Annotated in this window: 51 protein-coding genes, 1 tRNA gene and 3 pseudogenes (1 of these 55 cut by a window edge); 31 read left to right on the forward strand and 24 right to left on the reverse strand. The window is 60.5% G+C overall.

Annotation, left to right across the window (positions count from 1 at the left end; all coding sequences use genetic code 11):
• Positions 1–357 (forward strand): annotated as a pseudogene (locus tag R6W86_RS03500) (type III PLP-dependent enzyme); the annotation flags it as partial.
• A gap of 251 nt (positions 358–608) precedes the next feature.
• Here R6W86_RS03500 and R6W86_RS03505 read toward each other — a convergent pair.
• Genes R6W86_RS03505 through R6W86_RS03520 form a run of 4 tightly spaced genes read right to left on the reverse strand, consistent with a single transcriptional unit; the run spans position 609 to position 5,099 of the window.
• Positions 609–1,802, reverse strand: coding sequence for a CynX/NimT family MFS transporter (locus tag R6W86_RS03505; RefSeq protein WP_410328005.1), 1,194 nt, complete (start codon positions 1,800–1,802; stop codon positions 609–611).
• Positions 1,803–1,813: 11 nt separating this feature from the next.
• A complete protein-coding gene (locus tag R6W86_RS03510) occupies positions 1,814–2,209 on the reverse strand; it encodes an ectoine synthase (RefSeq protein ID WP_410328006.1) in 396 nt (131 codons plus the stop codon).
• A gap of 50 nt (positions 2,210–2,259) precedes the next feature.
• Entirely contained in the window at positions 2,260–3,690 is a 1,431-nt protein-coding gene (locus tag R6W86_RS03515; RefSeq protein WP_410328007.1) for a GTPase/DUF3482 domain-containing protein, read from the reverse strand.
• Entirely contained in the window at positions 3,687–5,099 is a 1,413-nt protein-coding gene (locus tag R6W86_RS03520) for a DUF2868 domain-containing protein (RefSeq protein WP_410328008.1), read from the reverse strand. Before R6W86_RS03520 ends, R6W86_RS03515 begins: the two co-directional genes overlap by 4 nt.
• 87 nt (positions 5,100–5,186) lie before the next feature.
• Between R6W86_RS03520 and R6W86_RS03525 the strand changes: the two genes are divergently transcribed.
• On the forward strand, positions 5,187–5,546 hold the full coding sequence (locus tag R6W86_RS03525) for a DUF6164 family protein (RefSeq protein ID WP_410328009.1): 360 nt from the start codon (positions 5,187–5,189) through the stop codon (positions 5,544–5,546).
• Between the two features lies 1 nt (position 5,547).
• On the opposite strand, the gene R6W86_RS03530 is transcribed toward R6W86_RS03525, so the two are convergent.
• Genes R6W86_RS03530 through R6W86_RS03540 form a run of 3 tightly spaced genes read right to left on the reverse strand, consistent with a single transcriptional unit; the run spans position 5,548 to position 8,347 of the window.
• A complete protein-coding gene (locus R6W86_RS03530; protein ID WP_410328010.1) occupies positions 5,548–6,450 on the reverse strand; it encodes an alpha/beta hydrolase fold domain-containing protein in 903 nt (300 codons plus the stop codon).
• Positions 6,451–6,470: 20 nt separating this feature from the next.
• Positions 6,471–7,250: a methyltransferase family protein gene (locus tag R6W86_RS03535; RefSeq protein WP_410328011.1), complete on the reverse strand. Its 780-nt coding sequence runs from the start codon at positions 7,248–7,250 to the stop codon at positions 6,471–6,473.
• Entirely contained in the window at positions 7,247–8,347 is a 1,101-nt protein-coding gene (locus R6W86_RS03540) for a class I SAM-dependent methyltransferase (protein ID WP_410328012.1), read from the reverse strand. Before R6W86_RS03540 ends, R6W86_RS03535 begins: the two co-directional genes overlap by 4 nt.
• Positions 8,348–8,518: 171 nt before the next feature.
• On the opposite strand from R6W86_RS03540, the gene R6W86_RS03545 reads away from it, so the two are divergent.
• The 9 genes from R6W86_RS03545 to R6W86_RS03585 all read left to right on the forward strand — a co-directional run bounded on the left by R6W86_RS03545 (position 8,519) and on the right by R6W86_RS03585 (position 22,474).
• Positions 8,519–9,574, forward strand: coding sequence for a GlxA family transcriptional regulator (locus R6W86_RS03545; RefSeq protein ID WP_410328013.1), 1,056 nt, complete (start codon positions 8,519–8,521; stop codon positions 9,572–9,574).
• Positions 9,575–9,831: 257 nt separating this feature from the next.
• Complete coding sequence (locus R6W86_RS03550; RefSeq protein WP_410328014.1) at positions 9,832–11,925, forward strand: 3-hydroxybutyrate oligomer hydrolase family protein; 2,094 nt, start codon at positions 9,832–9,834, stop codon at positions 11,923–11,925.
• A 150-nt stretch (positions 11,926–12,075) separates the two neighbouring features.
• Complete coding sequence (locus R6W86_RS03555; protein WP_410328121.1) at positions 12,076–13,488, forward strand: sigma-54 interaction domain-containing protein; 1,413 nt, start codon at positions 12,076–12,078, stop codon at positions 13,486–13,488.
• Between the two features lie 326 nt (positions 13,489–13,814).
• Positions 13,815–14,867, forward strand: a complete 1,053-nt coding sequence (locus R6W86_RS03560) for a TRAP transporter substrate-binding protein (protein ID WP_410328015.1) — start codon at positions 13,815–13,817, stop codon at positions 14,865–14,867.
• A 116-nt stretch (positions 14,868–14,983) separates the two neighbouring features.
• A complete protein-coding gene (locus tag R6W86_RS03565) occupies positions 14,984–15,622 on the forward strand; it encodes a TRAP transporter small permease subunit (protein ID WP_410328016.1) in 639 nt (212 codons plus the stop codon).
• Positions 15,622–16,986, forward strand: a complete 1,365-nt coding sequence (locus R6W86_RS03570; RefSeq protein WP_410328017.1) for a TRAP transporter large permease subunit — start codon at positions 15,622–15,624, stop codon at positions 16,984–16,986. Before R6W86_RS03565 ends, R6W86_RS03570 begins: the two co-directional genes overlap by 1 nt.
• Before the next feature lie 13 nt (positions 16,987–16,999).
• Positions 17,000–17,779 (forward strand): 3-hydroxybutyrate dehydrogenase, encoded by a 780-nt coding sequence (locus R6W86_RS03575; RefSeq protein WP_410328018.1) that lies wholly within the window; start codon positions 17,000–17,002, stop codon positions 17,777–17,779.
• A gap of 16 nt (positions 17,780–17,795) precedes the next feature.
• A complete protein-coding gene (locus tag R6W86_RS03580) occupies positions 17,796–19,787 on the forward strand; it encodes an acetoacetate--CoA ligase (RefSeq protein WP_410328019.1) in 1,992 nt (663 codons plus the stop codon).
• 443 nt (positions 19,788–20,230) lie between these two features.
• Entirely contained in the window at positions 20,231–22,474 is a 2,244-nt protein-coding gene (locus tag R6W86_RS03585) for an NADP-dependent isocitrate dehydrogenase (protein WP_410328020.1), read from the forward strand.
• An 84-nt stretch (positions 22,475–22,558) separates the two neighbouring features.
• Here the strand turns inward: R6W86_RS03585 and R6W86_RS03590 are convergent, their stop codons facing one another.
• Both R6W86_RS03590 and ybaK read right to left on the reverse strand, forming a co-directional pair.
• Positions 22,559–23,752: a cation:proton antiporter gene (locus R6W86_RS03590; protein WP_410328021.1), complete on the reverse strand. Its 1,194-nt coding sequence runs from the start codon at positions 23,750–23,752 to the stop codon at positions 22,559–22,561.
• A gap of 3 nt (positions 23,753–23,755) precedes the next feature.
• A complete protein-coding gene (gene ybaK, locus R6W86_RS03595; RefSeq protein ID WP_410328022.1) occupies positions 23,756–24,226 on the reverse strand; it encodes a Cys-tRNA(Pro) deacylase in 471 nt (156 codons plus the stop codon).
• A 109-nt stretch (positions 24,227–24,335) separates the two neighbouring features.
• Here ybaK and R6W86_RS03600 point away from each other — a divergent pair, with 109 nt between their 5' ends.
• Positions 24,336–25,574: a diguanylate cyclase gene (locus R6W86_RS03600; RefSeq protein WP_410328023.1), complete on the forward strand. Its 1,239-nt coding sequence runs from the start codon at positions 24,336–24,338 to the stop codon at positions 25,572–25,574.
• A gap of 103 nt (positions 25,575–25,677) precedes the next feature.
• Positions 25,678–26,964, forward strand: coding sequence for a serine hydrolase domain-containing protein (locus R6W86_RS03605; protein ID WP_410328024.1), 1,287 nt, complete (start codon positions 25,678–25,680; stop codon positions 26,962–26,964).
• Here R6W86_RS03605 and R6W86_RS03610 read toward each other — a convergent pair whose 3' ends face one another.
• Positions 26,965–27,309 carry a hypothetical protein gene (locus R6W86_RS03610; RefSeq protein ID WP_410328025.1) on the reverse strand — a complete coding sequence of 115 codons (345 nt, stop codon included), beginning with the start codon at positions 27,307–27,309 and terminating at the stop codon, positions 26,965–26,967.
• Positions 27,310–27,535: 226 nt separating this feature from the next.
• Between R6W86_RS03610 and R6W86_RS03615 the strand changes: the two genes are divergently transcribed.
• Positions 27,536–27,784 (forward strand): hypothetical protein, encoded by a 249-nt coding sequence (locus R6W86_RS03615; protein WP_410328026.1) that lies wholly within the window; start codon positions 27,536–27,538, stop codon positions 27,782–27,784.
• Positions 27,785–27,792: 8 nt separating this feature from the next.
• On the opposite strand, the gene R6W86_RS03620 is transcribed toward R6W86_RS03615, so the two are convergent.
• The gene (locus R6W86_RS03620) at positions 27,793–28,821 is read right to left on the reverse strand and encodes a hypothetical protein (RefSeq protein ID WP_410328027.1); all 1,029 of its coding nucleotides are present in this window, start codon (positions 28,819–28,821) and stop codon (positions 27,793–27,795) included.
• Positions 28,822–29,015: 194 nt separating this feature from the next.
• Here R6W86_RS03620 and R6W86_RS03625 point away from each other — a divergent pair, with 194 nt between their 5' ends.
• Genes R6W86_RS03625 through R6W86_RS03635 form a run of 3 tightly spaced genes read left to right on the forward strand, consistent with a single transcriptional unit; the run spans position 29,016 to position 33,532 of the window.
• Positions 29,016–32,513 carry a response regulator gene (locus tag R6W86_RS03625; RefSeq protein ID WP_410328122.1) on the forward strand — a complete coding sequence of 1,166 codons (3,498 nt, stop codon included), beginning with the start codon at positions 29,016–29,018 and terminating at the stop codon, positions 32,511–32,513.
• Entirely contained in the window at positions 32,510–33,067 is a 558-nt protein-coding gene (locus tag R6W86_RS03630; RefSeq protein WP_410328028.1) for a hypothetical protein, read from the forward strand. The genes R6W86_RS03625 and R6W86_RS03630 overlap by 4 nt, the downstream gene beginning before the upstream one ends.
• Before the next feature lie 51 nt (positions 33,068–33,118).
• A complete protein-coding gene (locus R6W86_RS03635) occupies positions 33,119–33,532 on the forward strand; it encodes a response regulator (protein WP_410328029.1) in 414 nt (137 codons plus the stop codon).
• A 36-nt stretch (positions 33,533–33,568) separates the two neighbouring features.
• Here R6W86_RS03635 and R6W86_RS03640 read toward each other — a convergent pair whose 3' ends face one another.
• Positions 33,569–33,841 carry a hypothetical protein gene (locus R6W86_RS03640; RefSeq protein WP_410328030.1) on the reverse strand — a complete coding sequence of 91 codons (273 nt, stop codon included), beginning with the start codon at positions 33,839–33,841 and terminating at the stop codon, positions 33,569–33,571.
• A gap of 547 nt (positions 33,842–34,388) precedes the next feature.
• Here R6W86_RS03640 and R6W86_RS03645 point away from each other — a divergent pair.
• Entirely contained in the window at positions 34,389–34,625 is a 237-nt protein-coding gene (locus R6W86_RS03645) for a hypothetical protein (protein ID WP_410328031.1), read from the forward strand.
• Here R6W86_RS03645 and R6W86_RS03650 read toward each other — a convergent pair.
• Positions 34,594–35,106 carry a hypothetical protein gene (locus tag R6W86_RS03650; protein ID WP_410328032.1) on the reverse strand — a complete coding sequence of 171 codons (513 nt, stop codon included), beginning with the start codon at positions 35,104–35,106 and terminating at the stop codon, positions 34,594–34,596. The two genes, R6W86_RS03645 and R6W86_RS03650, sit on opposite strands and share 32 nt — an antisense overlap.
• A 156-nt stretch (positions 35,107–35,262) precedes the next feature.
• Here R6W86_RS03650 and queC point away from each other — a divergent pair, with 156 nt between their 5' ends.
• Both queC and queE read left to right on the forward strand, forming a co-directional pair.
• Complete coding sequence (queC, locus tag R6W86_RS03655) at positions 35,263–35,928, forward strand: 7-cyano-7-deazaguanine synthase QueC (protein WP_410328033.1); 666 nt, start codon at positions 35,263–35,265, stop codon at positions 35,926–35,928.
• On the forward strand, positions 35,928–36,584 hold the full coding sequence (gene queE / locus R6W86_RS03660) for a 7-carboxy-7-deazaguanine synthase (protein WP_410328034.1): 657 nt from the start codon (positions 35,928–35,930) through the stop codon (positions 36,582–36,584). Before queC ends, queE begins: the two co-directional genes overlap by 1 nt.
• Here queE and R6W86_RS03665 read toward each other — a convergent pair whose 3' ends face one another.
• The 4 genes from R6W86_RS03665 to R6W86_RS03680 form a co-directional block, all read right to left on the reverse strand.
• Positions 36,585–37,628 (reverse strand): AraC family transcriptional regulator ligand-binding domain-containing protein, encoded by a 1,044-nt coding sequence (locus tag R6W86_RS03665; protein WP_410328035.1) that lies wholly within the window; start codon positions 37,626–37,628, stop codon positions 36,585–36,587. It lies immediately after the preceding gene.
• Positions 37,629–37,750: 122 nt separating this feature from the next.
• Complete coding sequence (locus R6W86_RS03670; protein WP_410328036.1) at positions 37,751–38,638, reverse strand: alpha/beta fold hydrolase; 888 nt, start codon at positions 38,636–38,638, stop codon at positions 37,751–37,753.
• Between the two features lie 126 nt (positions 38,639–38,764).
• Complete coding sequence (locus R6W86_RS03675) at positions 38,765–40,519, reverse strand: ExeM/NucH family extracellular endonuclease (protein WP_410328037.1); 1,755 nt, start codon at positions 40,517–40,519, stop codon at positions 38,765–38,767.
• A 10-nt stretch (positions 40,520–40,529) separates the two neighbouring features.
• Positions 40,530–41,432 carry a helix-turn-helix transcriptional regulator gene (locus R6W86_RS03680; protein ID WP_410328038.1) on the reverse strand — a complete coding sequence of 301 codons (903 nt, stop codon included), beginning with the start codon at positions 41,430–41,432 and terminating at the stop codon, positions 40,530–40,532.
• 274 nt (positions 41,433–41,706) lie between these two features.
• Here R6W86_RS03680 and R6W86_RS03685 point away from each other — a divergent pair, with 274 nt between their 5' ends.
• From R6W86_RS03685 to R6W86_RS03715, 7 genes and pseudogenes are all read left to right on the forward strand, one after another.
• Positions 41,707–42,996 (forward strand): MFS transporter, encoded by a 1,290-nt coding sequence (locus R6W86_RS03685; protein WP_410328039.1) that lies wholly within the window; start codon positions 41,707–41,709, stop codon positions 42,994–42,996.
• A gap of 162 nt (positions 42,997–43,158) precedes the next feature.
• Entirely contained in the window at positions 43,159–43,584 is a 426-nt protein-coding gene (slyA, locus tag R6W86_RS03690; RefSeq protein ID WP_410328040.1) for a transcriptional regulator SlyA, read from the forward strand.
• Between the two features lie 69 nt (positions 43,585–43,653).
• Positions 43,654–43,836: pseudogene (locus tag R6W86_RS03695) on the forward strand (MFS transporter); the annotation flags it as partial.
• A gap of 249 nt (positions 43,837–44,085) precedes the next feature.
• Positions 44,086–44,655 (forward strand): TMEM165/GDT1 family protein, encoded by a 570-nt coding sequence (locus tag R6W86_RS03700; RefSeq protein ID WP_410328041.1) that lies wholly within the window; start codon positions 44,086–44,088, stop codon positions 44,653–44,655.
• A 50-nt stretch (positions 44,656–44,705) separates the two neighbouring features.
• On the forward strand, positions 44,706–45,755 hold the full coding sequence (locus R6W86_RS03705; protein ID WP_410328042.1) for a L,D-transpeptidase family protein: 1,050 nt from the start codon (positions 44,706–44,708) through the stop codon (positions 45,753–45,755).
• A 22-nt stretch (positions 45,756–45,777) separates the two neighbouring features.
• Positions 45,778–47,235: an NfeD family protein gene (locus R6W86_RS03710; RefSeq protein WP_410328043.1), complete on the forward strand. Its 1,458-nt coding sequence runs from the start codon at positions 45,778–45,780 to the stop codon at positions 47,233–47,235.
• Between the two features lie 38 nt (positions 47,236–47,273).
• Positions 47,274–48,065, forward strand: coding sequence for a slipin family protein (locus R6W86_RS03715; RefSeq protein ID WP_410328044.1), 792 nt, complete (start codon positions 47,274–47,276; stop codon positions 48,063–48,065).
• A gap of 55 nt (positions 48,066–48,120) precedes the next feature.
• Here the strand turns inward: R6W86_RS03715 and R6W86_RS03720 are convergent, their stop codons facing one another.
• The 3 genes from R6W86_RS03720 to R6W86_RS03730 all read right to left on the reverse strand — a co-directional run bounded on the left by R6W86_RS03720 (position 48,121) and on the right by R6W86_RS03730 (position 50,995).
• Positions 48,121–48,399, reverse strand: a complete 279-nt coding sequence (locus R6W86_RS03720) for an Lpp/OprI family alanine-zipper lipoprotein (RefSeq protein WP_410328045.1) — start codon at positions 48,397–48,399, stop codon at positions 48,121–48,123.
• 202 nt (positions 48,400–48,601) lie between these two features.
• Complete coding sequence (locus tag R6W86_RS03725) at positions 48,602–49,162, reverse strand: murein L,D-transpeptidase family protein (RefSeq protein WP_410328046.1); 561 nt, start codon at positions 49,160–49,162, stop codon at positions 48,602–48,604.
• 108 nt (positions 49,163–49,270) lie between these two features.
• Positions 49,271–50,995, reverse strand: a complete 1,725-nt coding sequence (locus R6W86_RS03730; protein WP_410328047.1) for a potassium/proton antiporter — start codon at positions 50,993–50,995, stop codon at positions 49,271–49,273.
• Between the two features lie 71 nt (positions 50,996–51,066).
• Here R6W86_RS03730 and R6W86_RS03735 point away from each other — a divergent pair.
• From R6W86_RS03735 to R6W86_RS03750, 4 genes and pseudogenes are all read left to right on the forward strand, one after another.
• Positions 51,067–51,140 (forward strand) — tRNA-Gly (locus R6W86_RS03735).
• Between the two features lie 499 nt (positions 51,141–51,639).
• Positions 51,640–51,915: pseudogene (locus tag R6W86_RS03740) on the forward strand (transposase); the annotation flags it as partial.
• 11 nt (positions 51,916–51,926) lie between these two features.
• Positions 51,927–52,196: a hypothetical protein gene (locus R6W86_RS03745; protein WP_410328048.1), complete on the forward strand. Its 270-nt coding sequence runs from the start codon at positions 51,927–51,929 to the stop codon at positions 52,194–52,196.
• 29 nt (positions 52,197–52,225) lie between these two features.
• Positions 52,226–52,423, forward strand: a complete 198-nt coding sequence (locus tag R6W86_RS03750; RefSeq protein ID WP_410328123.1) for a hypothetical protein — start codon at positions 52,226–52,228, stop codon at positions 52,421–52,423.
• Positions 52,424–52,499: 76 nt separating this feature from the next.
• Here R6W86_RS03750 and R6W86_RS03755 read toward each other — a convergent pair whose 3' ends face one another.
• From R6W86_RS03755 to astA, 4 genes are all read right to left on the reverse strand, one after another.
• Positions 52,500–53,567, reverse strand: a complete 1,068-nt coding sequence (locus R6W86_RS03755; protein WP_410328049.1) for an alanine/ornithine racemase family PLP-dependent enzyme — start codon at positions 53,565–53,567, stop codon at positions 52,500–52,502.
• Between the two features lie 102 nt (positions 53,568–53,669).
• The gene (nhaC, locus tag R6W86_RS03760) at positions 53,670–55,112 is read right to left on the reverse strand and encodes a Na+/H+ antiporter NhaC (protein WP_410328050.1); all 1,443 of its coding nucleotides are present in this window, start codon (positions 55,110–55,112) and stop codon (positions 53,670–53,672) included.
• A 182-nt stretch (positions 55,113–55,294) separates the two neighbouring features.
• Entirely contained in the window at positions 55,295–56,764 is a 1,470-nt protein-coding gene (gene astD / locus R6W86_RS03765) for a succinylglutamate-semialdehyde dehydrogenase (protein ID WP_410328051.1), read from the reverse strand.
• Between the two features lies 1 nt (position 56,765).
• Positions 56,766–56,824, reverse strand: partial view of an arginine N-succinyltransferase gene (astA, locus tag R6W86_RS03770; RefSeq protein WP_410328052.1) — the 3' portion only. The gene runs 970 nt beyond the window's last position; only the last 59 of its 1,029 coding nucleotides appear in the window; the start codon falls outside the window, past its right edge — the gene reads right to left on this strand; the stop codon is at positions 56,766–56,768.

Below are 56,824 nucleotides of genomic sequence, written 5' to 3' on the forward strand. Positions count from 1 at the left end.
ATTTCCAATGCCGGAGTGCTGGTGAGTGAAGTGGTGCTGATTTCCCGTAAGTCCCGCACGGCCCTTCACCGATGGGTCTATACCGATGTGGGCAAGTTTTCGGGGCTGATCGAGACGTTGGATGAGGCGATCAAGTTTCCGATCTGGACGGAGAAGTCCGGCGAGGGCGAGGACTGTGTGATTGCGGGGCCAACCTGTGACAGTGCGGATATCATGTATGAGCATCACAAGTATCCGCTGCCGCTGAATCTGGCCATCGGGGATCGGATGTACTGGCTTTCTACGGGAGCCTATACGACCACTTACAGTGCTATTGAGTTTAATGGGTTTCCTCCGCTTGAGGATTACTACATCTGAGTCTGGAGTCCGGCCGAGGCAAGGGGTGTTTTTCCTTCGGGAACAAACAACTCGCTTCGCTCAGACAATTGTTCCCTGCGGAAAAGCACCCCTTGCCTCGGCCTTTCGGCCATTGGTGGGGGTTCCGCTGGGGGATTGCTCTTCCTCTTCGGGGTCAGAAGAAAGCCTTCTTCTGACCCCATCTTCACGACTCATCCCTGGTTTCTTCGCCCTACTCAGGGGTCTGAAGAACACTTTCTTCTGACCCCATCTTAAGGCCCCTCCCGCCGTCTCAGATCCAGCGTAAACGCCAGCGGCAAAACCGCCAGGCTATAACCAATCATCACCATCACCGCATGGCGGACGTCACCGGTCCAGTCAGCCAACAGGCCGCCCAACATGGGCACGGAGAACGCCAGGGTATAGCCCACCAGAAAGGTGCCCGCGGACAGGCGGCCGGTCTCTTCAGAGCTGACCAGCAATGGCGGCAGTGCCACCAGCAGGATCAGCAGGATACCGGCTACAAAACTCATCAGGGTGGCACTGGCGATGGACCACCACCCGTCGAGGGCGATGGCGCCGGCGGTACCGAGGATGCTGAGTGCAGCCATGGTGATGATCAGGCTTCGGCGGCCGACCCAGGCACGGGCGAATTTGAGCATGGTCAGGGACGCGAAGACCTGGGCGATGTTGTACCAGAACAGGGCTTCGGAGAGTTTGTCGAACTGGCCCTGCTGTTCGAGCAGGTTGCCCATGTAGGCGTTGAGGCCGAAGAACATGGAGCCGGAGAGGCCGAGCAGCAGGCCGAGTTTCAGGGTCAGGGGGTTGCTCCAGTCTGGTAGCCAGGCGGCTTTGCGGACTGGGCGGGCCAGGTCCCGTTTGGGCAGGAACAGGGCGGCGGCGACCAGTAAGGCCGGCAGCGACCAGGCGATCAGGGTGGCGCGCCAGCTGTTGTCCAGCAGGGGCATGAGCACCGGCAGGGTGATGCCGGCGCCGATGAACTCGCCCATGAGCATACCGTTCATGTAGATGGCGGAGCCCAGGGCCAAGTGGTGCGGTTGGAGCCAACGTGGCAACAGGGCCGGCAGGGCCGGTTGCATCATGGCCACACCCAGGCCCATGACGGCGCTGGCGATCATCAGGGTCATGGTTTCAGGGGCCAGGCCGCGGCTGGCGGAGCCGATCACCATGATGGTCATGGCCAGCGCCAGGGTGTTTCTCGGTCCGATGCGGGAGATGGCCAACGAGCCAGGCATGGCGCCGATGGCGAGCATCAGGATGGGCAGGGTGGTCAGCGCACCGGTCAGTGCCTTGGAGAGTGCGAGTTCCTCGCCGATAAAGGGGGCCAGTGGCGGCGCCACGAGGACGGGAATGCGCAGGTAAATACCGGACAGCCAAAGCAACACCGCCACCGGCAGCAGTCGGGCTGGCGGTGGCGGTGTGTTCGCGGCATGGGTTTCAGCCACAGTGAGCCGGATCAGACTTCGCTGGTGTCCGGCAGGTAGGCGCCGTCCTCGTCGTGGACTTCACGGCCGGTAACCGGCGGATTGAAGGCGCAGATCAGGCGCATGTCCTCGGTGCCACCGCGCAGGGTGTGCTGATCGTGCTTGTCGAGTGCATACAGAGTACCGTCGGTGATCTCGTAGGTCTCGCCGGTCGCCTTGTCGGTGATGGAGCCATTGCCCGCCACACAGTAAACGGCTTCCAGGTGGTGCTTGTACCACAGGTTGAGTTCGGCGCCCGCAGGGATGATGGTCTCGTGGAAGGAGAAGCCCATGCCATCCTTTTTCAACAGCATACGACGGCTGGTCCAGCCCGGGCCGGAAACTTCCCGCTCGGTACCGATGATGTCTTGCACTCGTACAATTTTCATTCGCATTCCTCAATTTGTGATGGAATAGCCCTACAGTATAAACATGCGCCTCAGGCCCGGTTCAACCGCCAGTCGTCATAAGCCGACATGGCCTGCTCGATGGCCGCCGTGAAATTTTCCCTTTGCTGGTGGGTCAGGGGCCGCTGTTTCCGACACCGGTCGAAGGCCCGCTGAATCTCTCGTCGGCTGGTCTTGTCGAGCTGCTCCAGCCAGTGATGATCGGCCGGCTCCAGTTCCAACAGGTCCCGTCCGGCGTGGTTCCGGTGACTGATGTGCCACCAGTGATCCACTGCCCGCCCTAATACAACATAGCCGAACTGGCTGTCCTGTACAGGCCCGAAGCTGGCGGTTTTCAGACCATCTTTCAGCGGGCCGATCTTCAGTGCTGGAAGGATCAGCCGGTCGCCATAGAAATAGCTACCGGCAGCGCCAATCAGGCCGCCGACCAGGGCCCCGGTTCCCATGGAGGAGCCCAGGGTCATGGCATCGATGCCGGCGCCGCCCACAGCGCCGGCACCAAAGCCCGCTGTGGCCAGATAGCGCTTGCTGACGGCCCAGTGTTTGCGGGTGTCCTCGGAGAACAGGTCATGTTGGCTGTGCCACTGGAGCTCTGCTTCCTGGCGCCGGATGCGCTGGTGCTGGTACAGGTGCTCGATGTCGATACGCAGGTTCTGCTCCCGCTTGCGTTGGTGCCGGTACCACCGGTCCCGCAGGGACCTGGTGAGGCTGGCATCACTGGTCTCGGCGACCTGGTTCAGGGTCAGGGTGCGTTTCTCCCGGTAAGACATCAGGTCTTCCAGGGCCCTGGCAATCAGGCCGGCAGACTGATGCCTGCGCTGGCGGCGCTGTTCGGACAGGAACCGGGTGGCCCGTTCCAGCGGTTCCTCCCAGTCCGGCTCCAGTTGGCCGAATGCACGCAACAGGCTGAGATGTTGTTCGAACGGGGCGCGAACGGCGTCGAACTTCCGGACTACCTGGAAGAACTGGCCGAGCGCCGACTGCCAGGTATCACTGTAATCGTCCTCGCCGATGCTGTTGATCAGGGCCAGGCTCGGGCGGCCGGTCCAGCGCAGGATGGTCATCTCTGCTTCGTGCTCGGCGCTATAGGGCACCGAGCCATCCACCACGTAGATGATCCCGGCTCCTTCCACGATCGGCGCCAGCAGTTCGCATTCATCGACAAACCGGTCATCGCCCCGGTGCTGAAGCACAAAGGCCCTGACCGTCTCCGGGTGGTCCGAGGCGGAGATGCTGTGGGCCTCCAGCCATTGCAGCACCCGCCGGGGGCGCTGGAAGCCGGGGGTGTCCACCAGGGTATAGAGTTTCTGGCCGTCGACGGTCAGTGGATAGTCCTGCCGGGCCCGGGTGGTGCCCGGTTCCAGGGCAATGGCGATGGCGTCGTTCTGGGACAGGGTGGCCACGACACTGGATTTGCCTTTGTTCGGGTGGCCGACGACGGCGAACACCGGTGGTGTGGTCATGGCTGGACGCTCCCGGCCAGGTAGGGATCCGGCTTGTCGGTAGGTGGCAGTGCGACGGAGGCAAAGCCCGGGGCCAGGCGCTCGGTGAATCGGAGCCAGGGTTGCACCAGGTGCGTTTCAGGGAGCTGGTTCGGGTCGCTGGCCAGAGGCAGCAGGGTCACACGGGTACCCGATGGCCAGCGCTCGTGGCCGGTTTCCAGGAAGTCGTGCAGTTCCCCGGTGGGCGGTTCCCAGCTGCGGGTGACGACAATCACGGCCGGCGCTTTCTGGCTGGCCAGTTCGTCGCCCACCTGTGCCAGCACCTCGTCGTCCTGGGCCAGGGTGGCCCGGCCTCCGGCCCGGAAAATGCGGGTATCCGGCGCCTCCAGGCGCTGGGGCAGTTCCGGTTCTCCGGCCCCGGCCCAGCAGATCATGATCGGGGTGTCCGGTAGCTGGTCCGGGCGCGTCCGGGTCCGGGTGTCGGGCAGGTCGCCGGCGTCGTTATGGCCGCTGCCGGTATCCAGGGTCGAGGTCTCCATCCGGTACAACAGAGCCTGCATACCCGGGTGACGGGCCAGTGACCGGGTGGCGCGGTAGCGAAGCAGACCCTGGCTGAGGATCAGCAGGAGTACCCGCGGTATCACGGTCCCGGTCAGCCACAGCATGACCACGAAAGGCCACCACTGGCCCCAGCGGGAAGGATCAATCCCGGTTGTGCCCGATGCGGCCCGGAAAAAACGGGTGGCTTCCACCAGTTCCAGGGACGGCACAGCCGAAGGCCAAAGCCAGGACCAGGGCGTTGCCAGGGTGTTGATCAGGTTGTGGTAGCCGGAAGCGCCGGTATCCAGGGTGGTGCTCCAGCCGAAAGCAAGATCCTGGACCACGACCATTATAAGCAGGGTGGCGAGGCCGGCAAGGCCGAAGGCAATGCCGCCAGCATGGGCAGCGCGGGCCATGAGCAGTGGCTGGAGCCGGGCCCGGGTCGGGCTGGTATGGTCCCGGTGAAGCCCTTTCAGCAACCAGCGCCAGGGTTGCCAGCCAATTATTGCCTGCACGGTGGTGACCAGCGCCAGGATCAGCTGCAACAGGACAAACGCCAGGATCACGGTGATGTTGATGCGCTGGCCGCCGTCATAGAACAGCAGGCCCAGCATGGTGAAAATGCCGATCAGGCACCCGGCGGCAACGAAGCCGCCATTGACCCTGCGCCAGAGTCGCAGCTCGCGGCTGCCGGCGGTGACGGTGCCGCCGGGGCCGGACAGGCGATCCATGTGCGCCAGCCAGCACGAGGCGTCGGGGGTTATTTCCTGCTGCTGGCAGTCCAGTGCAAAGCGACGGTCCCGTCGGTGGAGGAAGGCGGAGGGCTGGTCCCTGTCCCGCTGGATACGGTCATCAAAATCCAGCAGCAGACGAAGGGGGTTCTGGCTCATGCAGTGTCCTGGTGGCGAATTCGGTCATCAGTGCTTTGCTGTTAGCATATAGGCAATCCCGATCCTGATACCAGCCAATGGAAGCCCATGCCCCACCACTTGATGAATCTGCGCCATGTGCCCGATGACGAGGCCGACGAGATCCGGGCCCTGTTCGACGAACACGGGGTTCGCTATTACGAGACGCCGCCGAGCCGCTGGGGCATCAGTATGGGGGGCTTCTGGGTCCGCGATAACGATGAGGCTGCCCGGGCGCGGGTACTGCTGGAGGAGTACCAGAGGCAGCGGCAAGACCGGCAACGGGAGGATTTCCAGTCACGCCAGGCCCGGGGCGAGGTGGGATTCTGGCGCAGCTTCCGACAGAAGCCCGTGACCATTATTGCCGCTTGTGTTGCCATCCTGGTGATCCTGGCGCTGACGCTCGCACCTTTCGTTCGTCTGGGCTAGCTCACTGCTGACGGGCTCCGCGACCGAAACGGGCCAGGAATTCCGTCGCCTGCTCCACGGCACTGCCGGCAGTCAGGAAACTGGTGATGTGGCCCCGCAGATGCATCATGTAGAGCTCGGAATGCACCCCTTTCTCCAACAAGGCATTGTGGAAGTACTCCGCTTGCTCGGGCGGTACCAGCATGTCGAGGTTGCCGTGGAACAGGAAGAACGGGGGCGCATTGGGGGAGACATGGACAATGGGTGACGCCAGCCGGTAGGTTTCCGGCTTCTCCCGTTCGGTAGCACCCAGGAACTGGCGGATCAGTCGTCCCGAATCAAACCGTCGCAGATCGCTGGGGATACCACCGGCCACCACCGCAACCGGTCGGGTCCCGGGCCCGCCATGGGGTTCGCTCAGTGGATTCCGGGGATCGCTGGTCAGGGCCAGCAGGCTCACCAGGTGGGCGCCCGAGGAGAACCCGAAGGCGCTGATGGCATCCGGATCAATCCGGTAGCTTGTTGCCTGCTCCCGCAGCCACCGCATCGCCACCTGCAGGTCATGGAGCTGCGCCGGGAAGGTGTACTCCGGAGCAAAGCGGTAATCGATGTTCATCACTGCAAAACCGCGCCCGGCCAGTTCCTCGGCAATCCAGGTCATGTCTTCCCGGGAGCGTCGCTCCCAGCCACCACCGTGAACCAGCAACACCGCCGGTGCCGGGTCCGGCCGCTGTGGCAGGTAAAGGTCCGCAAACAGCACTTCGGGCCAGTCATCCGGCGAGAAACGGACCGGGGTGCGCACCTCGAATCCGGTCTCTGGCAAGGCTACCGGCTCCTGGCGTGCGTTGTCATGGCTCGCGCACCCGGCCAGTAAAAGGCCGCCCAGAGTCAGGGCGGCCAGGTTTGCACTCCAGCGTTGTCTCACCCGCAGGGCTCCTGTCATTGCTACCTGTCAGGACAATTTACGAGCGATTCCCGGTTGCGGATGCGCCCGGGGCTCGCCCGACGCAGGCGGGGCAAGAAGGCGGGCACTTTCGCCCGGTAGTCCCGGTAAATCGGACCGACCTGTCGCTCGAGGTCGGCCTCCTCCACGGGGGTGATCACCAGGATGTAGCCGGTCGCGATGGCGGCCATCAGCAGGTGGCCGAGGCTCATGTCCTGGGTTGCCCAGAACACGATCATCCAGCCCAGGCTGATGGGGTGTCTTGCCAGCCCATACAGGAACCGTGCGGAGAACGGCACCTCGGCCGGTGGCAGAGACCGCAGGTGCCGCCAGACCTGGCGCAGGCCGAAGAATTCGAAGTGATTGATATGGAAGGTCGCTGCCACCATGACGACCCAGCCAAGGCCGTGCAGGGCGTAGACAAACGTCCGGGCGCTATCGCCTTCTAACTGCCAAAGGCTGTATGGCAGCGGTGTCCAGGTTGTCAGCACCAAAAGCAGGGTCAGGCCGGCGACCAGCACGTAGGTGGCGCGTTCCAGCGCCGGAGGCAGGATCCGCGTCCAGTGGCGCTTGAAACTTGGGCGGGCCATGACCGAGTGCAGGCCGAAATAACCGAACAGCAGCAGGGTGTTGGCCGCGATGGCGGCCAGTCCGTCCCCGGGCGCACCGGTGTCGATGCCCCAGGGCCCAAGGTTCAGCAGGAATCCGGCCAGGGCCAGCAGTGCCAGGAAGCCCAGGCCATAGCAGGCCAGGGCATAGAGCAGAAACAGGGCCTTGATCATGACTGCTCTCCCTCGCCGGGCCGGGCGATGAAGTAGACATTGAACGGGTCGTGGTCGAGCCGGTGGGACCGGATGTCACCGAATCCGGCCTGCCGGAGCATCAGCTCTGCCCGCTCCTCGCCCCACAGGGTACCTAGGCCCGGCCCTCCCTGGGCCAGTGACACCGGCGTGCAGTGGGCGCAGGAAATGGTGTAGAGCAGCGGCCCCAGGGGGTGATCCAGGTTGTTTTCCAGGAAGCTGGAACCGGCAATGTCCTGCATCAGGTAGATGCCGTCGGGTTTGAGGGCCCGGGCAATACCGCGCAGCAGGGCTGCGGGGTCGGCCTGGTCATGCACGGCATCGAAGGAGGTAATCAGGTCGTAGTGCCCGGGCTCGTCGAAATCCCGGAGGTCCCGGGCGGCGAAGTGCAGGTTGGTCAGGCGCAGCCGGTCGGCTTCGGCCCGCGTCGGCCTGAAGGCTTCCTCACACAGGTCGTAGCCCTGGAATCGGCTGTTCGGGAAGGCCTTCGCAAGGGTCAGTAGCGCAAGTCCGCGACCACAGCCGGCATCGAGTACCGAGATTCCCTGCTCCAGGCGATTCCGGAGGTCCGGAACCAGTGGCAGGATGTGATCGAACAAGGCGCATACCACCGTCTGGTGGCTGTCTTCCGCCATCACCTCATGAAAGCAGGGGTAACGGTGGTAGGGCAGTCCCTCTCCAGTATGGAAACATTCTGTCAGAGGCTCTTCCATGCTGGCGATCACGGGAATGAAGCGTGCCGTCACTGCCAGGTTGTCGGGGCTCGCGCTGCGGGTCAGGCAGGCGGCGTGGGCCGGGTCCAGGCTGAAGGTTCCGGCCTCGGGCTGGTAGTCCACTATAGCGCCGGTGGTCATAACCGACAGCCATTCCCGCACATAGCGCTCGTTCAGGCCGCAGGCGTCGGCAACCTGCTGGCTGGTCGAGGGCGGCAGACTGGCCAGGGTATCGAAGAGTCCGAGCCGGTGGCCCAGGGAGGTCATGGTCACCACGGCGGCGTGGTTGACCATGGTGGCGAACTGTTCGCCAAAGGCTTCCGGTGTCCGCGGTTGGTGGGTGTCGAGTGTCAGGGGTGCGTTCATGTTGGTGCTCCTTCCGGCATTGTTGTGTATGCCCCCTGATCGTGTTCCCTTTGCTACTGTTGTCCTTCAGCGAAATCGGTCAGTTCCTGTCCGAATCCGCCACCGGATCCCCTGACTTGCGTTTTTTGCCCCATGGCGGAAGATTTGGAAAAGAACACGGGGAAAATCTCCATGGCGTATGACAACAAAGTGGTCCGGCCGGTGCAGATCGGCATCCTGGCCATGCCCCAGGCGACCGCATCACCGATTTATGGCATGCAGGAGCTGCTGGGTTCGGCGGGCAGGGACTGGAGCCTGCTGGTGGAGGGGGAAGCCGGCACGCCCCTGGTCCGGGCGGAGATCGTGTCGGTGGAAGGTGAGCCCATGGAGTTGGCCAACGGCGCCCTGGTGCGACCAACTCGCCGGCTGGACCGGGATTACTGTCCCGATGCCTTGTGTATTCTGGAAGTGATGTTCGACCCGGCGGCCGGGCCGGCCGGGTTGTTTGAGCGCGAGGTGGCCTGGATCCGGGACTACTGGCAAAAGGGTGGGCTGCTGGCCACCGCTTGCACCGGGGCGGTCCTGCTGGGCGAGGCGGGGCTGCTGTCGGGCCAGGATGCCACCACCCACTGGGGCTTCTGTGAGTTCATGGCCAGCCGTTATCCGGGCGTCCGCATGCATCCCGAACGGGCCATGGTCGCCTCCGGCACCGGACAGCGCCTGATCATGTCCGGCGGAGGTACCTCATGGATGGATCTGGGCCTTTACCTGATTGCCCGCTTCTGCAGCCAGGCCGAGGCGATCCGGGTCGCGAAGGTGCACCTGATCGAATGGCACGAGGACGGCCAGCAGCCGTTCGTTGCCATCAACCACCAACGGCAGTCCAGTGACGCGGTGATCGCCGAATGCCAGCGCTGGCTGGCGCACCATTACGACCAGCACTCACCGGTGGCCGGCATGATCGGCTTGAGCGGCCTGAGTGAACGGTCTTTCCATCGCCGCTTCCGCCAGGCCACGGGTATGACCCCCATTGAGTATGTTCTGACGCTCAGGCTGGAAGAAGCCAAACAGATTCTCGAGACCAGTCATGTTTCGGTGGAAGCGGTGGCGGAGATGGTGGGCTATCAGGACGCGGCGTTCTTCTCCCGGAAATTCCAGCAGCGGGTGGGGCTGACACCGGCCCAGTACCGCAGGAAGTTTGCCGGCGTTGGTCGTCTTCAGCAGGAGCCGGGGTCGCCTGCCCGTTGATTCTGTCCGGATCCCCTGACAGTGTCCGGAACCGGGGACAGGTCCAGCCGGCGGCGCGGCTATCGGCCTGGTTCCCTGGTTGGCTTTTCCGATTGTCCGGAAATCCGGAAGCCCCACCCTTTGTGACATCGGCCAGTCTCTGAAAACACCAGAAAAATCCATGACCTGTCGTTTTGGCACAGGATCCGCATGGCAGCGGCAGAGGCGGCGGAACCGCCGGCCTCGGGTTCGCCAACAAAAACAAACAGGGAACGATTATGAAACGACTCATGCTCTGCGCCTTGATTGGCGCTTCGGGGGTTGCCATAGCCGCGCCACCGTTCAGCGAACGCCCGGAATTCCTTCAGGGATCCCTCCAAAGCACCTGGTACGATGGTGTCACCAACGATCTTCTCACCGCGGGCCTGGGAGCCTCAGGACTCCAGAACCCGGCGCCACCGGCCTTCGACGATGCCCTCAATCCAACACCGGCCGAGTTACGACGATTGGCAATCTACAACAATTACCGGGCACTGGTGAATACCGTGCCCGGTGGTGGTTATGGCAGCTTTTTCGGGCCGGGGGTGGATAGTGACGGCGACGGCCTGATTGCGGGTTATGAGTACCTGGCCTACATGACGGTGCCGGGTAGTGACATCCCGGTGACGGTGATGGCCCAGGTGCCGGACAACTTCGATCCACGCCGGCCCTGCCTGGTGACGGCACCATCGTCCGGCTCCCGAGGTATCTACGGGGCCATCGGCACCGCCGGTGAGTGGGGCCTGAAGAAGGGCTGTGCCGTGGTCTACACCGACAAGGGGACGGGCACTGGCGCCCACAACCTGGCCACCAACATGGCGCAACGAATCGACGGCACCCTGACCCCGGCCGATGAGCCGGTCCAGTTCCGGGCGGATCTTTCCGGTCAGGAGCGCGCCGATTTCAATGCGGACTGGCCGGACCGGTTTGCCTGGAAGCACGCCCACTCCGGGGCCAACCCCGAAGCGGACTGGGGCCGGCATGTGTTGCAGTCCATCGAGTTTGGTTTCTATGTGCTCAATGAACGGTATGGTCGGGCGTTGAGTAACGGTGAAACCCTGGCGACCATCCGTCCGCGCAACACCCTGGTGATCGCCTCAAGTGTGTCCAACGGTGGCGGCGCCTCGGTGCGGGCGGCGGAGCTGGACGATCGGGGTCTGATCGATGGCATTGCCGTGTCCGAGCCGAATCTCAATCCGGTGGTGGATCGCAGCTTCACCATTCGCCAGGGCGATGGGCCGGTGATCAGTGACCACAGCCGGAGCCTGCTGGACTATACCACGGCGCTGGCGGTCTATCAGGGCTGCGCCAATCAAGCGCCCGGGATCCGGGACCAGGCGCCTCTCAATACCCTGTTCAATCCGCCCGGGGTGGGCGAGAACATCTGTCAGTCGCTGGCCGCCAAGGGTTTGGTGACGGGCGTGACGGTGGAGGAACAGGCGACGGATGCCCTGAAAATCCTCAACGAGGACTTCAGTATCCAGCCCGAGCAGAACCTGTTGGCCCCGGTGCACTTCGGTCTCTCTGTGGCCCAGGGCATTGTCGTGACCTACGCCAATGCCTATGGTCGCGCCGGTGTCGAGGACCGACTGTGTGGCATCAGCCTGGCGTCCACCGACGCCTTCGGTGCGGTCACGCCCCTGTCCCCGACCAGTGAGGCGGCGCTGTTTGCTACCAGTAACGGCATTCCCCCCACCGGTGGAGTGAACCTGGTCAACGACGTGGCGGTGGGCCAGCCGACATTGCTGGCGGCCAGTGTATCCGCGAGCTCCGGACTGGCGGATCACGGCCTGGATTCACTCCTGTGCCTGCGTGCGCTCGCCACCGGCCAGGATCCGGTCACCGGGGATCCGCTGACCGGCGAACAGGCACTCTGGTCCGATCGCATAGCAGCGGGTATCTCGGCCGTCCGGGCTTCAGGTGATCTGCAGCGCAAGCCTGCGGTTTTCGTGACGGGCCGGGCCGATGCGATTCTGCCCATCAACCACACCTCTCGTCCCTATGTGGGCCTTAACCGGCGGGTTGAGGGCAAGCACAGCGGGTTGCGTTACTATGAAATCCTCAACGCCCATCACCTGGATGTGCTCAACGGCTTTCCCGGCATCGCCGAGCATTACGTACCACTGCATCACTACTACTTCCAGGCGCTCGATCTGCTCTGGGAGCACCTGACCAAGAAGCGTCCATTACCTCCCAGTCAGGTGGTCCGAACGGTACCCAGCGGCAGTCTGGCCACACCATTGGCCGAAGCAAACCTGTCTGTGATCCGTGCCGAGCCTGCACCGGAGGACCAGATCGTCTTTACCGGGAACCAGCTCCGGATTCCCGAATAATGCCTCTGAACCTCGCCCCGGGCCTGAGCCGGGGCCTCACCCGTTTGCCCCATATCCGGGGTGGTCATATACTCTCGGCGAGGTGTCCGGTTTTCCGGATATCCGGGTGCTGTTGTGATGATCAATCCTGAAAGCGGTGGTGCACACTCCATGACAGAGTTGTTTGGTGACCGGAGCCCGAATGGCCTGACCCGTGAACTGATCGAGGCGTTGTTTCCCATGTTCGAGGAAGCCAGCGCCGGCGCCATCGCCGTGGATCGGGAGGCCCGAATCACCTGGATCAACCAGAGCTATGCCCAGTTGCTGGGACTGGGCGATGTTGCCGATGCCATCGGCAAACCGGTGCGGGTCGTAATCCCCCATACCCGCATGCCGGAAGTGGTGGAGACCGGCAAGCCACTGTTGCTGGACATTATGGAACATGACAAGCAGCAACTGGTGGTTACCCGCGTGCCCTATTACGATGAAAACGGCGAACTGGTCGGTGCCGTGGCTTTCGTGCTCTATGACGATCTTCAGCCGCTGACCCCACTGGTGAGCAAATACCGACGGCTGCATCAGGATCTGGCGGCGGCGCGCAAGGCGCTGGCGAAAAAGGCCCGGGGCACCCGCTACAGCCTGGGGGATTTTGTCGGCGCCAGTCCGGCCGCGCTGGAAGTGAAGCGCCGCGCCCGCCTGGCCGCCGGGCGGGACATGCCGGTGCTGCTCCTGGGTGAGACCGGCACCGGCAAGGAAGTACTGGCTCAAGCCATCCACTCGGTCTCCAACCGCACCGACAAGCCCTTTGTGGGCGTCAACGTCGCGGCGATTCCTGACACCCTGCTGGAGGCCGAGTTCTTCGGTGTCGCCCCCGGCGCCTACACCGGTGCAGACCGGCGTACCCGCGATGGCAAATTCCAGCTGGCTAACGGCGGAACGCTGTTCCTGGACGAGGTGGGCGATATGCCCCTGCCACTGCAGGCCAAATTGCTTCGGGCCCTCCAGGAAGGGGAGATCGAACCGTTGGGCTCGAACAAGGTGGTGCCCGTGGATGTGCGGGTGATTGCCGCCACCAGCCGCAATCTGGAAGCAATGATTGCCGAGGGCAGCTTTCGCTCAGACCTGTATTACCGTCTTAACGTGCTGGAAATTCCGATCCCGCCACTGCGTGACCGTCTGGCCGATCTTGGCGTGTTGTGCGAGGCGTTGTTGGAGGATATCGGCGATGGCCTGGATATCCGGGGTGAGATCACTGATGCCGGTGTTTCGGCCCTGGCCGAATACGACTGGCCCGGCAATATCCGGGAATTGCGCAACGTGCTGGAAAGGGCCCTGACCATGGGCGAGGAAGGCGGTCTGCTGGACGCCGATGCCATCTTCAAGGTACTCCCGCGCAACGGCAACCGCCCGGTATCGACCCTGACCCCGCGCCCGGTCCGGCCCCTGGGCCAGACCATGGCGGAAGCCGAGGCCCAGGCCATCGAAGAGGCCCTGGTTGCCTCCCGTGGCAACCGGACCCGAGCGGCCAAGCTGCTCGGAATCTCCCGCTCTGTACTCTACGAAAAGCTCGCCAAGATGTCCTGATATCCGGACGAGTGTCCTGACCTCCGTACAAATACCTACGACTCTGGTCTATAAGTGTCCGAATATTCGGACGAATCTCTTCTTCGACGTTCTCTGGTAATTTTCTAACTCTATGAAATATAGATGGAATTCTGATCTGGCACGCCCCCTGCTATGCCCTGGTTGCAGGACGTCAGAACAACGCAGACAACAAGACTGACGCTTATTGTTGGACCCACCGCTTTCCCTGTCCGTCTCGTTTTCTGCGATGTCTGACTACACTCAGATCAGGCTTGGCGGTTTTTTGCTGTCCGGCCACGAAAACAACAATGCTAGGAGACTTGCCAATGAAACTCTTCAAGGCCCTCACCGGGATCGCCGGTGCGATCGCCCTGACTACGGGTTCCGCCGTTGCCGATGACCTGCGCTGGAAAATGCCCGTAGCCTTCGCTACCAACCTTCCGGGCCTCGGTTCTCCCGCCGCCTGGGTTGCAGATAACCTCACCACCGCTTCTGATGGCAGTATCCAGGTCCGTGTCTATGAGCCCGGCAAGCTGGTTCCGCCGTTCGATATTCTCCAGGCCGTGTCCGATGGCAAGGTATCGGCTGGCTATACCTGGATCGGCTACGACCAGGGCAAAGTGCCTGCGATTCCCCTGTTTGCCGCTGTACCTTTCGGCATGAAGCCCCCGGCCTACATTGGCTGGTATTACTTCGGTGGCGGTCATGAAATGCTGCAGGAAACCTACGCCAACAAGGGCTTCAATGTTCATGCACAGCTATGCGGCATCATCGGGCCTGAAACAGCGGGTTGGTACTCCAAGCCCATCGAAACACTGGAAGACTACAAAGGCTTGAAGATTCGCTTTGCGGGCCTGGGTGGCAAGGTTCTCGAGAAGCTGGGCGCCTCCGTCACCATGATGCCTGGCGGTGAGCTGTACCAGGCACTGGAAAAAGGCACCATTGATGCCACTGAATTCTCCATGCCCGCCATCGACCAGATTCTGGGCTTCAATCAAGTGGTCAAGTACAACCTGTTCCCGGGCTGGCATCAGCAGTTCACGGCTCAGTACATGCTGATCAACAAGGATGAATGGAATCGTGCCACTAAAGCGCAGAAGGCGCTGGTTGAGGCTTCCTGTACCGCGGCGACCACCCGAGGTCTGGCCGAGGGCGAGTACAAGAACGGCAAGGTTCTGGCCGAGTTCCAGGACAAGGGCGTTCAGGCCGACCAGATTCCCCGCGACGTTCTGCTCAAGCTGAAAGAAGTAACTCAGGAAGTGCTTGAGGAGGAAGCGTCCAAGGATGCCGACTTCAAGCGTGTTTACGAAAGCCAGCAGGAATTCATGGAATCCTACAAGGTGTGGGATACCCGCGCCTATGTTCCGGCGGACCTGTAAGGTTCGGGGCTGACCCTGAGCACCGGAAGCAATTCCGGTGCTCTCTGATTGAGTCCGGATGGCCCTGCGGGGCCATCGTTGTTTCACGGCAGGCTTTCTGAACGAGGAACTGTTGTATGGCAGTGTCTGATAAAGGCTCACCGCCCGATGTGCACGCATCGGCGTCGGACGCCGGTCAATTTATTCATCATCACACCGAGTTCCCGACCACCCGGCTCAGCCAGGTTATGGACGGTGTGATTACTGCGATAGGCAAGAGTGCTTCCTGGCTCTGGTTTGTGGTCACCGGCGTGATCATCTATGCAGTGGTGGGTCGCTATGCCTTTGGCATGGGGTCGGTAACCCTGGAGGAAGTCCAGTGGCATCTGGCGGGTGTAGGTTGGTTGTTGGGGTTGGGCTATACCCTGGTAACAGATGATCATGTCAGGGTGGATGTCATCCATGAACGCCTGTCATTGAAAGGCCAGGCCTGGATAGAATTCTTCGGTCTGGTATTCCTGTTGTTACCGTTTCTTGGGCTGGCGGTCTACGAAATGATCCCCTATGCCATCAGTTCCTGGGAACAGGGTGAGACCAGCCAGGCACCCGCTGGCCTTCCCTATCGCTGGATTCTCAAGGGCGTTCTGGCACTGTCTTTCGTGCTACTGATTATCGCTGCCCTGTCCCGTCTGCTGAAAGTCACTGCCCTGCTTTTCGGCTTTCCGAAGCCAATTCGGATCGAGTCCGCGGATAATAAGAAAGAGGATGCGTCCTGATGGAGCTTGAAACCCTTTTTGTAATCGGCATGTTCCTCACCTTCGGGGCGCTGCTGATGACCGGTTATCCGGTTGCATGGGTGTTGGGTGGCACCGCGGTTATCTGGACCGTCGTCGGTGTCATTGCTGTTGAGAATTTTGGTGCCAATCTGTGGTTTGACTACTCCTCCTCCATGGGGCTTGTTCCCGAGCGAATATGGAAGGTTGTAAGCAGCGAAACCCTTGTCGCCCTGCCCATGTTTATCTTCATGGGCATCATGCTAGACCAGTCCGGCGTTGCCGAGCGGTTGATGAACAGCATGGTCAAACTGTTTGGCGCCGTTCGCGGCGGCTATGCCGTTACGGTCATTGTCATCGGCGTACTGCTGGCCGCGACCACCGGTATCATTGGTGCCTCCGTCGTGCTTCTGGGCATGCTTTCCCTGCCTGTGATGATGGAGAACAAGTACGATAAAGGGTTTGCCGTGGGTACCGCCTGTGCCACCGGGACCCTGGGTATCCTGATTCCGCCTTCCATTATGCTGGTGTTGATGGCCGACCGACTGGCGGTTCCGGAAGCGTCGGTAGGCGACCTGTTCATGGGCGCGTTCTTTCCTGGCCTGATGCTGGGTGCCATGTACGTGGCCTACGCCATTATCCGTCCCATGCTGCAACCCCACATCGCGCCGGTGCCGGAGGGCACAGAGAAAGTGACCTGGGGCATCGTCTGGGAAGTGGCCAAAGCCGTAGTGCCGACGGCTGCGCTGATTCTGGGTGTGCTGGGCTCCATTTTTGCCGGCATTGCAACACCAACAGAGGCTTCGGGTGTTGGTGCTCTGGGCGCTCTGCTGTTGGCCCTGATGTCTCGCCGACTGAATCTGGAAGTGCTCAACGCCTCCTTGCAGCAGACCACCCGCACGGCTGCGTTCATCTTCGCCATTTTCCTGGGTGCAACCGCGTTCTCCGTGGTCCTGCGGGGTCTGGGGGGCGATCAGGTGATCGAGGACGCCCTGCTTGGATTACCGTTCGGACCCTATGGCGTCGTGCTGACGATCCTGTTCGCGGTGTTCCTGCTCGGCTTCTTCCTGGACTGGGTCGAGATCACCCTGATCATCCTACCCCTGGTGGCGCCGGTAGTACAAAGTCTCGGGTTTGATCTGGTGTGGTTCACTATCCTGTTTGCCATGTGCCTGCAGACCTCGTTCCTGACGCCGCCGGTTGGATTTGCGCTGTTTTACATCAAGGGTGTGGCGCCGCCGGAGATCAAGGTCACTGATATCTACCGGGGTGTGATCCCCTTCATCATTATTCAGCTGGCAGCCCTGGTTATCGTGTTCCTGGTCCCGGAAATCGCGACCTGGTTGCCTGGCGTAGCTTACGACTAAGGAGAAAATAACCATGCGTCTGGAAAACCGGATTGCCCTGATTACCGGTGCCGGCCGAGGTATCGGCCGAGCCATCGCCGAAGCATACGGCCGGGAAGGCGCCAAAGTCGCCGTGGCAGACCTGAGTCTGGAAACCGCACAGGAAACCGTGACTGCCATCGAGCAGGCCGGAGGCACTGCCATGGCGCTCGAAATGGATGTTACCGATGAAGATGCGGTTGACGTAAACGTAAACCTTGTGGTTAAACAGTGGGGTGGTTTGGACATCGCTCTGGCGAATGCCGGCGTTCAGCACATCGACCCGGTGCACAAGCTTGCTTATTCCGACTGGAGCAAGGTTATGAGCGTGCATCTCGACGGGGCGTTCCTGGTGACTCGCGCGACCCTGAAGCATATGTACAAGAACGGTGGCGGTACCATGCTGTACATGGGTTCGGTGCATTCGCTGGAAGCCTCGCCTCTGAAGGCGCCTTATGTGGCGGCCAAGCACGGCATGCTGGGGCTTTGCCGGGCGGTCGCGAAGGAGGGCGCCGAACACGGAGTGCGGAGCAATATCATCTGCCCCGGGTTTGTGCGCACGCCTCTGGTGGATAAGCAGATCCCGGAACAGGCCAGGGAGCTGGGCATTTCCGAAAAGGAAGTGATCAGCAAAGTCATGCTTAAGAACACAGTGGACGGGGAATTCACCACCCTCGAAGACGTGGCGGAACTGGCCGTTCACTTGGCTGCTTTCCCGTCCGCTGCCCTGACTGGCCAGTCCATCGTGGTCAGTCACGGCTGGCATATGCAGTAACATTCAGGAGAGACGGATGAGCAATGAAGAACAATCACCGGTAGTCTGGTCTCCTACGGAAACCACCCTGACCCAATCCCGCATGGGCCGATTCAAGGCCTGGCTGGAGCAGCAGGGATTCGGTCCGTTTGCCGACTACCATGCCCTGCACCAGTGGTCGATCAGCGACCTCGATACCTTCTGGCGGAAGGTTTGGGACTACTGCGGCCTGGTCTGTGACACGCCAGCCGAAAAGGTGCTGGGCAAGCGCGAGATGCCTGGGGCCGAGTGGTTCCCCGGTATGAAACTGAACTTCGCTGCCAACCTGCTACGGTTGGCGGACGGAGACTATGCCGACCGCGAGGCGGTGGTCGCTTACTGCGAGACCCGCCCGGTGCTGCGCAAGACCTACGCCGAGCTGAAAGCCGATGCCGGGGCCCTGGAGGCCTTTCTGCGCAGCAAGGGAGTCGGACAGGGCGACCGGGTCGCGGGTGTGGTCACCAACGGCTACGAGGCCATGGTGGGCATGCTGGCTTCCACCAGCATGGGTGCCATCTGGAGTTCCGCCTCCCCGGACTTTGGCATCGGTGCCATCAATGACCGCTTCGGGCAGATTGAGCCCGCGGCCCTGATCGTGGTGAACGGCTATGGCTACGGCGGCAAGGTGTTCGCCCGCCAGGACGACTTCGCCGAACTGATCGCCGGCCTGCCGTCCCTCAGGACCGTCGTCAGCATCCCGCAACTGCCGGATGAAGCCCCCATCCCCGGTGAGCTGATCACCACCTGGGAAGACGCCCTGGCCTTGGGCGGGGGACAGGCCCCATCCTTTACCCCCATGGACCCGGATCATCCGGTGTACATCCTGTATTCCTCCGGCACCACCGGCAAACCCAAGTGCATCGTCCACGGCACCGCTGGCCTGCTGGTCAACCACGCCAAGGAACTGATGCTGCACGGTGACGTCGGCCCCGAGGACCGCTTCCTGTACTTCACCACCTGTGGCTGGATGATGTGGAACTGGCAGGCCTCCGCCCTGCTGACTGGCGCGGCCGTCATTACCGTCGACGGCTCTCCGGGCTATCCCAGCCTCAACTTTTTGTGGGACACCGTTGCCGAAGAAAAAGTCACCCACTTCGGCACCAGCGCGCGATTCATTGCCGGCTGCCGGAAAGGCGAGCTCCAGCCCGCGAAAACCCTGGACCAGAGCAAACTGCGGGTGGTGTTCTCCACCGGCTCCCCGTTGTTGCCGGAAGACTATGACTGGGTGTACAGCGACGGCGCCCCCAATGCCCTGCTCGGCTCCATCGCCGGCGGCACCGACATCTGCGGCTGTTTCGTGGGTTCCACCCCGCTGCTGCCGGTCCGTCGCGGTGAAATCCAGTGCCGTTTCCTCGGCGTCGACGCCGTCGCCTACGGCGATGACGGCAAACCAGTCAGCGAAGGCCGCGGCGAACTCGTCTGCCGCCAGCCCCTGCCGTCCATGCCCGTGTGCTTCTGGGACGACCGGAACGGTGAACGCTACCGCGACGCCTACTTCAACACCTTCCCCGGCGTCTGGGCCCACGGCGACTTCATTGAATTCACCGAACACGGCGGCGCCATCATCTACGGCCGCTCCGACGCCACCCTCAACCCCGGCGGCGTTCGCATTGGCACCGCCGAAATCTACCGCCAGGTGGAAACCATCCCCGAAGTCAAAGACAGCCTCGTGGTCGGCCGCCAGATCGAAGGTGACGTGGAAGTCGTCCTGCTGGTCGTACCCGCCGACGGCCAGGAAGTCACCGACGACCTGAAACAACAGCTCAAAACCCGAATCCGCGAAGGCGCCAGCCCCCGGCACGTGCCCAGGCACATCGTCCAAGTGCCGGACATTCCCTACACCCGTAGCGGCAAGAAGGTAGAGTTGGCGGTGGCACGGCTGATCAACGGCTCGAAAAAAGCCGATAACCGGGATGCCCTGGGTAATCCGGAAGCCCTGGACCAGATCCGGGAGCGGCTGGCTGGGGCGAACCTGCTGCCGGCGGAATAATCTGACTGGATAGCCGGTGGATTGTTGACAACTTGGCGCTCAGAAAAGGGGGTTCCTGGGCGCTTTGATGTTAACTTTGCAGTCTGCCAAGCGGTGTGGGAAGGGGCATCCGAAACTGTGCGGAGCCATGGATGACGGAGCTCAAGCGTCACAGGGACGTGCCGAAGGAGCGGGTTTCGGATGCCCCTTCCCACACCGCGCCACTCCAAACTCATAATGTTAGAAAATTTCGTAAATTTCCGCCATTTCATCGTCCCGTAACCGAAGATACGGCATTTTTAGTCCGTTCTTATACTAAGATCGTAACCAAAAATCACCAAAAAATGATATCTTAGTAGGTCTATCAAAAGTTCCCAAATCAGTCATGGCACAGGCCGGGCGTCCAAAAGACGCCTGCCCCCGCAATGACCGTCCTGAACCCACCCAATAGCCTGAGGACGAAAATGACATCATCCAAAGCCAAGATTGTCTACACACTGACCGACGAGGCCCCCGCCCTCGCCACCCGGTCACTGCTTCCCCTCCTGGAAACCTTCGCCAAGCCGGCTGGTATCGAGTTCGAAACCAGTGATATCTCTCTCGCGGCGCGTATCCTGGCAGCGTTTCCCGACTACCTCGAGGAAGACCAGCGGGTTCCGGATGCCCTGGCTGAATTGGGTGAGTACACCAAGGATCCGGACGCCAACATCATCAAGTTGCCGAACATCTCCGCGTCCATCCCCCAGCTGCGCGCAGCCATCAAGGAGCTGAACGAGCAGGGCTACAAGGTGCCCGAGTACAAGGAGCATCCGGAGACCGACGAAGAGAAGGAAATCCACGCCCGTTACAGCAAGGTTCTGGGCAGTGCCGTCAACCCGGTACTGCGCGAAGGTAACTCCGACCGCCGTGCCCCGGCCGCGGTCAAGGCCTTCGCCCGCAAACACCCGCACACCATGGGTGAGTGGAGCCCGGCCTCCCGTACCCACGTGGCACACATGCGTGGTGGCGACTTCTACTCCAGCGAGCAGTCCGTAACCCTGGACAAGGCCACCAACGCCCGCATCGTGTTCGAGAACAAGAAGGGCGAGCAGACCGTCCTGAAATCCGACCTGCCACTGCAGGAAGGCGAAGTGCTGGACGGCATGTTCATGAGCAAGAAAGCCCTGGTCAAATTCTTCGAAGATGCCATCGAAGACTGTGAGAAGACCGGTGTCATGTTCTCCCTGCACGTGAAAGCCACCATGATGAAGATCTCCCACCCGATCGTGTTCGGTCACGCGGTGAAGGTTTTCTATAAGGATCTGTTCGACAAGTACGGTGAGCTGTTCGACGAAATCGGCGTGAACCCGAACAACGGCCTCTCCAGCGTGATCGAGAAGATCAAGCAGCTGCCGGAATCCAAGCAGGAGCAGATCCAGGAAGACCTGCACGCGTGCTACGAGCACCGTCCGGAAATCGCCATGGTGGATTCCGTCAAGGGCATCACCAACCTGCACGTGCCAAGCGACGTGATCGTCGACGCCTCCATGCCGGCGATGATCCGTAACTCCGGCAAGATGTGGGCCCGGGACAACAAGCTCAAGGACACCAAGGCCGTGATGCCGGAGTCCACCTACGCCACCATCTACCAGGAAGTGATCAACTTCTGTAAGACCCACGGTGCCTTTGATCCGACCACCATGGGTACCGTGCCCAACGTTGGCCTGATGGCGCAGAAGGCCGAGGAATACGGTTCCCACGACAAGACCTTCGAAATCAAGGAAGACGGCATTGTCCGCGTGGTGACCGAGGACGGCACCGTGCTGACCGAGCACAACGTCGAGCAAGGCGATATCTGGCGTGCCTGCCAGACCAAGGACCTGCCGATCCGCGACTGGGTCAAGCTGGCGGTCAGCCGTGCCCGCGCCACCGGTATGCCGGCGGTGTTCTGGCTGGACGACGAGCGTGCCCACGATGCCCAGCTGATCAAGAAGGTCGAGAAGTACCTGAAAGATCACGACACCGAGGGTCTGGATATCCGCATCATGTCTCCGGTGCGCGCCATCCGCTGGACCATGGAGCGTCTGATCCGTGGTCTGGACACCATCTCCGTGACCGGCAACGTGCTGCGTGACTACCTGACCGACCTGTTCCCGATCCTGGAGCTGGGTACCAGTGCCAAGATGCTGTCCATCGTACCGCTGCTCAACGGCGGTGGTCTGTACGAGACCGGTGCCGGTGGTTCCGCGCCGAAGCACGTGCAACAGCTGATCCAGGAAAACCACCTGCGCTGGGACTCCCTGGGTGAATTCCTGGCCACTGCGGTGTCACTGGACGAGCTGGGTGAGAAGCAGCACAACGAGCGCGCCCGCCTGCTGGGCCAGACTCTGGACAAGGCCACCGAGCGACTGCTGGAAAACAACCAGTCTCCGTCGCGGGTGACCGGCGAGCTGGATAACCGCGGTTCCCACTTCCACCTGGCCCGCTACTGGGCGGAAGAGCTTTCCAAACAGGATGAAGACAAGGAACTGAAGGAGTTCTTCACCAAGCTGTCCAAGCAGCTGGAAGAGAACAAGGACAAGATCCTGGAAGAGATGACGGTAGTGCAGGGTCATCCCGCGGATATCGGTGGTTACTATCACCCGCCGATGGAGAAGGTCTGCGAGATCATGCAGCCGAGCAAGACCCTCAACACGATCCTCGAGGATGCCCGTGCATCCGTGAAATAAGACTTCAGGATCAGGGCCGGGTTCCCGACCCGGCCCCGTAAACCCGGACAGCCGTTTGGTTCTCCGGGTTTTTATTGCCTGCTATCAGTCCTCATCCGTCTCTTCCTCAAAACCCCGACCGCTTTCGCCTGCGCGTCGCAGGTTGTACATCGTGACCGGTGGGCCGAGAACTTCAAAAAGGACCGTCGTGCCGATCACCAGTGGCAACAAGTACGTCAGTTCCGGCATTCGGTCCGTTGCCACCAGCGCCAGGCCCATCGCAACCCCCGCTTGTGGCAGCAGGCAGGCGCCGTTGCGTAATCGGATTTCGCGTTCCGAACCGGCGAGCAGGCCTCCCGCATATCCTCCCAGTATCCGCCCGGCAATCCGGGCGACAACGTAAACCGCGCCGAGCAGGCCGAGTGTCGGCAATAACGACCAGTCCAGACCGAAACCGGCCAGGAAGAAGAACATGGCCAGAAACGGCTCGGCAATGCCCTCGATGGATCGGAACGGACGAATATGATGTCGGGCGGCATTGGCCACCGTGACGCCAAGGGCCATGCAGGTCAGCAGGTAGGAAACCTCCAGCGCACCGGCGATACCCGCAGCCAGAAAAACGAAGCCCGCCGATTCCAGTAGCATGGGTTCGCCGGGCTTGAGGCGGCCGGTCATCCAGGCCATGGGCAGGCCCAGTAGCACACCCAGAATAAGCGCACCAGCGACCTCGGTTACCCCGTGAGTCATGGTTTCCATTACGGTGGCGCCATTGCCAGCGAGCAGTTCGGCAAATACCAGCAGGATACTGAAGAGGATGGCTCCCCAGGCATCGTCGATAGCAACCACCTGTGCGACTACGCGGGTAAGGGGTCCCCGGGATTCGGTTTCCCTGATGACGTCCAGGGTCGCTGCCGGATCGGTGGCGGTGGCAATGGCGGCCAGAAGAAGAGACGCCGCAAGGTTATGGGTCACCGCCCAGGTTGCGAGAAAGATCACCAATGCCGTGAACAGGGTTACCGAGAGGCTGATAATGATAGCTTGACGCCCCTGGCGCAGGTCGCGGAAAGACATCCGTTCGCCAAGCAGAAAACCGACAATGGCGAGGGTCAGCTCGGTTACCAGACCGAAGTTTTCGCTGGCCCGCGCAGGGACTACATCCAGCATTTGGGGTCCGGCGAGTGCTCCCAGCATCAGAAGCAGCGTAACGCGGGGAACATGCAGTCTTTGACCCAGGGCGTGCGCTCCCAATGCCAGGAGCATGATTCCCCCAATGAAGAACAGATCCATTGAGTGGGACACGTCTTACTCCTGCTGCAACGGGCTGAAATCTGCCGAGGTCAGGCGCGCCAGGTCCTCCGGCGCCAGCTCGATTTCCAGCCCCCGGCGACCGGCGCTGACATAGATGGTGTCAAAGTTGCGGGCGGACTGGTCAATGAAAGTTTTCAGACGTCGTTTCTGGCCCAGGGGGCTGACGCCGCCCAGAACATAGCCGGTGGCCCGTTGGACTTCCTGTTTGTCCGCCAGGGTCGCCTTCTTGCCGCCGACTGCCTTGGCAATCCGCTTCATGCTGAGCATGGCCGTCACAGGGAGTACACCCACCACCAGTTCGCGATTGTCCACCGAGGCCACCAGGGTCTTGAACACCCGGGCCGGATCGGCGCCGATCTTCTCCGCCGCCTCGATGCCGTAACTCTCGCTGTTGGGGTCGTGCTCGTATTCGTGAATCCGGTGGCTGACCCTGGCTTTCTTCGCCACATTGATTCCGGGGGTCATGGCTACTCCTGCTGTGATTGGCGGGGCGACTGGCATTATGCTCGACTTATGGGTTCGGTGCGGCTATTTTCGTAACTATCCAGCATCGTTATCTGATAACAGGGTATCCATGGCTTCAACCGGTGTCGACAAGCAGCGGAACAGGCGATTGTCCGATCACCGGGGTCCCGCCCGCCGGGCACTGTGGGCGGCTGCGATCTATATCGCGGTCGGACTGGTCTGGATCGTTTTCTCGGATCGCCTGGTCGAAGCCTGGTTTTCAGACGCTGACACCCTGTCCCTGGTACAGGCCTGGAAAGGGTTCCTGTTCGTGATGGTAACTGGCGCCGTTCTGTTTGCCGCCACCTTTCGGCAGTTTCACAAGGATCGCAAGTTGCTGGCGCTGCAGTATGATCAGCGCCAGGCGTTGCGCCAACGGGAACGCCAGCTCTCGGTCCTTATGGACAACCTCCCCGGCATGGCCTACCGGTGTCGTTTTGACGAGCATTGGACCATGTTGTTTGTGTCCCAGGGCTGCGAGCGACTGACCGGCTATCTGCCGGGGGAGCTGGTCCGCAACCGTAAGGTCAGTTTTGCCGAGCTGATTGCCGACCCCGAGAGTAGCGAAAAGGTGCTCGATGAGGTTCGCCACGCCGTTGAGAATCGGGAACCGTTTTCCATCGAATACCCGCTGGTCCGAAAGGATGGTAGGCCGATCTGGGTCTGGGAGCGTGGTCGCGGTGTCGAGGATGATGATGGTGAAATGCTGCTGGAAGGAGTCATCCTGGATATCTCCGATCGCAAGTTGCTGGAGGATGAGCTGGAGGAGTTGGCGACCCGTGATCCCCTGACCGGCCTGTACAATCGGCGGGAAAGCGCGCGCCTGCTGGAGGAAGAGCTGGAGCGGGCGCGCCGCTATAATCGCCCCATGGCCTTGCTGTGGATTGATTTTGACCACTTCAAGGAAATCAATGACACCTACGGCCACGCTTCCGGCGACATAGTTCTCAAGTCCATCAGCAAGCTGCTGGAGGACAGTGTTCGTAGCGTAGATTCGGTGGGCCGGTTCGGCGGTGAGGAATTTGTCATAATCCTGCCCGAGATGGGAGTCCGTGAAGCCCATGAAACCGCAGAGCGTATTCGCCATCGGGTCAGCGACCAGCTTCATGCGCTGGATGAGGGCCCGGCCGTTCCCATGACCATCAGTGTCGGGGTGGCGGTCTACCCGGACCAGGGTACCGACGGGGCCTCGCTTTGTGCGGCCGCTGACCGGGCCATGTATGCCGCCAAGAGCCGGGGCCGGAACTGCGTAGTCATGGCGCCGGACATCGATGGGGATCATAATGACCGAAAGGGTGCCGGCGGCTGAGTGCAATCAGTGACGTGCTTGCCGTTCCACTTTGGCCAATGCCTCGGTGGCTCCGGCTGTCCACACTACAATAAAAATAGTCCACGATGTCAGAGTAACAGCCATGATCCCCATTGCCCGCCGTGCCCTCAACACCTCATTGATTCCCAAAGACCTGAGTTCCGTGACCTGCAGGGACGCAGCAGGCGAACACCCGGATGCAGCAGGTATCAGCCGGGAAACCGTCGAGGCGGTCTGGCAGAGTGTCGAAGCCCTTTACCGCACCGGAGTCCACCCCGGTATCCAGGTTTCGGTCCGGCACCGGGGCCACCAGGTTCTGCACCGGGCCATCGGTCATGCCAGTGGCAACGGGCCACACGACCGCCGGGATGTGGTGCGGGTGCCAATGACCACGGACACCCCCGTTTGCTATTTCTCGGCCTCCAAGGCGGTTACCGCGTTGCTGATGCACATGCTGTCAGAGCAGGGGCTGGTAAACCTGATGGATCCGGTCTCCTATTACTGCCCGGAGTTCGCCCGTGGTGGCAAGCGAACCATTACCGTTCACCAGATCCTTTCCCACCGGGGCGGGATTCCTGCTATTCCCAGGGAAACTCCAATCGAGGTGCTCTGGGATCGGGAGGAGATCTGGCGAATCCTGTGCCAGGCCCGGCCAGTGGAGGTAGATGGCGCCAAGGTTGCCTACCACGCGATTACCGGTGGTTTCGTGTTGCAGCGGGTGCTGGAAAAGGTCACCGGCGATACCATCGAGAACTACCTGGACAAGCACCTGCGCAAGCCCATGGGTATGAAGTGGTTCACCTATGGCATTGCCCCGGACCACCTAAATGACCTGGCGGTCAATTATGCCACCGGACCGACCCCGCGTTTCCCGGTGTCCTGGGTGGTGCGCCGGGCTTTGGGGGGCGATATCGGAACGGTGGAGTCGGTGACCAATGATCCACGTTTTCAGGAAGCGGTCATTCCGGCCGGCAACCTGTGTGGAACGGCCGAGGAAATGGGCCGTTTTTTCCAGATGATGCTCAACGGGGGGGTGTGGGATGGCCGGCGGATCTGCAGCGAAATCACGGTAAAGCGCGCCATCCAGCAGTTCGGCTCCCTGCAGATCGACCGTACCATGCTGGTTCCGATGCGGTTCAGCGCGGGCATGATGCTCGGTGGCAATCCTGTGGGTCTGTGGGGACCGAACAGCCGGTACGCCTTCGGTCACGTGGGATTGATCAACAAGCTGTGTTGGGCCGATCCGTCCCGCGATATTTCCGTGAGCCTGCTCAATACCGGGATGCCGATTGTCGCGCACCACCTGCCGGCGCTGGCGAAGTTTGTCTATACCGTATGCCGGCAGTTCCCTCTGATCCCGGAGACCCAGCGGCCATTGGTAGCCGCCTGATTACAGGGTCTGGACCTGCGCTTCGAGGATGCCGAGCACCGATGACAGCAGGTCCCGGAAATCGGTCAGCGTCTGGGTGCGCTGAATCACGTCCTCACGCTGTTCATCCAGCCGCTCCAGTTTGGGCACCAGGCGCCGCATTCCCTCGGTGATGACCTCGTAGGGGTAGTGGTGGTCCTGGGTGTTCAGCTTGTTGATCTCCGCAATCTCCTGACTGAGAACGCTGATGATGTCGTACAGCATGTCCTTGTGCTGGATCGTGCCTGCTTCCCAGTAGGCATCGTCCAGCAGTTCCAGCAGGGACTGGTATTCGCGCAGTGTGTCGGCAATGGTGGTCTGGATCATGGCGTGCTCGATTCATTCCGGGCCGGAATTGGCCGGTTTGGGGGTTTGATGCTACAAGGAACTATAGCAGGGGATTCGTCGTGTAATGTGCTGGTCGACGGGTCCTGCCTCCAAAAGCGTCAAAAAAAGTGAAACTGTATTCATTTTATTGCAGGATACCGGAAAAAGGGGCAGACTCTCGCTGAACGAATAGGGATTATTCATGACTCAATGCACGAGGCCGCAAATGGACAAGCCAGCTTCCCCCGAAAAACCGATTCGTCGAGCTGTGAAGCTCGATCATCATGACAGTGTCCGCAGCCATGTGCGTGAACGCATCAGCTCGGAAGTCGAACATCTCGAACGCCGGATTGTGAGCCTGCGCCTGAGCCGGGCGCCTCACGCCGATATTCTGATCTCGACCTACCAACGGTTGCTCGATCGCAAGAAGGGTTTTCTGCAGAGCTGGAACCTCAAGGACAGTGGCCCCCGCTGATCACCGCTTCAGGTGCGCAGCCCGGTGTCCACGGTCTGATAACTATCAGTTGCGGCGTCCAGGTTGAGGCAGTAATCCGGATTGGCCATCAGCGTTCCGGGATTATCAGGATCCTCCACCCGCGGTGGCTGATCCAGTGAAGTAAACACCTCGACCCGTTTCTCAGCGTAATGCATCCGGATCTTCAGGCAGTCCACCGTCTTGCCGGCAAACGAGAATTCCGGACCACCGGTAGTGCCCTGATCGGTGCCAGTGTTGGTGCCGTCGATATTGATGGTATCTGTATTCAGCCCGTCGTACTCGCGGACAAACGCCATCTCCCGCTCGGCCGTGATGACAATGCTGCCTTCGCTGTGCAGGCGGGCCTGATCATTGTAGCCGGTGGCCAGAAAATCCCGGGGCAGGAATTCGGTCCCCAGGGTCGCGCTTGGCCGGGTGCTGCCCTCCGGGAAGGTGCCGGAGGAGGCCCAGGTAAACACCCGGGTTACCCGGTTGGATGTGTCCGGGGTGTAGACCCATTTGACGATCGGATAACGCCACTCATAATCCGCCACCGGCAAACCTTCCTCGACCGCGCCTTGATCGGTGAAACGGACAGACACATCATTGGTGGTGTTGCTGTACTCACCAGCTTCGCCGGCGTCGATCCGGTCACTAATGTACTGACGGGCCTCCACAAAGTTTGCGATCTCACCTTCACCAATGACCCGACGCATGAGGTCCAGGGGGTTACGCACGGAGGCGATGGCCGGAGGTGCGGCCTCCCCGTAAACAATATCCAGAAACACCGACAGCTGCTGGCGAATGTCCCTGGCCATGGCACTGGCTTGGGTGTCGTCCGACGCAGTCGGTTCGACGGCCAGCGAAAGGTCGTTGAACAGGGTGGTGGCGGTCTGTTCGGTCAGGGTGAAGCTGGAAAACACCAGGTCCACGTTGGTGGCCGGGTTCAGGGCTGACGGGCCGGTATCCTCGAGGCCACAACCGCCAAGGTTCACCAAAGCGAGGGAAACGACAGCGAAAATGCAGGAATGTCTCATTTCAGAAGGCCCTGAGATGCGTTACGGATTATTAACCGCTAAAGTGGATGCGCGCGGGGCCCGCTTCGGCCCGAATGCTGACAATAAAACATAACACCGGCATCTGCCCTCGCGGAGATCACATTTTGCAGCAACGGCTCACAAACCTGATTTTGGCCCCGGCCCTGTTGACATGCGTGCTGCTGGCGCTGGTTATGCTGCCTTCGACGGCCGCGGCAGACGACCTCTGCCGTGACGGCAAGCTAGTGCTCGACCGTAGCACCAGCAGTATCCGGAACCTGGGCAGTTGCGTCCGGTATCTGGAAGATCCCGGCCAATCCATGACGTTCCGGGAGGTGCAGGCGCTGGAGCCCGGGGCCTTCACCCGTCACGAAGGCGGTGTGCTCAACTTTGGTTATACCGAATCCGCGTACTGGACCCGCATGGAGCTGGAGCCCCGGTCCGGCGCGGCCCGGACGGACTGGATCCTGGAGCTGGCGTTGCCCCTGGTGGATCAGGTCAACCTTTTCCTGGTGCGTGACGGTAAGCTGGTGGACCAGCGTCAGGCCGGGTACCAGGATAACTGGAAGGAGCGGGACCTGGCCGTTCCCAACCCGACTTTCCGTCTGAAGCTGGCGCCGGACACCGTCAACACGGTGTACCTGAGGATTACCAACACCAATACCTTCCGCCTGCCCATCAGCCTCTGGCATCCAGACAGTTACATCGAGAAGGTTTCCGTGGATGAAGCGGTCCGCGGTGTCCTTCTGGGAGCGGTGATGGCGATCCTGGCCTACAACATGTTCGTCGCCGTGTCCGTGCGCGAGCGCAGTAACATCTATTACGTCCTGTACCTGGTCTCAGCTACGATCTCTATCTTTACCGAGCAGGTCCACGGAGTGCAGCTGCTGGACAGCCGTCCGGCCCTGTTCAACAAGGAATACCTGCATTTCCAGATAGTGCTGACATGGTTCTGGGGCCTGCTGATGGCCCGTTCGCTGCTGGAGACCCGGGAACGTTCGAGGGATCTGGACCAGATTATCCTTCTCTGCCTGTATTCGGTCGGGACCACCTTTGTACTCTGTTTCTTCCTGCCCTACCACGTGGCGATGGAGTGGATCGTGCTCGGCTCCATCCTGCTCAGCATCATTCTGATCGTGGTCAGTTATCTGTCCTGGCGGTACTACAACCCGGCGGCACGGTCCTATTTCTTCGCCTGGACTCTGGCTCTGATCGGGTTCGGGATCTATGCCCTGACGGTCATGGGTTACCTGCCACTGAATACCTTCACCAGCTATTCACCACAGTTTGGCCTCACCGCCCAGATCATCCTGTTCTCTTTTGCCCTGGCTGACCGCATCAAGCAGGTGCAGGGGGAGGCACTGGGCTGGAGCGAGCGGGCACTGGCCAACCTTCGCCGTTACCAGTCGCTGTTCGATAATGCCGTGGAGGGGGTGTTCCAGATGTCTCCGAATCGCCGGCTCCTCACGGCCAACCCGGCCATGGCCCGGATGCTCGGTTACAACAGCAGCCGGGAGCTGCTGCGGCATAATCCCGATGTGCTGGAAACCTGTATCGCCGATGACCGCCTGCGGCGCCTGGTGGTGGAACAACTGAAAGCCCGGGGCATCGTGAAGGGTATCGAAGCCGGTTACCTGACCCGGCATGGCGAGGAACGCTGGGCCACCATCTCCCTGCATACCGCCTACGATTCCGATGGTGAGCCCACCCATTTGGAGGGCACGTGTATCGATGTGACCGAGAGTCGCCAGCGCCAGCGAATCGAGCGGGAGCGGGAACAGGAGCGGCTGGAGAAAGAACTGGCACGCAACTCGGCCGAGGCCAAGAGCCAGTTCCTGGCCAACATGAGTCACGAGATCCGCACTCCGCTGGCAGCGATCATCGGGTACGGAGAGACCTTGCTGGATCCGGACCTGACTGAGACGGAAAAGAAGAGCAGCGCCGAAACCGTGGTGCGCAGCGGTCGCCACCTGCTCGATCTGATAAACGACATCCTCGACCATTCCAAGATTGAAGCCAACAAACTCGATGTGGATGTGATTCCGGTCAATCTGCCGGAGCTGCTGGACGAAATTCGGGCCTTCTTTACCCCACGGGCCCGGGAGAAGGGCCTGGATTTCTCCATCATCTGCGAGTATCCGCTGCCGGAGCAGATCCGCACCGACCCTACCCGCTTCCGTCAAATCATCATAAATCTGTGCGGAAATGCGCTGAAATTTACGGAAAAAGGCTCGATTTCCCTTGAGATTCGGTGTGATCCTGAGGCTGAAATGCTGGTGGCCAGGGTGGTCGATACCGGGATCGGCATGAAGCCGGAACAGCTGCGCCGGTTGTTCGACCCGTTTGCCCAGGGTAGCGCCGCGATATCACGCCAGTATGGCGGTACCGGCCTGGGGTTGAGTATCTCCCGGCGACTGGCGGAGCTGCTCGGTGGGGATATCACGGTGGCCAGCACCTACGGTGAGGGCAGCGAATTCGAACTGGCAATCCGCACCGGCCCGCTGGATCAGGTTCATTTTCTCCGGGATACCTCGGAACTCAGCCAACGCCGGCGTGCCATACCCATGGTGACTGCGCCCCAGTTGACCGGGCGCATTCTCTGTGCCGAGGATAACGAGGTAAACCGTCGTCTGGTGTCCCTGCTGGTGTCACGCACGGGTGCGGACCTGGTACACGTGGTGAATGGTGCCGAAGCCCTGGAGCAGGCGATACGGGAGCCGTTCGATCTGATCCTGATGGATATCCAGATGCCGGTGATGAATGGTCGGGACGCCACGGCAGCCTTGCGGGAGGCGGGTGTGAATACACCGGTCATTGCCCTGACCGCCAATGTCATGGCCGAGGACATTGCCGATTACCGCCGGGCCGGTTGTAATGAGCACCTGGCCAAACCCATCGACAAGCAACTTTTCTACGAGGTGCTGGCCCGCTACCTGGTGGTTCACCATGATGCCGTGTCGCACCGGCGCCGCGACTGCCGGGGCCGGGTACTGGTCGTGGAGGACAACGAGGAGAACCGGCAGCTGGTGGAGCGCATGCTGCGCCGGCTGGGCCTGGAGGTGATTGCGGTCGGTTCCGGAGACCAGGCGGTGCGCACGGCGCTGTCGGACACGGTGCAGCTGGTGCTGATGGACCGGCACATGCCCGGGCTGGATGGTGTGGCAGCGACAAAGCTGCTTCGCCAGGCCGGCTTTCGGCGCCCGATCATGGCCTTTACCGCGGGTGATCAGCAGGAAACTGATGCCCTGCTTGCAGCCGGTTGTGACGGGGTGTTGAATAAACCGATAGACCAGTCCCGCCTGGAGGCCATCCTGGCCCGCTATCTCGCCAGTACCGGCCGGGAGGTTCGGGATTCGTCCGAAGACCGGGAATTTGCTGCGCTCTTGGCGCGCTTTCTGGAGCGCCTGGCGCAGCGCAAACAGGTGATGGACGGCGCGCTTGCGGACAGACAGGCCGATGTCCTGCGTACCGAGGCGCACCATATCAAGGGGACCGCCGGCGCCATGGGGTACCCTGCAATGACCCGGCAGGCCGGGATTCTTGAAGCTTTGTTGAAGGACGATAGCGAGCCGAACTGGGACAGGGTTCGCAGTGAGTTGGCAGCACTCGATGAAATGATAGACCGTGCCCGTGGGGCTAAGGCGACATCGCCCCTTGTCTCCGAAAACAGAAACAACAGGAAAACGCCATGACAGACAGGTCGCCCCAATACAGTGAACAGCACTCCCTGAGTATGATGTACGGAACCTACGCGGATATCCTGTTCGTGCTCTTTCCGTTCCTGGTGATTGGTATGCAACGGCTCTGGGACGGGCGGTTGTACGATACCCTGATGCGGCCGGACCTGAGCATTGCCGCGGCCATTCTGGCGGGACTGGCAATCGGCAAGTTTGTCCTGGGCCTGGTGACCAACCGGGAGCTGGGGCGCTACAAGGAGCGGATCGTCTTCTTTATTGCCCTGACCCTGTTCGTGGTGCTGGGTCCTTCCATTATCCTGATGCTGAGCATTGTCGGTAACGAGGAAGTTCCCGGCTTTGTCGCTTTCGTCCAGCCGGTATTGCTGATTATCGCCATATCGCTATACAGCACTGCGGTGAGCATTAGCAACCTCCTGACCCGGTTCGGAACTGAAGCATTGGTGGTGGGGCAGGAAGATGGGCCAATGGCGGAGGGGCCGCAGCAGGACAGCGGGCCCCGGCCAGCCCCCCTGGACCTGCCCCGGCGCGCTGGCAGCGACCGGTTGTAACCGGACTTACTTGAAAATGCGGAACAGCCAAGGAATCAGTGGAGAAAACCAATGACGGATCTGAATGTTCTGGTTGTGGAAGACGACCCCCTGATGCGGGAACGCCTGGTGGAGATGCTTTACCGGGCTGGTGCCACGGAAGTGACCGAGGCGGTCGATGTGGGTTCAGCGAGGCAGGCATTCGACGCCCGCGAGTACCACGTCATCCTGCTGGATCTGGGACTGCCAGATGGTGATGGTCATGAACTGATGCAGCAGTTCAAGCAGCGGCGGGAAGAGCAGCACATTGTGCTGGTGACAGCGGACGATTCCATCGACAGTATCCAGTGGGCGATCAGTGCCGGTGCCAACGGCTACGTGGTCAAGCCCTACTCACAGGACAAGATACACGATGTGATCAATAACTACGCCATGGTCCACGGTGGTGAGATGGCGACGCTGGGGGGACTGAACCGGCAACATTGACCGGTTCAGACTTTCTGTTTCGGGCTGGCTGCCTGCTCAGGCTACCTGGCGGGCAATCCAGGAGTTGTAGCGCGTCGCCAGCGCCCGCACATACCGGGCCTCGGCGCCACTGAGGTTGGCCAGCACACCGTTGAAAATCCAGCCTCGCTCATACAGTCCAAGCACCCGCTGCTCGTCATCCAGATTGACGCGTTGGTTCAGCTTCTTGCAGATCGCATCCAGCAGCGGCAGCTTCTCCGGGCGCTTGATTGCGCCTTGGCGGTTGCCCATCGGCTGGTTCGCCGCACGTGTTGTCGGATGTCTTTTCATGATGTTCTCCTTGTCGTTTTGCGGCTGCAAAAACAAAAACCCCGGAGCCGAGGGCAACCGGGGTTTGGCGGAGAACCTGACCCGGTCGCTGCAAAGGCTCCCGGGACTGACCGAAAGCCGTTAGATGTCTTTCACCATGGCGCGCGCAGACTGCCCTTTCTGGCAATCAGCGGCTGGGTAAACAATGAACTGTAAAATCATCCTGGTCATACCGGCTCTTTGGTTTCGGTTCACTACTCAGTGTATAGGCTATCGGAAGGTTTGCAAGAGCCCGCTGGCTTCGGCAAACCCGTACAGACGTGCACGGCTCTCAAGCCGATAATTCGCAGCGTCACGTGTTTTTACGTTGTGCAATCCGCGATACCTGCCGAGTCGGGTATCAATGGATCTCTCCTTTCTACGCAGCCGTCTTGGCTGCGTTTTTTTTGGCATCTCGGAAAGTTCGTAGCCACTACTTCGTACAGAATGATCAGTCCTGATTGACGATAATTTGCACACTAACCTGTCAATCAACTTATTTTGAATACAGAGGTTGAAACCTAAGCAAATGCCCGACGAACCCGGATCTGCCAGAAACAAGTTCCGTTCTGATTTTATCGTTGAAATAGCACTGATCGCCGCCCTGGCGATTTACATGGTGCTGGCCCAGGACAAGACCGTAGGGGATGACCTGAGCTTTACCGTCGCTGGAGCGGCACTGATGGCCGTGGCGACCTATTGGACCCTGCATACCCTCAAGGACGGCCTGCAGTTCATTGCAGTGCGGCTTCGCCCTGGAAAATAATCCGCCGCCAGGTCTTGTGGAGGATGAGGGCGTCGTTGGCAGCCCGGTGAACGGGTAACCCCAGTTCCGAGATTACCTGCTGGCGTATGCCCGACCATTGCCGGACCTGCTGGCTGTTCAACAGCATGGAGATCGATTCCAGCTGGAATTCGGGTTGCACGTTGGCGGCCCGGAACAGCCGGTGCAGCCAGAAGCTGTCGAAAGTCCAGGCGTCACAGAATACCTGCTCCGGCAGCAGGCGGTTCAGGTGGTGAGCCACTTCCTCCACTGCCTTGCCTTCCTCGTTCAGGGTGTCCCGGGAGATGCCGTGAATCTGTTCGGCGCTCTGTGACCAGTCATGCCAGAGCACATGTGGCTGGATCAGCCAGCTGTGCAGTTCGCCGCCCGGCATGCAGATACCCACCTCGATCGGGTAGCTCGCAATCAGATCCAGGCTTGAAGCCTCGAAATCGATGAATGCCGGAGTGAAGTCGCTGGTCATGGTATCAGGGTCATTGCTGCGTTGTTTTTCGTTGAGTTTACCCGCCCCGTACCCGAGACGCGAACCCAACCTGTGCGTCCACTGTTACAATATGTCCACTCAATGTAAAACCCCGATGACACGCCGTTGTTGTCCCGGAACCTTGTGGGAGCCTGAATGACTGAAACCGTAGTTGTAATCTATTCCGGAGGCATGGACTCCTTCACCCTGCTGAACCTGGCCCGGGCCCGTGGCTATCAGGTCCACGCCCTGTCCTTCAATTACGGCCAGCGCCATGTTCGTGAGCTGGATTGCGCCCGGCAGGTATGTGCGGACCTGGGCATTTCCCACAAGGAAATCGACATCCGTGCCATGTCCGGAGTCATGAGCGGTTCTTCCCTGACTTCCGACATCGAGGTGCCGGAGGGGCACTACGAGGAGGACAGCATGAAGGCGACCGTGGTGCCCAACCGCAACATGATCCTGCTGTCCCTGGCCACCGGTTACGCCGTGACCGTGGGTGCCTGCGCGGTATGGTTCGGCGCCCACGGTGGGGACCATGCCATCTATCCGGACTGCCGCCCCGAGTTTGTCGAGAAGATGGATGTGGTGTGCCGCGTGGCCAATTATGAGCCGGTGGCTATCGAGGCGCCGTTCATCCGAATGGACAAGGGGGAAATCCTGGCCGAGGGCCTGAAACTGGGGCTGGACTACAGTCTGACCTGGACGTGTTACAACGGCCGTGACAAGGCCTGCGGTCGCTGCGGTTCGTGCGTGGAACGGCTCGAGGCCTTTGCCGCCAACGGTGTGACCGATCCGCTGGAATACGAGGAGCAGGCCTGATGTACCGGGTCAAAGAGGCGTTCTATACGCTCCAGGGTGAAGGTGCCCAGGCGGGCCGTGCGGCGGTCTTCTGCCGGTTCAGCAAGTGCAACCTGTGGACCGGCCGGGAGAGGGATCGCGCCAGCGCGGTGTGCGATTTCTGTGATACCGACTTTGTCGGCACCGATGGCCAGAATGGCGGCCGGTTTGAAACCGCGGACGATCTGGCCCGGCATATCCGCAGTCTGTGGCCCGACGCCCCGGGCCGGCCCTACGTGGTATGCACCGGAGGTGAGCCTCTGCTGCAGCTGGACGACGCGCTTATCGACGCTTTCCACCGTACCGGTTTTGAAGTCGGCGTGGAGACCAACGGCACCCTGCCGGCGCCGGAGGGTATCGACTGGTTGTGTGTCAGCCCCAAGGCGGATGCGCCCGTGGTTATCGAAGCCTGCGATGAGCTCAAGTTGGTATATCCCCAGCCGCTGGCCATGCCCGAGCGGTTCGAGCATATCCGGGCCCGGCACTACTTCCTGTCTCCCATGGCTTCCCCGAGCCTTCCTGCCAGCGGTGAGGATCCGGTCAAGCAGAGTAACACCCGCAAGGCCACCGACTATTGCCTCGCCCATCCCCGCTGGCGCCTGACCCTGCAGATGCACAAGATCATCGGGATCGACTGATCAGGCGGTGGCCATCGGCCGGAGCGCTTCATTGCGGTACTGGCTCGGGCTGACGCCGGTCCAGCGCTTGAATGCCCGGGTGAAGTTGGCGGCGTCGGCGTAGCCCAGGGCATCGGCAATCTGGCTCAGGTTCATACCGGTGCTGGTGAGCAGTTCCCCCGCCCGTTCCAGCCGAACCTGGTCCACCAGGTTCTGGAAGCTGGCATCCTCCTCCTGCAGGCGCCGTTTCAGGGTCCGTTCCGAGACAAAGAGCGTGCCGGCGACCCGAGCCAGTTTTGGCGGAAACGGGTGGCTGGTTTCAATCACCCGCCGTACCCGGGTGGCGAAGCAGGCATCCTCGGTCAGGCGTTGCAGGGCCTCTTCGCACTGGGCCCGGGAGGCGGCCGCCAATTGGTCATTGGTGAACCGGATCGGCAGGGCCAACCGGCTCTCCGGAATGATCAGCGCGTCTTCACGGGCTTCGTATTCCACGGGCACCGGGATGATCTGGCGGAACCTCGGGAAATAATGGGGTTCCGGACCTCGCCTGATGATTCGTGTGCCGTCCACCGGTGCGCCGGTCAGCTGGGCTCCCATGAAGACGCAGCCAAACAGGGTGGCATCGAGGATAAAGCCCTGCAGCGGCCCCAGGTCGACGTCGCAGGACACGGAATAGCGGGCCTTGCCTTCGAGCCTGTGCCGGCTCACCTTCAGGTGGGGTGCCCGAAGGGTCAGATAGCGGGTCACCAGTTCCAGGGCATCCCTCAGGGTCCGACTGCTCATCACCGCCGTACCCAGGGTGCCATGCAGGGGCAGCTTCATTTCCCGGGCCAGCAGGATGCCCAGACCCGGTTCCCCGCTTTCGATGATGGCGCGGGTGACAAACTCACTGGCCTGGGCCTGGCTTACCCGGAGTTCCGGACAGTTCAGGCGGGTGGGGTCGAGGCCGACGCGGAGCAGAAGGTCCTGTTCGTCGACGCCAATCGAGTGTAGCAGTTCGGCCAGGGTGTGCAGGTAGATGGCCGGCATGCCCAGATCCTGAGCGGTCGAGACGGAGGCGCGCATGGGTTTCCTCGTTCAGTGCTGTTTTTGTTATGTAATGGGGCGGTGATGGTGAGGAATTATGCCGGGATGACGGGGCAATCCCATGGCTGCTCTGACGGGACGCAAGGCCGGTCGGGCCACTGTCAGTGCGCATGGCGCTCAACAAACCGCTCCAGCACGGCCGCTGACTTGCCCGGGGCCTCAAGCATGGGCAAGTGGCCGACCCGACGAAATACATGCACTTCGGCATCGGGCGTTGCGGTGTCAAACCAGCGGACGCACCGGGTCGGGGTAATTACGTCCCGGTCCCCCCACTGGACCTGCAATGGCGGCGTGTCCGACCCCAGGTAGCGAGCCGGAGCCAGGGCGTCGGCGACCATGTCCGCAAAGATATGCCGGAGGGCATCGGTCCGGCTCAACAGATCCGGCCCGAGTAGCCCGGCCATGGCAATGCCGGTGGCTGTGGCCTTGCCGTTGCCGACGCTGTTGAACATTCGGTAGACGCCCTTCCAGTCCTCCGGAATCAGGAGGTCGTCACGATCTGTCTCGAACGGCGTATCCAGGTCCACGTCGGGATGCTCGGGAATGCCGGCACTGTTAAGCAGGGTCAGGGATTGTGGTGCCAGTGCCATCTCGTGGGCCAGCACGGCGGCGATGGCGCCTCCCATGGAGCTACCGACCAAGTGAATGTTGTCCGTTTGTTGGTCGGCAAGCCATTCGCGCAGGCGGAGCGCCTGGGCGACATAACGGTAGCTGGCATCCTCCCAATAGTCGCTTTCGCCCAGACCGGGAACATCGGGTACCAGCAGATGCCAGTGCCGCGGCAACCGTTGCAGCCACAAGGCCCAGTTCTCCTTCATGGCCGCAAAGCCATGGATCAGCAGGACCGTCGGGCGGTCAGGGCCGGGCTCGCCCCGCTCCAGGTAAACCATGCGGTGGCCATCAACACTGGTCACCCGGCGCCGGGCATTCAGTAGCCAGCGCTGGCCGGTGCGGGCTGCGGGCCAGAAATTCGGAGCAGGAATTCTCATCAAAGGTCCTGTCGGAGTGAGACACTTCTTCAGTTTACCTGTCGGCGATCAGACAGCCTTGGCTGGACTGCCCTCCAGTGCAGGCGCGGGAGTCACCGGTATCAGGCGAATTACCCAGACGGGACACTAGAGCCGGATGTCGACGATGACGGGATTGTGATCCGAGGAGCGCCAGGGCCCGACACTGTTGGGTGCAACATCAGACTGGTAGCCGAGCGATCTGGGTTCGTCGGCATTGATGCGCCAGGTGACGGCGTTCACGACCTGCCCCGCAAGACGGGCAGAAGCCAGGGCATGATCCAGCGAGCCCTTGCGGCCCTTGTAACGGTAGGTGTAATGGGGGCACTGCTCAGGCGTGCAGGGGTGATAATGCGCCACCATGCTGGTGTAGCCCCGTTTTTGGAGCAGCTGCAGCGGTGTTTCCCGAGTGTAGCTATTGAAATCCCCGGTGATCAGGGTCCCGGCTGTCGCGACCTGCGCGGGCAGGCGATCCAGCCAGTCGGCGATTGCCCTGGCGGCCCGGATCCGGCGTTGGGTGTAGCAGCCCTGGCCATCACGCTGGTCTCGGTCCGGGCCGGTGGCACCGCGGCAGGATTTGGATTTGAGGTGGGGAACCACCACCCGAACCGACGCTTTACCATTTCGTAACCGGAACGCCTGCGCCAGTGGCGGCCGGCCCGTGTTGTGGAAGGGGCCGCTGGTCAACCGTTCCGCCGCGCCGACCGGGACCACCCGGTCCTGGCGATAGTACAGGGCTGTGCGGATGGCATCGTTACCGTCATTCCCCGGGGTCTGGATATAGCGCCATTGGGAGCCCATGGCCCTGGCCAGTGTGGCGGCGGCGCTGTATTCACCATAGCCGTCGTTTTCCAGTTCGCTGACCGCCAGGATGTCTGGGTCCGGGGCGGTCAGGGCCGAGACGAGACGCGTCTGTTGTTGTCGGTAGGCGGATTCGGTTGTTGCACCTCTGGAGGTCGGGAAGTCGCCACCCCGGCCATCGCCGTTGAACAGGTTAGCCAGATTGAGGGTCATCACCCGCAGTATCGCTCCGCCGGGCCGCTCTGGTGCGAGCTCCCGGGGGTTGGTGGCCATAAACTCCGGTGGTGACTCGGGCTGGACCCGCCATTGGCCGAACCGGAAGTCCAGCACTCCTCGCACCCCGCGCAGGGTATCTCCGGTACGCACGGTGTTGTCGGCGCCGAGACCTTCCGGTGGCCAGGGCACTGGCCGTGGATCTCGTTTGCCCTGGCCGTCATCAAGTGTGATCTGACCCTTGACCGAGCTGTCGAGCTTGCCTGATGTCGGCCCGGGTGGCAGGTATTCGGTGGCAATCACCCGGTCTTCGGGCGCCAGGGTGAGTTCGCCATAGCGCGCCAGGTTGTAGCTGTCTATTACGGTCAGGGGCGCGGGAATGGAGATCCGCATGTTTTCAAGGGCCTCGTGTGCGCTGGCCCTGGATGCCTTCAGTGCGACCGGCTCCGGCAAGGTTCCGGGGCCGCATACTTCCAGCTCCCGGACCTTTACCAGTTCGGTGAGCCCGTGAAATTCCTTCACCTCACCGGTCACCCTAATCCTTTGGCCCCGGCTGCCCTGCTGGCGACGGCTATAGACAAACAGTGCTTCGGAGGTGGCCGAATTGTCGTCGGTTTGATCGTCTGCCTGTTGCAGGTAAAAGCCGCGGAAACCACCTTTTCCCCGGGCGTCGAGGGTCATGATGCCCTCCACGGTCACGGTCTGACCGGTGAAGGGGGAGTGGTCTCCGTTGCCCTGGATGTGGGCAATGGGAGTGGCGGCACCGCCACAGGCAGTGGCTGCCGACGCGAGAGGTGTCAGCAGAGAAAGGGCAAGATTCGTGGCGGCAAACAGCGCGGATAATTTCACGCCGGGCAGTCTAACAGAGACCGGCCACGGCTTTGAGTGCCTGTTCCCTGCGGCTGCCGAACCCCAGTTCGTCCGGGTTGGCCAGCTCCAGTTGCTGGACCAGAGGGTCCGGATGCTCGTTGTCAAAGGTGATGCCCATGCGTGACAGGACATAAGGAGTCAGTGCGGCCCGGGTCCGAATGGTCAGTCGGCCGTCTTGCATGCCATAGTCTCGGGCGATGATCTCCTGCTGCGGTTCGGTCAGGCGGTGGTCCGGTGTGATCACCAGGGTGACTTCCCGGGTCCAGTCCTCGTCGTGCTGGCAGGTGTGGCGGGCCCGCTGGCGCAGGGCTTCGGGTATCGTGCGCAGGCGGCTCAGGGCAAAGTCCCGGAACTCCCGATTGGAGTCACACCACGCTCTCAGGTGCCAGCTGTCACCGGTGCACACAAGGGTATGGGGTTCCAGAATGGTTTCCACCGGCTCGGGGCGGCTCAGCGAGGTGTAGCTGGCACGCAACTGCCGGCCATTGCGGGTCGCGGTCACCACGGCGCGCATGGCTTCCGGAGCGATCACCCGGCTCGGACCTGCGACTACGTGACTGTCGGGCAGGCCCAGATCCAGTGTTTCGAAGGTGTGGCTCAGTTTCTGTTGGCGGGCGAGCAGGTCGAGGTACTCGTTGACCTCGCCACGGGTGACCACGGGCCGGAATTTCGGTGCGGGCACGTAACCCTTGAGGTGGCGGTTATACAGCAGGTTGCCCGGGGCCAGCTCGCGCAGGTAAGTGTTGATGTCCTTGGATGCCTGCTGGCGGCCGATGCCAAAGCTGTGGCAAATGTGGTTGGTGGTCAGTCGACCTTCCCACAAGGCAATCGTCTCGATCAGTCGATAGCGTAACAGCAAATCCCAGCGGATGGGCCAGTCCGTCTTTTTCATATCCAGGCGCTCACGGATCCATTGAGTATCTTGAATTTATGTTACCTGCTCTGAGTCACCCGGTCTGTTACGAGCCATTAATGTAAAACACTGTAAACCCAAGGTTTAGCGACCATTCAGCGATTATTCGAGCAAATTTCCGGGGTCTCGGGAAGTCCCTAGTAGTCTGCACTCGATGCCGCTGGTCTAATTCCGTTCCGGCACAGGCCGGGGGCTGGTGCTATCTTGTTGCCCGAAAATTAAAGTCTGTTGTCTGCCGCCCGGAGCCGTTGTCATGACCCGAATGGTCACTTCTCTGTCTGCACTGATCCTCAGCATTGTCTTGCTGGTGAGCGGTAATGCCTTCCTGATGACCCTGCTGGGCATCCGGTTGAGTATCGAGCAGGTGGCTCCGGACGTGATCGGCTGGGTACTGGTGTGCTACTCCATCGGTTTCGTTCTCGGCACCCTGTACGTGCATCGGGTGATTGGCCGGGTAGGGCATATCCGGGCCTTTGCGGTATTTGCGGCCATCGCCGCGGTGGCATCGCTGATGTACCCTATGGCCGTATCCATGGTGTTCTGGGCGTTCCTGCGCGTGCTCTCCGGGTTCAGTATTGCCAGTGTCCTCGTGGTGATCGAGAGCTGGTTCTCCAGCCGCGCCACCAATGCCAATCGCGGTGCCCTGTTTGCGGTGTACCAGATTGTCTTCTACCTGTCGGCGGCGGGCGGCCAGTTGGTGGTCAATGTAGGCGATCCGGCCAATTTCATGCCGTTCTCGCTGGCCGCGATTCTGCTGGTCCTGGCGCTCGTTCCCCTGTCACTGACCCGAATGGAAGCGCCGGCCATTGAACAGGCCAGCCGTATGTCCATCTTTACTCTGGCCCGGCAATCCTTCTCCGGGATTGCGGGGGCGCTGATCTGTGGGGTCATGATCGGCGGTTTCTACGCACTGGGGCCGGTCTACGCCACCCTGGTGGGACTGGATGTGGCGAAGACCTCTACCTTCATGGCGAGCGCCATCGTCGCGGCCATGGTCCTGGCCTGGCCGCTGGGGCGGGTCTGTGACCGGTTTGACCGCCGCCGGGTCATGTTCTGGGTGGCACTGGTTGCGGCTGCGGCCGCCGGAGTCGTTGGTGTACTGGAGCCGATGAATCTGGCTCTGCTGACCCTGGTGGTGGGGCTTTTCACCGGCCTGTCGGCCAGCGTTTATCCCATTGCGGTGGCAATCACCAACGACCGGTTGGAAAGCAGCCGGATTGTCTCGGCCAGCGCCACCCTGTTGCTCAGCTATGGCGTCGGTAGCGTAATCGGTCCCATCGTCATGGCGGAGCTGATCGGGCTCCTGGGCCCCAGGGGCCTGTTCCTGGGAAACGCCGGATTCCTGGTGCTGCTGGCGCTGATCACCAGCTATCGCATCAGTCACACCGAGGATGTGCCGGTGGCAGAGCAGGAGCACTTTGTACCGGCCATGCCTGAGACCTCTCCGGTGCTGACCGAGCTGGATCCCCGGAACGAGGAATTTCACGAATCTCCCGAGGTCGAACAGATGAAGGAGAACGAAGAGAGGCGTCAGGCTGGCTGAGGCAGCTTCCTCTCGGTTTTCCCGATTATATTTTTAATCTGATATCTGTTTTTCTTTCAATGGTTAGCATACTATTGGTAACTATCCCATAATGTGAGTTTTTTGGCCGACAGCCCGGCTTTTCAGAGCAAACGGGCGGCCACCGGACAGGAGCAATAACCCATGAGAGAACAGTTTCCTTTTGCCGTTGCCCGGGTTACCCGCCGTTGGCGCAAGATGCTGGATGAGCGCCTGAAGGATCTGGGTGTGACCCAGGCGCGCTGGAGCACCATGGTCTATCTGCAGCAGGGCGGAGAGGGACTCACCCAGCGTGAGCTGGCCAGCCTGATGGCGATCGAGAACCCCACGCTGGTGCGCCTGCTGGACAGCCTGGAACAGCAGGGACTGATCGAACGCCGGCCCTGCCCCAACGACCGCCGGGCTCGCCGCCTGCACCTGACCGATGCCGGTCGGGCCTTCATGGACGATCTTTCCGAGCGGGCGGCCAAATTGCGTGAGGAAATGCTGGAAGGCATCAGCGATGAAGAGATCGAGGGCGCGCTGAAAATATTCCAGAAGATCATGGAAAACGCTGAAAAGCAGAAATAGGAGTTTTGTCCTGACGGATAACTCTGTCGACGGACTCAGGGCCCGTTACGGCGACCGCTGGCGGCGGTGCTGCTGACCCTGTTTGTCCAGACCTCCCTGGGGTTCAGCGCCACCGAGGCGGGATTGCCGATGCTACCCGCCGGCATTGTACTGGGCATGACCTTTCCGCTCGCCGGGCGACTGGCCGATCGCCAGAGTGCCCGCAAGCTGGTGGTGTTCGGTATCGCCCTGTTCGCCGCCTCGGCCGCCGTTCCGGTCTGGCGGATGCGGGCATAGTTGCGATCCGGGACGCAATTAGCTAGCATGCACCCTCCTTCAGGGGAGTAGCCTCCGCGCCGGATGATCCGGCCGGACGGTGGTCAACATACTTGGAGCTCAATCTCCATGGCCACCGTGTCCCGCATTCGCAATGCAGGGATTGGCAAGACCTGAGGCAGATCACCTCCTATGGGCGGAAGGTGAGCTGTCTCATGTCTTGGATATCCGCCCTGGAGTTGTTTCATGGACGCATTCCTCGCCTCCACCGTTGCCGTTGCCATAGCTGAAATCGGCGACAAGACTCAGTTGCTTTCCCTTTTCCTCGTCGCCCGCTACGCCAAGCGCACCCCGATCATCCTCGGTATTCTGGTCGCCACGATCCTGAATCACGCCCTCTCGGCCTGGCTGGGCGCCTGGATTGCCAGCTTCATTCCGGAAGCCTGGTTGCCCTGGATCCTGGTGGGAAGCTTTCTCGCCATAGCCCTGTGGCTGCTGATTCCCGACAAGGATGACAGTGAGGATTCCAAGTTTCTGGGCATGGGCGCGTTCATGGCCACCACCATCATGTTTTTCCTGGCCGAGATCGGTGACAAGACCCAAGTGGCCACGGTTGTGCTTGCAGCGAAGTTTACGGACACATTCTGGGTTATCATGGGAACAACGGTGGGGATGTTGCTGGCCAACATACCGGTTATCATGGCCGGTCGCTGGCTGATGGAGCGGATGCCGCTGGCAACAGCAAGAATCAGCGCCAGCATCCTGTTCGTACTATTGGCGATGGTAACGGTCTGGACCACGGCCATGAACTCCTGATTGGGTTTGCTGTCACCGTTTGCGTGCACATTGAATTTCGGAACAGAACTATGCGGTTTGGAAAGTATTGGAACGTACTGGCGCTGCTGGCCACTCTGGGGGCCGCGCCGGCAATGGCGGCGACAGATACCGCCCCGGACAAAGGGTCTGAAGCCGAGCCCGACCGGAACCCGCGGGTTCCCACCTTCGAGCTCAAGGGTGATCTCGCCGGTGAGTTGCAGGCTTTTACCACGCGCTATGAAGACACCTTCGCCACGCTTGGCAACCGTCTGGCGCTGGGCTACCTGGAACTGGTGAAGGCCAATCCCGGGGTGGACCCCTGGCTGCCCGGGGAAGGTACGACTATTACTCTGCCTCGGCAGTATGTGATTCCCGACGAGGCCCGCCGCAAGGGTATCGTGATCAACCTGGCGGAGTACCGCCTCTATTACTTCACCGGCGATGGTGGTGTGCAGGTCTATCCGGTCGGAGTTGGTACCGAGGAGAATCCCTCTCCCCTGACCAATGCGGAAGTGACCATGCCACTGGAATCGCCGGCCTGGTATCCGCCGGCCAGTATCCGTGCCGAATACGAGGCCAATGGTGAATACCTCCCCAAGATGATCCCGCCCGGCCCCGGCAACCCGCTGGGCACCCACGCCCTGTTGCTGAGCGAAAAAGGCTACCTGATCCACGGCACCAATAAGCGTTTCGGGGTTGGTATGGCGGTCAGTCATGGCTGCTTCCGGATGTACAATGAAGATATCTCCCGGTTCATCTACCAAGTGGACAAGGGAACACCGGTGCAGGTGATCCGCGATCCGGTGAAGATCGGCTTTTCAGGTGACGAAGTCTGGCTGGAAGTACACCGGCCCGATGAGGATTATCCTCGGGAAGACCGGGACGAACTCTGGCAACGGGTCTTTGCCGAGGTTGAGTCTTTCCGTGAGCGGAATCCGTCCGTGGAGGTGAATCGCCGAGCGATCGAGCTGGCGGTGGACCAGGCCGATGGCATTCCCACCATGATCGGTGAGCAGCTCACCCAGGTGGCCACGGATGAGAGTGTCGGGGAGAAATCCCCTGAAACAGGGAGTGAGCAGGAGCAAAAACTCTACTTCTGATGACTGAAAAGGGGGAAATGCCATGCCAGGAAAGCAAGCCATCAGAGCCGGGAAGTCCCGGAGACTGAATCTGTTTGCGGCGGTCTTTCTTTTCGGGGCGTTGCTCGCGGGGATCTCCCTTTCCCACCAGTTGCTTGCCCAGACCAGCCCGGACCGGGCCCTGGTGCTTACCGTGCAGGGTGCCATTGGCCCGGCGACCATGGACTACGTGACCCGGGGCATCCGTCGCGCGGAGTCCGAGGGCATGGGGCTGGTTGTTATCGAAATGGACACGCCTGGTGGTCTGATGGACTCCATGCGGGAGATCATCAAGACCATCCTTGCCTCCGAAGTGCCGGTGGCAACCTATGTGTTCCCCCAGGGTGCCCGGGCGGCCAGCGCCGGCACCTACATCCTTTACGGCAGTCACATCGCGGCCATGGCGCCGGCGACCAACCTTGGCTCGGCGACGCCGGTTCAGATGGGTGGTATTCCGGGATCCGAGCCTGCTGAACCGCCCGCTGACCCGGAGGAAACGGAGCAAGGGGCCGAGTCCGACGGTACAGAGGGTAGCGAAGAGGACAGTAAGCGCCGGGGAGATACCGCCATGGAACGCAAGGTTCTGGAAGACGCGGTCAGCTATATCCGGGGCTTGGCGGAACGTCATGGCCGCAATGTCGACTGGGCGGAGGAGGCCGTACGGGAAGCGGTGAACCTGGGAGCCTCCGAGGCCCTGGAACGCAATGTAATTGATGTGGTGGCCCCCAACCTGAGGGATCTGCTGCGCCAGATCGACGGCCGGACAGTCCGGATGGCTTCTGGTGACTTTACCCTGAGCACCGCCGACCTGGAGCTGGTGCGTGCCAAGCCGGACTGGCGCACCAACCTGCTGTCGGTAATCACCGACCCGAACGTCGCCTACTTCCTGATGATCATCGGCTTCTACGGCATCATCTTTGAACTCGCCAATCCCGGTGCCATCGTCCCGGGTGTCATCGGTGCCATCAGCCTGATCCTCGCGCTTTTCGCCTTCCAGGTGTTGTCGGTGAACTATGCCGGCCTGGCGCTGATCATGCTGGGGCTGGCCTTTATCGTCGGCGAGGCCTTCGTGCCGAGTTTCGGCATGTTGGGGGTCGGGGGCATTGTTGCCTTTGTAGCCGGTTCGGTGATCCTGATGGACGGCAGTCACCGGGATATCTCATTGCCAACCATCGGGGGTACTGCCATTGTGGCGGCAGGTTTCATTCTCTGGACAGTCACCCGTTTCATCGGTTTGCGACGGAAAGCCCCAGTCAGCGGTTCGGAGCAGATAACCCATGAACAGGGCGAGGCCCTGGATGACTTCACCCGGGGTCACGAGCACTACAATGGTCATGTACGTATCAGCGGCGAGCGCTGGAACGCCCGCAGCGAGCAGCCGGTGAGTGCCGGTGACCGAGTTCGGGTCATCGGCATCGAAGGTTTGACGGTAGCCGTCGAGGTCCTGGAAGACGAAGCCTGACCCGACGTTCAACAGTTCACGGCGAACAAGGAGGCCGTATGATTGGTGATCTGATTCCCTATCTCGCACCGACGGTGGTGCTGTTGCTGATCCTCGGATCGGCGATCAAGATCCTGCCCGAGTATGAGCGCGGCGTGGTGTTCTTTCTGGGGCGCTTCCAAGGCGTCAAAGGACCAGGTCTGATCATTGTCATTCCCGGAATCCAGCAGATCGTCAGGGTGGATCTGCGAGTCATTGTGCTGGATGTTCCCAGCCAGGACGTGATTTCCAAGGACAATGTGACAGTGCGGGTGAATGCCGTGCTCTATTTCCGTGTGGTGGATCCGGAGCGGGCCATCATCCGGGTTGAGGATTTCAATTCGGCCACCAGCCAGCTGGCCCAGACCACCCTGCGTTCGGTGCTTGGCAAACACGATCTGGACGAGATGCTCTCGGAGCGTGACAAGCTCAACGCCGATATCCAGGAGATTATCGATTCCCAGACCGAAGAATGGGGAATCAAGGTAGCGAACGTGGAGATCAAGCATGTGGACCTGAATGAGTCCATGATCCGTGCCATTGCCCGTCAGGCCGAGGCGGAGCGCGAGCGTCGGGCCAAGGTGATTCATGCCGAGGGGGAATTGCAGGCGTCGAAGAAACTGGTAGAAGCGGCCCAGGTCATGTCCGCCGACTCCGGGGCCATGCAGTTGCGTTACCTGCAAACCATGGCGGATATGAGTGGCTCGAATTCTTCGACTATCATGTTCCCGATGCCCATGGACCTGCTCCGGCCTTTCATGGAAAAGTCGTTCCGCAACAAGCAGGGTGGATCCACCGATTCCCCCGAATAGGGGGCAGGCACAAAAAAGGCCGGGAATCCCGGCCTTTTCAGCTGGAGCGAGCCGATTACTTTTGGCTGGCGCTCTGCAGCATGCGCTTGGCACGCTCGTTGGCTTCGTCAGCAGCTTGCTGGGCTGCGCGGGCAGCGGCCAGAGCTTCTTCTGCAGTCTGCTGCGCAGTGCGTGCGTCAGCGGCAGCGCTATTGGCGGTGTTCAGTGCGTTCTCAGCGGTCTGCTCGGCAGAAGTTGCAGTAGCATTGGCCTCGTCGATGCCAGCCTGGTTGCTGGCACAGCCGGCAGTCAGTGCAGTAGCCATTGCAAACCCAGCGATCATCAGTTTACGCATAGTAAATCCCCTTATTGGTCGTTTTATGTCCTGAGTCTCGGAAGTGAGTATAGACCACTTCCTGTAAAACCGGGTCCGACAGAAAATACTTTCACGTCGGTGTCGTCAAACAGTGTAAAACACTCCGAGACAAAATGTTAACTAAGGATACGCAAAATTTCTTAACTTATGACAACAACTTAATCGTGGTGTCATGCACTATTCACGGAAGAATGCGGATCGGGGTTCCATTGGAGACCAATTGCCAGATCTCATCCATGGCTTCGTTGGTGACTGCGATGCAGCCATCGGTCCAGTCCAGGCCGACATAGGCAAAAGCCATGTCACCGGCTTCATTGGGCAGGCCATGGATCATGATGCTGCCGCCGGGATCCAGGCCCCAGGCCTCGGCCAGCTCGCGGTCCCTCGGACTGGGGTAGGAAATGTGGATGGACTTGTAGAAATCGCTCTGATCATTGCGCCAGTCCAGAAGGTATTCACCTTCCGGGGTGCGCTCATCGCCTTCGTAGAGCTTGTGGCCTTCAGGGTTGTCGCCAAGCGAGATGCGATAGCTCCGAACAACGTCCTCGCCATTCAGCAAATACAGGCGGCGTTCGGTTTTTTTTACAAGCACCTCGCTGATGTCGAAGCGTTCCGGTTTGAACTGTTGTGGTTCAGACATGCGAGCGTCGGCTTTTGCAAGCAACTCCGAGGCACTGGCAGTTCCTGACACTATTACCACAACCATCAACAAACATCGGCACATGTTTCGAAGCAAACCCATATCCCTGACTTACCAAACATTAATATTTCTATAGAGCCGTTTATATCATAGCTCAGGGTGAGGCTGTTAACGGGTTTTGTTAAGTTTTATAGCCTTCCCTTTCGTCAGTCAGTTATTTGGCGAACTGTCCATCTTCATGCCAACCTTGGTGACCCGGTCGGCTTCCATGGCCCGGGCGACCAGGGTGACGGGGCCGAGGGTCACGGTGTCGCCGACAACCGGGTGCCCCTTGGTGCGCCGGGAGAAGCACTCCGCCAGACTGATGTCCGGAGAGAGTTCATCGAACTCGATACCATAGACCTGCTCTACATCCCCAAGCAGCGCGTCCCCGTTCAGCACGAAGTCCCCGAAGAAGGCCCGTTCTGCCAGGTATTCCGGCGCATGGCGGCCGCTAAGGGCCTTGCCCAGCTCCGGCAGCACGCCGGGAGTGGCAAACATGGCAACCATGTCGCCACTGGAGACTTCCAGGTCGGCCTTTGGCTGCAGGCAGACCCGGTTGCGGAACACGCCGGCCACTGCGGTATTTGCCGGAAATCTCAACTGACCCAGGCGCCGGGGCGTTTCCCAGTTTTTTCCACGCAGGGGAAACAGCATAAGTTCGTGATCACCGGCGGCCGGTGCGTCCAGCGGCAGGCGACGGTATGGGTCATCGCTGGCGGGCACTTCCAGTCGGAGCTTTCGGGCCAGTGGCGCCATGGTAGTGCCCTGAACCACCAGTGAGACCAGCACGATAAAGAACGCGGCATGGAAGACCTGTTGGGCCTCTGGCAGACCGGCGATGATCGGAAACAGTGCCAGCACGATTGGCACTGCCCCTCTCAGGCCGACCCAGCCGATAAAGCCGAGCTCGCGACGTTTGAAGCCGAAAGGCCAAAGTGTGGCAAAGACCGTGGCCGGGCGGATGACAAAGATCAGCGCCAGGGCCAGGATCAGACCGCTGCCAGCCAGGGGCAGCAATTCCGATGGTGACACCAGCAGGCCCAGCATAAGGAACAGACACAGCTGGGCCAGCCATGCCAGGCCGTCATGGACCTGGAGAATCATCGGCATCATCCGCACAGGCCGGTTGCCAATCACCACGCCGGTCAGATAGATGGCCAGGAAACCGGAGCCGCCCAGGGCGTTGGTGGCGGAGAACACGGATATTCCGGCAGCGGCCACCAGCAGCGGGTACAGGGACGGGGTCAGTCGGATACGGTTGGTCAGCTCTACCACGGCAAAACCTCCCAACAGACCGGCGACACCGCCGATGCCGAACTGCTGGACCAGCATTATCAATGCCGACCAGGTAGCGCCCGCCCCGCCGTTGCCAATCAGCGTGACCAGCAAAAGGGTCAGGAAAATGGCCATGGGATCGTTACTGCCGGACTCGATCTCCAGGGTGGCGCTGACCCGCTCGTTCAGGTGCAGCCCCCGGCCCTGCAGCAGCGAGAACACCGCCGCGGCGTCGGTGGAGGAAATGATGGCGCCAATGAGCAGGGCGGTCAGCCACTCCAGGTCGAACACCCATCGGGCGACCACTGCCGCGCCGGCGGAAGTCATGAAGACGCCGAGGGTAGCCAGCACCAACGCCGGTCTCAGGCCCACCCGGAAGGTTTCTGCCCGGGTGCGCATACCGCCATCGAGCAGGATCACCCCCAGGGCCAGGTTGGCGATCAGGAAGGCCAGTTCGAAATTATCGAATTCGATGCCGCCGGGGCCATCCTCGCCCATCATCATGCCCACCACCAGGAAGATCAGCAGCACCGGCATGCCGACGCGGCTGGACAGCGGGCTGAGCACGATACTGATCACCAGCATCAGGGCTCCGACGAGGGTGAGGGTTGGGTCCATTCAATCTCCAAAAACAGGGCTTGCCCAAAAGCGGGCCGTCCGCTTATATTTCAATCGCGGCCACTGCTTATGCGGGTGTAGTTCAATGGTAGAACGGCAGCTTCCCAAGCTGCATACGAGGGTTCGATTCCCTTCACCCGCTCCATTTAAAATAATCAATAAAAAAACAATAAGATAGATGGCTTAGGTAGGACGCTTCCCCCTCTCAAGGTAGGACATAAGAATTCTTATGTCTTGAGTATGGGCTACGTAATCCTTTGTGCTCAAGGGGCAATTGATCAGGGTATCGTGTTAAGGCTGTTGGACTTGAAAACCTTTTGACTAAAGCGCCAGTGTCGACTTCATCATCACCATTTTTCAGTGAGTTGCTGTCAAAGTTAATGCGAACGAGGCTCAATAGTTCATATACCGTTATTTGGTCTGCCCGCGCTTTCGAGTTGATCTACGGATTCCTCAATAACTTCTATGGCCTCCGCCACTTTTTCATTTGGCGTGTCGCCAACACCAGCGTACCCCGTAAGCCGCAGCTACCCTGACCAACCTGGTCAGGCGCGCCATCGACCTGCTACGCAGCCGGGTACTGGCCATGGATGGGACGCTCATCAAAGCCGGTCATCAGGGCCGGGCAGGCCCACATCGAACAGGTGCCCAGCGACCCGCTGGCCGAGGCCCTGAACAACGTACTCAGCCGGGAAGCCAGCCTGACCGCATTCCTGGAAAACCCGGACGTGCAGCCAGACACCAACCACCTGGAGCGGGCCCTATGCCCAATTCCAATGGGCAAGAAAAACTGGCTGTTCTGCTGGACCGAACTGGGCGCGGAACACCTGGGCATCATCCAGAGCCTGATCAGCACTTGCGAGCTGCACGGTGTTAACCCCTACACCTGCCTGGTGGACATGCTGCAGCGCATCGGCCAGTGAGGTCGCGTATGCGCATTGAAGACATGAGCCTCGACCAGTCGGTGGAGCTGAACCACTGCATCTGCCGGCGCATCGACGAACTCCGGGACCGGGAAAATCTCCAGGCGCTAAGCCAGTTGCGGGTGGGCCTGAAAGTGACCATCGAGGGCCAGAAAGGAGCCGTGTTGGGGATCGTCACCAAGATCAATCGCAAGAGCGTGTTCGTGCCGGCTGAGAATGGAACGACACAATATAAAGTCTCACCAGGAGTACTCCGGCCTCCGCGTGAGGAGAAGTAGGTCAACTACGTCGTGGAACGACCGCTTACATTCCTGGTGCTCAAATCGACCGTTTTCCCGCATCGGTTCTTGAATCGTTTTTCAGCAACCCATACACCCTGAGTCCGCAAACTGACCGGATGGGCGCACGCCTGAACGCCCCCACGCTGCATCCGTTGGGAGAAAGGCTGATATCGGAAGGCACCAGCCTTGGCGCCATTCTGGTTCCAGCCTGTAACGCTCCATGAGGCACAGGTTGAGGAGAAACGTTTTCTGGCATTTTTCTCTGATACCGGCCCGGGGCGGAATGCAGCCCGACCGGGTTCATAGCGAAGCCGCAGTAGCCCGTACCTTGGCTACGTAGGGAGACGTCATAGCCTGTAGTAATGCGGCATAGTTCAACCGGAAGCCCACTATGTCGCCTAACTGCACCGCATCATTGGCGACGTCCAGAATCAGGTGATCACTGCTTCCCCCCAAGATTGTGATGGTCTCATCTTCGGGAGTGAGCTCTTCTACCGGTACATCTTGCCGACCGATCGCAGCAATGGCCCGGGTGTGCCGACCGAGGTCGTCGAACTCCTGTACCTTTCCAAAAGCATCCATGCCACTTAGCCCCTGAGGTACAGAGTTTTTGATCTTTACCTCAATCACCTCCGCTTCCAGTGTAAACACATCACAGTGCATGCCAGCCACAGGTTGCCCTTTTGCGGTTTCCTTACCCAGAAATAGTGCTTCCCCGAGCCGCAAGTGGTTAATACCCTCCGGCATATCACCATCCAATAGGAGTGGCAGTGAGCTCGAATTACCGCCGGACACAATGCTCAGGCGGTGCCCCAGTTCCCCCATGATCTTGTCACGGAGGATGAGGAGATCACGCATTTTCTCGGGCGTGGGCAGAATGCCGCCATAGCAGGTCAGGTTGGTGCCGATACCGCACCAGTCGATGTGATCTTGCTCAAGAATGAACCTCCCGAAATCCAGTATGTGCTCCGGTAACACGCCTTCTCGCAGATCACCAAGTTCGACCATCAGAATCACTTGGTGAATAACGCCGACCGCTTTGGCTTCGGCCTGGAGTCGGCTCAGGGTTTCCTGTTCCGAGATCAGGCTGGTGTCTACGTATTTGATCACGTCTTTAATTTCGTGCCAGCCCGGGAGACGAAGCAGCAGGGTTTTGCAACGAGGTAACAAGGCTTTGATTGTCTTCAGGTTGTCGACCCGGGAATCGGCTATTTCCGAAATGCCTTCATCCAGAAGTACTCTGACAATATCGGGATGAGCACAGGTGGCTTTGGTGACGGGCACCCAAATGACTGGCCAGGTTTGGCTATCACAGGATCTTTTGAGGAAGCGGATGTTCTCGCGAAGTTTGGTTTCGTTCCAGAGCAAGCGGGGGAATTTCTCCACGGGTATCAACCTCAGCGCTGATGATCTGACGAAAAAAGCCCATTGGTGCTCCGGTAGCGACCAATGGGCTTAAGGGTTCCGGGATCAGGCTTTGTAGTCCGGATACGCCAGATCGTCGTTAATCACCAAGGGCTCCTGCTCCTCACCGGGCTTCAGTTTAACGATCGAGAAACCGGTGATGGCATAGATGATGGAAATGATCGGCACCACAAAGTTCAGGATGGCGTAGGGTGCGTATTCCCAGGCGCCCACCCCCAGAGTTGCGAGGATAAACACACCACAGGTGTTCCAGGGAATGAAGACTGAGGTCAGTGTGCCGCCGTCTTCGAGTGCCCGGGACAGGTTTTTGGAATGCAGGCCGCGTTCACGATAAACTTTGGAGAACATCCGTGCCGGCACAACCACCGAGATGTATTGCTCGGAACAGGTAGCATTGGTCAGGAAGCAGGAACCGATAGTGGTCGGAATCAGAGTTCTGGCCGATTTGGTCATGTCCTTCATCTTATCTACGATTGCCTGCAGCATACCGGTGTTTTCGAGCACGCCGCCAAAGGTCATGGCGACAATGGTCATGGACACGGTGTACATCATTGAATCAATACCACCGCGGTTGAACAGTGAATCAATCACGGAGTTACCGGTTTCAATCACGTAACCGTTTTGAAGCGCGCTGACGGATACGGCAACGCTGTCGCCCTGAACAAATATCTGGCACAGGAAACCCAGTACAATACCAGCAACCAGAGCTGGCAAGGCCGGAATTTTCTTGGCGACCATCAGGATGACGGTTAGGGGCACTACCAGCAGCCAGGGTGAAATAACAAAATTGTTCTCAAGCACTACCATGGTGTTGCTGATTTTGGCCACTTCGGCATCTGTTGCGGCAAAACCCAGGCTCATGTACCAATAGGCTGCCAAGGCAATCAGTAAACCGGGAATGGTGGTGTAAAACATGTGCTGAATGTGGACAAACAGATCCGTGCCCGTGAGGCCTGAAGCCAAGTTGGTGGTGTCGGACAACGGAGACATCTTGTCACCGAAGTAGGCTCCGGTGATGACAGCACCGGCAACCATAGGTGCGGGAATGCCCATACTGATACCAATGCCCATCCCGGCAATACCGATGGTGCCCATGGTGGACCAAGAGCTACCGATAGCTATCGATACCACGGCACACATCAGGGCAATAGAGACCAGGAACAGCTCGGGGCTTAGTAGTTTCAGACCATAAAAAATCATGGTCGCAACTACGCCACCGCCCATCCAGGAACCGATGGCCAGGCCAACCAGTATGATGATAACCACTGCCGGAAGCGCCAGGCGTATCCCCTTGTAAATACTGTCTTCAATTTCTTGCCAGTTAAAGCCGAATTTCCAGGCCACCAGCGCTGCAATCACAGTACCAAATGCCAGGGGGATATGAGGCCCGCCTTCGAACACTACGATGGTGATCAACATGGCCACCACCATCAGAACGATGGGCGTTAACGCCCAAAAAAATGGCATGGGTTGGTTTTTGCGAATCATGTAAATGTACCCTTCTTGTTTTATGCGACGGTTAGAAATTCGCACAGCATGAGCGCTCGCGTAAGCTTGACAACCCGGAATCGTCGCAACTATGAAAATGCAGGTCGCATAACCGAAAAAGACGCCTTTGCGAGGCGTCTTTTTCGGTTACTTCAGTGGGTGAAAGCGGTCAGAATAGCCGCTCAGCCGATTTTCAGGCCAGGTGCCAGACTGGATGGCAAAACCAGTTCTTCTGCCTCAATGCCGGCAACGGGATAAGAGCAATAGTCCGCCGCGTAGAAGGCGCTGGCACGGTGGTTTCCGCTGGCCCCCATGCCACCAAACGGCGCCGCACTGGACGCACCGGTCAGCTGCTTGTTCCAGTTCACGATGCCGGCCCGAATCCGATCGTAGAAGTCTTCAAAACGTTCCTGACTTTCACTGAACAAACCAGCCGACAGCCCGAACCGGGTGTTGTTGGCCAGCTGTATGGCTTCATCAAAGTTCTGGTAGCGGTATACCTGCAGCACCGGGCCAAAGATTTCTTCATCGGGCACATCGGCTACCGCCGTGACATCAATTAGCCCCGGTGAAAGCAGCCCGGTGCCCGGCTTCAGGTGCCGGCTGGTGACCAGAGCACAACCGCCCTGCTCCAGCAGCTGTTTCTGGGCAGCCAGAACGCCCTGTGCAGCGGTTTCGGAAATCACGCTGCCCATAAAGGGCGCGGGATCATCAAAGGCGCCACCCACCTGAATGGCCTCCACCGCCCGGGCCAGGGCATCCAGGAAGTTGTCCCCCCACTCACCGGCCGGCACCATCAACCGGCGAGCGCAGGTGCAGCGCTGGCCAGAGGTAATGTAGGCAGACTGGATGGTTTCGTGTACCGCTGCAGTCACATCTACGGTTTCATCCACAATCAGCGGGTTGTTGCCGCCCATTTCCAGTGCCAGGATTTTACCCGGGTTGCCGGCGAACTGCCGGTGCAGAATTTCGCCGGTGGTGGAGCTGCCGGTAAAGAACAGGCCATCAATATTCGGGTGATTGGCCAGGGCAATGCCAGTTTCTTTCGCACCCTGAACCAGGTTCAGAACACCGGCAGGCAAGCCGGCCTCGAGCCAGAGTTCTGCCATCTTGCCGGCGACCGCCGGCGTCTGCTCGCTGGGTTTGAACACCACGGTATTACCGGCAATCAGGGCCGGAACAATATGCCCGTTGGGAAGGTGACCGGGGAAGTTATAAGGGCCAAACACGGCAACCACGCCGTGAGGTTTATGCCGCAGCACCGCCTTCGCACCCGGCATATCGGTACTGCGCTGGCCGGTGCGCTCATTGTAAGCCTTCACCGAAATTTCGATTTTGCCCATCATGGCGGCCACTTCAGTCAGGGCCTCCCACAAAGGTTTTCCGGTTTCCGAGGCAATACAGCGGGCCATAGTCTCTTTGTGTTCGCCCAGCAACTCGCCAAAACGGCGAGCTATGGCTACACGCTGCTCAAATCCGGCCCGCGACCAACCGCTACTTGCGGCTCTGGCTGCTTCTACCGCGCCGGCCACCTGGGCTTCATCGGCGGCATTGCCCTGCCAGAAAACCTCTCCCGTCGCCGGGTTCAGGGAAGACAACGAGGGCCCGATGCCTACTTCCCACTGATTGTTTATAAGAACCGGTAAAGTCATATCAGGCACTCCTTTTCGCGGAAAGCGGCACAATTCGAACCCGGCCATTTTCAGTAATGT

This window comes from Marinobacter sp., from assembly GCF_046484525.1.
GTDB lineage: Bacteria > Pseudomonadota > Gammaproteobacteria > Pseudomonadales > Oleiphilaceae > Marinobacter.

Excerpts from the sequence above, each read along its gene's own strand:
- R6W86_RS03700 (WP_410328041.1), top strand. The coding sequence starts at position 44,086 with ATGGACGCATTCCTCGCCTCCACCGTTGCCGTTGCCATAGCTGAAATC.
- R6W86_RS03730 (WP_410328047.1), bottom strand. The coding sequence starts at position 50,995 with ATGGACCCAACCCTCACCCTCGTCGGAGCCCTGATGCTGGTGATCAGT.
- R6W86_RS03580 (WP_410328019.1), top strand. The coding sequence starts at position 17,796 with ATGAGCAATGAAGAACAATCACCGGTAGTCTGGTCTCCTACGGAAACC.
- R6W86_RS03570 (WP_410328017.1), top strand. The coding sequence starts at position 15,622 with ATGGAGCTTGAAACCCTTTTTGTAATCGGCATGTTCCTCACCTTCGGG.
- R6W86_RS03615 (WP_410328026.1), top strand. The coding sequence starts at position 27,536 with ATGGACAAGCCAGCTTCCCCCGAAAAACCGATTCGTCGAGCTGTGAAG.
- R6W86_RS03715 (WP_410328044.1), top strand. The coding sequence starts at position 47,274 with ATGATTGGTGATCTGATTCCCTATCTCGCACCGACGGTGGTGCTGTTG.
- R6W86_RS03620 (WP_410328027.1), bottom strand. The coding sequence starts at position 28,821 with ATGAGACATTCCTGCATTTTCGCTGTCGTTTCCCTCGCTTTGGTGAAC.
- R6W86_RS03650 (WP_410328032.1), bottom strand. The coding sequence starts at position 35,106 with ATGACCAGCGACTTCACTCCGGCATTCATCGATTTCGAGGCTTCAAGC.
- R6W86_RS03665 (WP_410328035.1), bottom strand. The coding sequence starts at position 37,628 with ATGCGCGCCTCCGTCTCGACCGCTCAGGATCTGGGCATGCCGGCCATC.
- R6W86_RS03605 (WP_410328024.1), top strand. The coding sequence starts at position 25,678 with ATGATCCCCATTGCCCGCCGTGCCCTCAACACCTCATTGATTCCCAAA.
- R6W86_RS03685 (WP_410328039.1), top strand. The coding sequence starts at position 41,707 with ATGACCCGAATGGTCACTTCTCTGTCTGCACTGATCCTCAGCATTGTC.
- R6W86_RS03645 (WP_410328031.1), top strand. The coding sequence starts at position 34,389 with ATGCCCGACGAACCCGGATCTGCCAGAAACAAGTTCCGTTCTGATTTT.
- R6W86_RS03585 (WP_410328020.1), top strand. The coding sequence starts at position 20,231 with ATGACATCATCCAAAGCCAAGATTGTCTACACACTGACCGACGAGGCC.
- queC (WP_410328033.1), top strand. The coding sequence starts at position 35,263 with ATGACTGAAACCGTAGTTGTAATCTATTCCGGAGGCATGGACTCCTTC.
- R6W86_RS03725 (WP_410328046.1), bottom strand. The coding sequence starts at position 49,162 with ATGGGTTTGCTTCGAAACATGTGCCGATGTTTGTTGATGGTTGTGGTA.
- R6W86_RS03535 (WP_410328011.1), bottom strand. The coding sequence starts at position 7,250 with ATGATCAAGGCCCTGTTTCTGCTCTATGCCCTGGCCTGCTATGGCCTG.
- R6W86_RS03610 (WP_410328025.1), bottom strand. The coding sequence starts at position 27,309 with ATGATCCAGACCACCATTGCCGACACACTGCGCGAATACCAGTCCCTG.
- R6W86_RS03545 (WP_410328013.1), top strand. The coding sequence starts at position 8,519 with ATGGCGTATGACAACAAAGTGGTCCGGCCGGTGCAGATCGGCATCCTG.
- ybaK (WP_410328022.1), bottom strand. The coding sequence starts at position 24,226 with ATGACCCCCGGAATCAATGTGGCGAAGAAAGCCAGGGTCAGCCACCGG.
- R6W86_RS03720 (WP_410328045.1), bottom strand. The coding sequence starts at position 48,399 with ATGCGTAAACTGATGATCGCTGGGTTTGCAATGGCTACTGCACTGACT.
- R6W86_RS03565 (WP_410328016.1), top strand. The coding sequence starts at position 14,984 with ATGGCAGTGTCTGATAAAGGCTCACCGCCCGATGTGCACGCATCGGCG.
- R6W86_RS03525 (WP_410328009.1), top strand. The coding sequence starts at position 5,187 with ATGCCCCACCACTTGATGAATCTGCGCCATGTGCCCGATGACGAGGCC.
- queE (WP_410328034.1), top strand. The coding sequence starts at position 35,928 with ATGTACCGGGTCAAAGAGGCGTTCTATACGCTCCAGGGTGAAGGTGCC.
- slyA (WP_410328040.1), top strand. The coding sequence starts at position 43,159 with ATGAGAGAACAGTTTCCTTTTGCCGTTGCCCGGGTTACCCGCCGTTGG.
- R6W86_RS03705 (WP_410328042.1), top strand. The coding sequence starts at position 44,706 with ATGCGGTTTGGAAAGTATTGGAACGTACTGGCGCTGCTGGCCACTCTG.
- R6W86_RS03630 (WP_410328028.1), top strand. The coding sequence starts at position 32,510 with ATGACAGACAGGTCGCCCCAATACAGTGAACAGCACTCCCTGAGTATG.
- R6W86_RS03540 (WP_410328012.1), bottom strand. The coding sequence starts at position 8,347 with ATGAACGCACCCCTGACACTCGACACCCACCAACCGCGGACACCGGAA.
- R6W86_RS03550 (WP_410328014.1), top strand. The coding sequence starts at position 9,832 with ATGAAACGACTCATGCTCTGCGCCTTGATTGGCGCTTCGGGGGTTGCC.
- R6W86_RS03680 (WP_410328038.1), bottom strand. The coding sequence starts at position 41,432 with ATGAAAAAGACGGACTGGCCCATCCGCTGGGATTTGCTGTTACGCTAT.
- R6W86_RS03625 (WP_410328122.1), top strand. The coding sequence starts at position 29,016 with ATGCTGCCTTCGACGGCCGCGGCAGACGACCTCTGCCGTGACGGCAAG.
- R6W86_RS03745 (WP_410328048.1), top strand. The coding sequence starts at position 51,927 with ATGCGCATTGAAGACATGAGCCTCGACCAGTCGGTGGAGCTGAACCAC.
- R6W86_RS03600 (WP_410328023.1), top strand. The coding sequence starts at position 24,336 with ATGGCTTCAACCGGTGTCGACAAGCAGCGGAACAGGCGATTGTCCGAT.
- R6W86_RS03710 (WP_410328043.1), top strand. The coding sequence starts at position 45,778 with ATGCCAGGAAAGCAAGCCATCAGAGCCGGGAAGTCCCGGAGACTGAAT.
- R6W86_RS03515 (WP_410328007.1), bottom strand. The coding sequence starts at position 3,690 with ATGACCACACCACCGGTGTTCGCCGTCGTCGGCCACCCGAACAAAGGC.
- nhaC (WP_410328050.1), bottom strand. The coding sequence starts at position 55,112 with ATGATTCGCAAAAACCAACCCATGCCATTTTTTTGGGCGTTAACGCCC.
- R6W86_RS03575 (WP_410328018.1), top strand. The coding sequence starts at position 17,000 with ATGCGTCTGGAAAACCGGATTGCCCTGATTACCGGTGCCGGCCGAGGT.
- R6W86_RS03635 (WP_410328029.1), top strand. The coding sequence starts at position 33,119 with ATGACGGATCTGAATGTTCTGGTTGTGGAAGACGACCCCCTGATGCGG.
- R6W86_RS03555 (WP_410328121.1), top strand. The coding sequence starts at position 12,076 with ATGACAGAGTTGTTTGGTGACCGGAGCCCGAATGGCCTGACCCGTGAA.
- R6W86_RS03520 (WP_410328008.1), bottom strand. The coding sequence starts at position 5,099 with ATGAGCCAGAACCCCCTTCGTCTGCTGCTGGATTTTGATGACCGTATC.
- astD (WP_410328051.1), bottom strand. The coding sequence starts at position 56,764 with ATGACTTTACCGGTTCTTATAAACAATCAGTGGGAAGTAGGCATCGGG.
- R6W86_RS03670 (WP_410328036.1), bottom strand. The coding sequence starts at position 38,638 with ATGAGAATTCCTGCTCCGAATTTCTGGCCCGCAGCCCGCACCGGCCAG.
- R6W86_RS03560 (WP_410328015.1), top strand. The coding sequence starts at position 13,815 with ATGAAACTCTTCAAGGCCCTCACCGGGATCGCCGGTGCGATCGCCCTG.
- R6W86_RS03510 (WP_410328006.1), bottom strand. The coding sequence starts at position 2,209 with ATGAAAATTGTACGAGTGCAAGACATCATCGGTACCGAGCGGGAAGTT.
- R6W86_RS03640 (WP_410328030.1), bottom strand. The coding sequence starts at position 33,841 with ATGAAAAGACATCCGACAACACGTGCGGCGAACCAGCCGATGGGCAAC.